This window comes from uncultured Butyricimonas sp., assembly GCF_959596855.1.
GTDB lineage: Bacteria > Bacteroidota > Bacteroidia > Bacteroidales > Marinifilaceae > Butyricimonas > Butyricimonas muris.
Map to the genome: position 1 here is coordinate 115343 of NZ_CAUFYA010000005.1, position 44932 is coordinate 160274.

Annotated in this window: 35 protein-coding genes and 2 riboswitches (1 of these 37 only partly in view); of the genes, 13 read left to right on the forward strand and 22 right to left on the reverse strand. The window is 43.1% G+C overall.

Going from position 1 to position 44932, the window contains the following annotated elements:
- The 7 genes from Q5866_RS03875 to Q5866_RS03905 all read left to right on the forward strand — a co-directional run.
- A protein-coding gene (locus Q5866_RS03875; RefSeq protein ID WP_303178940.1) for a DUF5074 domain-containing protein crosses the window boundary here: on the forward strand, positions 1 to 900 show its 3' portion. Its footprint begins 426 nt before the window's first position; 900 of the gene's 1326 nt are visible here — the last part of the coding sequence; its start codon lies beyond the left edge, outside the window; its stop codon occupies positions 898 to 900.
- Between the two features lie 7 nt (positions 901 to 907).
- Positions 908 to 1927, forward strand: coding sequence for a PKD domain containing protein (locus Q5866_RS03880; RefSeq protein WP_303178942.1), 1020 nt, complete (start codon positions 908 to 910; stop codon positions 1925 to 1927).
- 184 nt (positions 1928 to 2111) lie between these two features.
- Positions 2112 to 2321: riboswitch (cobalamin riboswitch) on the forward strand.
- Positions 2322 to 2490: 169 nt separating this feature from the next.
- On the forward strand, positions 2491 to 3960 hold the full coding sequence (locus tag Q5866_RS03885) for a DUF5074 domain-containing protein (RefSeq protein ID WP_227215754.1): 1470 nt from the start codon (positions 2491 to 2493) through the stop codon (positions 3958 to 3960).
- Between the two features lie 21 nt (positions 3961 to 3981).
- Positions 3982 to 4737, forward strand: a complete 756-nt coding sequence (locus Q5866_RS03890) for a hypothetical protein (RefSeq protein WP_303178944.1) — start codon at positions 3982 to 3984, stop codon at positions 4735 to 4737.
- A 247-nt stretch (positions 4738 to 4984) separates the two neighbouring features.
- Positions 4985 to 5170: riboswitch (cobalamin riboswitch) on the forward strand.
- Between the two features lie 97 nt (positions 5171 to 5267).
- On the forward strand, positions 5268 to 7409 hold the full coding sequence (locus Q5866_RS03895) for a ribonucleoside triphosphate reductase (protein ID WP_303178946.1): 2142 nt from the start codon (positions 5268 to 5270) through the stop codon (positions 7407 to 7409).
- Positions 7400 to 8026 carry an anaerobic ribonucleoside-triphosphate reductase activating protein gene (locus Q5866_RS03900; RefSeq protein ID WP_227215757.1) on the forward strand — a complete coding sequence of 209 codons (627 nt, stop codon included), beginning with the start codon at positions 7400 to 7402 and terminating at the stop codon, positions 8024 to 8026. Before Q5866_RS03895 ends, Q5866_RS03900 begins: the two co-directional genes overlap by 10 nt.
- 45 nt (positions 8027 to 8071) lie before the next feature.
- On the forward strand, positions 8072 to 8869 hold the full coding sequence (locus tag Q5866_RS03905; protein WP_303178949.1) for an ABC transporter substrate-binding protein: 798 nt from the start codon (positions 8072 to 8074) through the stop codon (positions 8867 to 8869).
- Here the strand turns inward: Q5866_RS03905 and Q5866_RS03910 are convergent, their stop codons facing one another.
- The gene (locus Q5866_RS03910; RefSeq protein ID WP_303178951.1) at positions 8870 to 9538 is read right to left on the reverse strand and encodes a TrkA family potassium uptake protein; all 669 of its coding nucleotides are present in this window, start codon (positions 9536 to 9538) and stop codon (positions 8870 to 8872) included.
- Positions 9539 to 9708: 170 nt separating this feature from the next.
- A complete protein-coding gene (locus Q5866_RS03915; RefSeq protein ID WP_303178953.1) occupies positions 9709 to 11523 on the reverse strand; it encodes a TrkH family potassium uptake protein in 1815 nt (604 codons plus the stop codon).
- Positions 11524 to 11665: 142 nt separating this feature from the next.
- Between Q5866_RS03915 and Q5866_RS03920 the strand changes: the two genes are divergently transcribed.
- Together Q5866_RS03920 and Q5866_RS03925 are read left to right on the forward strand one after the other, a co-directional pair.
- Positions 11666 to 12682, forward strand: a complete 1017-nt coding sequence (locus Q5866_RS03920; protein WP_292267863.1) for an iron ABC transporter permease — start codon at positions 11666 to 11668, stop codon at positions 12680 to 12682.
- A 1-nt stretch (position 12683) separates the two neighbouring features.
- A complete protein-coding gene (locus Q5866_RS03925) occupies positions 12684 to 13490 on the forward strand; it encodes an ABC transporter ATP-binding protein (RefSeq protein ID WP_303178955.1) in 807 nt (268 codons plus the stop codon).
- Here Q5866_RS03925 and Q5866_RS03930 read toward each other — a convergent pair.
- A complete protein-coding gene (locus Q5866_RS03930; protein ID WP_227215763.1) occupies positions 13469 to 13837 on the reverse strand; it encodes a DMT family protein in 369 nt (122 codons plus the stop codon). The two genes, Q5866_RS03925 and Q5866_RS03930, sit on opposite strands and share 22 nt — an antisense overlap.
- A 109-nt stretch (positions 13838 to 13946) precedes the next feature.
- On the opposite strand from Q5866_RS03930, the gene Q5866_RS03935 reads away from it, so the two are divergent.
- Both Q5866_RS03935 and Q5866_RS03940 read left to right on the forward strand, forming a co-directional pair.
- Complete coding sequence (locus tag Q5866_RS03935; RefSeq protein ID WP_099290996.1) at positions 13947 to 14783, forward strand: AAA family ATPase; 837 nt, start codon at positions 13947 to 13949, stop codon at positions 14781 to 14783.
- A 96-nt stretch (positions 14784 to 14879) separates the two neighbouring features.
- On the forward strand, positions 14880 to 15830 hold the full coding sequence (locus tag Q5866_RS03940; RefSeq protein ID WP_303178958.1) for a DUF4435 domain-containing protein: 951 nt from the start codon (positions 14880 to 14882) through the stop codon (positions 15828 to 15830).
- A 9-nt stretch (positions 15831 to 15839) separates the two neighbouring features.
- On the opposite strand, the gene Q5866_RS03945 is transcribed toward Q5866_RS03940, so the two are convergent.
- Positions 15840 to 16976 carry a carboxypeptidase-like regulatory domain-containing protein gene (locus Q5866_RS03945; RefSeq protein WP_303178960.1) on the reverse strand — a complete coding sequence of 379 codons (1137 nt, stop codon included), beginning with the start codon at positions 16974 to 16976 and terminating at the stop codon, positions 15840 to 15842.
- Complete coding sequence (locus tag Q5866_RS03950) at positions 16963 to 17541, reverse strand: RNA polymerase sigma factor (protein WP_303178997.1); 579 nt, start codon at positions 17539 to 17541, stop codon at positions 16963 to 16965. Before Q5866_RS03950 ends, Q5866_RS03945 begins: the two co-directional genes overlap by 14 nt.
- A 115-nt stretch (positions 17542 to 17656) precedes the next feature.
- On the opposite strand from Q5866_RS03950, the gene Q5866_RS03955 reads away from it, so the two are divergent.
- Positions 17657 to 19504, forward strand: a complete 1848-nt coding sequence (locus Q5866_RS03955; protein WP_303178962.1) for a von Willebrand factor type A domain-containing protein — start codon at positions 17657 to 17659, stop codon at positions 19502 to 19504.
- A gap of 132 nt (positions 19505 to 19636) precedes the next feature.
- Here Q5866_RS03955 and Q5866_RS03960 read toward each other — a convergent pair whose 3' ends face one another.
- From Q5866_RS03960 to Q5866_RS04000, 9 genes are all read right to left on the reverse strand, one after another.
- A complete protein-coding gene (locus Q5866_RS03960) occupies positions 19637 to 20326 on the reverse strand; it encodes a DUF4163 domain-containing protein (protein ID WP_303178964.1) in 690 nt (229 codons plus the stop codon).
- Positions 20327 to 20395: 69 nt separating this feature from the next.
- Positions 20396 to 21685 carry a thioredoxin family protein gene (locus Q5866_RS03965; RefSeq protein ID WP_303178966.1) on the reverse strand — a complete coding sequence of 430 codons (1290 nt, stop codon included), beginning with the start codon at positions 21683 to 21685 and terminating at the stop codon, positions 20396 to 20398.
- A 61-nt stretch (positions 21686 to 21746) separates the two neighbouring features.
- Entirely contained in the window at positions 21747 to 22172 is a 426-nt protein-coding gene (locus Q5866_RS03970; RefSeq protein WP_303178968.1) for a hypothetical protein, read from the reverse strand.
- Positions 22173 to 22181: 9 nt separating this feature from the next.
- Positions 22182 to 22799: a fasciclin domain-containing protein gene (locus Q5866_RS03975; RefSeq protein ID WP_303178970.1), complete on the reverse strand. Its 618-nt coding sequence runs from the start codon at positions 22797 to 22799 to the stop codon at positions 22182 to 22184.
- Positions 22800 to 22811: 12 nt separating this feature from the next.
- Complete coding sequence (locus Q5866_RS03980) at positions 22812 to 24353, reverse strand: RagB/SusD family nutrient uptake outer membrane protein (protein WP_303178972.1); 1542 nt, start codon at positions 24351 to 24353, stop codon at positions 22812 to 22814.
- A 2-nt stretch (positions 24354 to 24355) separates the two neighbouring features.
- Positions 24356 to 27889, reverse strand: coding sequence for a TonB-dependent receptor (locus Q5866_RS03985; RefSeq protein ID WP_303178974.1), 3534 nt, complete (start codon positions 27887 to 27889; stop codon positions 24356 to 24358).
- Positions 27890 to 27992: 103 nt separating this feature from the next.
- A complete protein-coding gene (locus Q5866_RS03990; RefSeq protein ID WP_303178976.1) occupies positions 27993 to 29156 on the reverse strand; it encodes a FecR family protein in 1164 nt (387 codons plus the stop codon).
- Positions 29157 to 29251: 95 nt separating this feature from the next.
- A complete protein-coding gene (locus tag Q5866_RS03995) occupies positions 29252 to 29815 on the reverse strand; it encodes an RNA polymerase sigma factor (RefSeq protein WP_303178978.1) in 564 nt (187 codons plus the stop codon).
- Positions 29816 to 29896: 81 nt separating this feature from the next.
- Positions 29897 to 30577: a DUF4163 domain-containing protein gene (locus Q5866_RS04000; RefSeq protein WP_303178980.1), complete on the reverse strand. Its 681-nt coding sequence runs from the start codon at positions 30575 to 30577 to the stop codon at positions 29897 to 29899.
- Positions 30578 to 30795: 218 nt separating this feature from the next.
- Between Q5866_RS04000 and Q5866_RS04005 the strand changes: the two genes are divergently transcribed.
- Positions 30796 to 31824, forward strand: coding sequence for a YhcG family protein (locus tag Q5866_RS04005; RefSeq protein WP_099291008.1), 1029 nt, complete (start codon positions 30796 to 30798; stop codon positions 31822 to 31824).
- Positions 31825 to 31924: 100 nt separating this feature from the next.
- Here Q5866_RS04005 and Q5866_RS04010 read toward each other — a convergent pair whose 3' ends face one another.
- From Q5866_RS04010 to Q5866_RS04045, 8 genes are all read right to left on the reverse strand, one after another.
- Positions 31925 to 34729, reverse strand: coding sequence for a pitrilysin family protein (locus tag Q5866_RS04010; protein WP_303178982.1), 2805 nt, complete (start codon positions 34727 to 34729; stop codon positions 31925 to 31927).
- Between the two features lie 8 nt (positions 34730 to 34737).
- On the reverse strand, positions 34738 to 36045 hold the full coding sequence (locus Q5866_RS04015) for a thioredoxin domain-containing protein (RefSeq protein ID WP_303178984.1): 1308 nt from the start codon (positions 36043 to 36045) through the stop codon (positions 34738 to 34740).
- Positions 36046 to 36047: 2 nt separating this feature from the next.
- On the reverse strand, positions 36048 to 36488 hold the full coding sequence (locus Q5866_RS04020) for a hypothetical protein (protein ID WP_303178986.1): 441 nt from the start codon (positions 36486 to 36488) through the stop codon (positions 36048 to 36050).
- 19 nt (positions 36489 to 36507) lie between these two features.
- The gene (locus Q5866_RS04025) at positions 36508 to 37161 is read right to left on the reverse strand and encodes a fasciclin domain-containing protein (RefSeq protein WP_303178987.1); all 654 of its coding nucleotides are present in this window, start codon (positions 37159 to 37161) and stop codon (positions 36508 to 36510) included.
- 15 nt (positions 37162 to 37176) lie between these two features.
- Positions 37177 to 38793, reverse strand: coding sequence for a RagB/SusD family nutrient uptake outer membrane protein (locus tag Q5866_RS04030; RefSeq protein ID WP_303178989.1), 1617 nt, complete (start codon positions 38791 to 38793; stop codon positions 37177 to 37179).
- Between the two features lie 2 nt (positions 38794 to 38795).
- Positions 38796 to 42308, reverse strand: coding sequence for a SusC/RagA family TonB-linked outer membrane protein (locus tag Q5866_RS04035; RefSeq protein ID WP_303178990.1), 3513 nt, complete (start codon positions 42306 to 42308; stop codon positions 38796 to 38798).
- 101 nt (positions 42309 to 42409) lie between these two features.
- Positions 42410 to 43567 (reverse strand): FecR family protein, encoded by a 1158-nt coding sequence (locus Q5866_RS04040; protein ID WP_292267801.1) that lies wholly within the window; start codon positions 43565 to 43567, stop codon positions 42410 to 42412.
- A 448-nt stretch (positions 43568 to 44015) separates the two neighbouring features.
- Positions 44016 to 44932: PDDEXK nuclease domain-containing protein (locus Q5866_RS04045; RefSeq protein WP_303178993.1), on the reverse strand; the 917-nt coding region annotated here is incomplete at its 5' end.

Here is a 44932-nt window from a genome sequence, read left to right on the forward strand (position 1 = left end):
GCATACACGGATGAAAACGGGACAAAATTGGGAAGCGTAAATCAAGATATATTTATCAAGAACCACAAAATGTATATCGTTTCACAAAATGGAGGCGGTGATGGATTCCTTGTAATCGCAAACGCGGAAACCTTGAAAAAAATAAAAGGTTTTCAAACAGAATTAAACGGGAAGGTTAACTGGCCTACCCACGTGGCTGTATTAGGAGATGATGATATTTATTTGCGCGACAATAACGGAGTAAAAAGATTTCAACCGTCAACCGGAACCGTAACCCTTATTGAAGGAACAAGCGGAGCACGGAAAAACACAATGGCTGTTGCTGACGGTAAGGTTTTCGCTTCGGTGAAAAACACGGTTGTAGTGATTGAAGCCGGTAAAGACATAATCAGCAGCACGATCAATTTCGACGGGGAAGTTTCCGGGGTAATCAAAGCTTCCGACGGCAACTTGTGGGTATCCGACAGATCAGGTAAAATCACGAAGGTGGACGCGAAAACTTATCAAAAAATAGGCATGAATGATATTCCAACAGAAGTTGCTAGTGTTTGGAATACCACGTACGCCGCAGCACCCGGAATTACAGCTAAAGGCGACACGTTATATATAAGCGGGTTAACTTCCAAAATATATCGTCATATTTTCAGCACGAAAGAAACGAAATTAATGGTGGATGCCAAAACGATGGTCGACAACGTCGGTATCGTCTACAACACGTGCGCTGTTCACCCGCTTACCGGAGAAGTTTATCTAAATTCCATAAAAGGATACGGACAAAACTACAAAATTAATAACATCAGTGTATTCAACTTTAGCGGGGATGAACCAGAATTAAGTGCAAATTACGAAAATTACACGGCATTCCCTGCCGGCACGTTCTTCACTTATAATTTTGAATAAACCGACCATGAAAAAGAATTTACTCTATATATTAGCTATTCTGGTTATCACGGGAATGTGGAGTTCCTGTAGCGATAATGATGGCGGAGAAGATGAACCGGAGATGCCTCTTACCGCACCGGAGGTGTCTGTACAGAACTTGAGCTTGAAAAATGCTATTCTTCCCTCAAAAACGGTAAGATTAAGAGCGAATATCATCAACACCACACGTGCTGACCTGCAATGGTTCGTGGATGGGAAGGCAACATCAACAGACACGATATACGAATTCTCGTCCGCCACAGAGGGAGAGTATAAAATCAAGGTGACGGCATCCAACATCTTGGGCGAGGCATCGGACAGCACGTATATCACGGTACAGGACGGTTTCAAAATCTCGGACGTCACGAACTGGACGGGTGAAGGCGATTGCCGTTCGGTGCTGGCGATACAATGGGTAAAACCGGAGGTGGAGGATTTATTGCACCCGGCAGACGAGGATGTCTTTTTCCGGGCGTGGGGATACAAGTGGAATAAACCGCAAAAAGGGAAGATATCCCCCACGGGATTTGACATGATTAAAGCCATTGCCAAGAGTGATCCCCGCTTGTTCGTCATCGTTTCGAGCGATGCCCTCGGGGCTACTATCAAGGGATTCGGTTATGACGGCAACGGTGACGGGAAAATCTCGATTGAAAGCGATGATTTCGTGCACAACGAAAGAGAATACAAGGGAATTTCCTTGACAGAGGCGGATTTCACGGATGGCATATACGTGCAAGAACAAGAGGATAACATTGATGACGTCAGGGTTACCAGCGAGGGCGACTGGTGGATGGGCGGCTGGTACGTGGCTTATGCATCCTACTGGTTGGGATACGGGGAAGCCGTACTGGAAGCGGAAGAGTACGAGTATTCCAATTTCTACGCCAGTAACCGGGAACTGGAAGACGAGTGCTGGGATGCATGGACATTCTCCCCGATTAATAATGCGGAACAAAATATCCTACCCATACCCCGCTTGTTGAAAGCAGCAGGCATCAAATAGCAATAGCATATTCCAAAATACTTAACTAAAAAATAATTTTATACTTGAGCTCCCGGATGATCCGGGAGCTTTTTTACTTCCACATCATCAATACATTTTAAGAATAGACTAAAAGGAGTGCGATTTGAATATAAAATAAAAAAAAAATACTTGATTATTTAACATCATTCCTCTATCTTCGCGAAGAATAATGGAAGTGAGTGGTGTCTCGATTCGCGAATCGCGTTTCGGGATGAAAAGGGAATCAGGTGCAAATCCTGAACAGAATCCCCTGCTGTAAGTTTCACTATACTTCCCGGGCATACTTTATCCACTGTCCCCGACACGAGGGACGGGAAGGAAGCCCCGGAGAAGGAAACGAGTCAGAAGACCTGCCACAAGCTAATATGTTTCATGTTCAATGGGAAAGGAGAACATAAACGCCAGTACCGTTTACAAGTCGATATTTGACGCCATCTTTTTCCTACAAACAGAAATGTTTGTATCCACGTGGGATACATGGGTATGAATTAATTATTGCGTTTTTTAATATATAAAATTAATTCAAAAAAAAAAAAACAGTTATGAAGAAGTTGTATTTCTTTTTTATCGTGTGGGGATTGATGATCTCGTTGTTTAGCGCGTGTAGTGATGATGATGACTACATCCCAACCTTGCCCATCGTGGGTTTCGCGCAAGGGAATTATTCCATGGAGTTGACGGATTCCATCGTGTTCAGGGCGGAAGTTACCAATGCTTTGGAAAACACGTTTAGTTGGGCGCTGGACAACGATGAGGTTTCGACAGGTGACACATACGTGTTCAAAGCAGAAAACAGCGGCACCTACCAACTAGCCCTGACCGCAAAAAATTCAGACGGCACGACGACCAAAACCGCAACGATTACCGTGAATCCCGGTAAGTATAAAAACGGGACTTTTATACTGAATGAAGGGTTAGTTACGACTCACGGCTCGTTGATTTACATCAGCCCGGAAGGAGATATTACCCCTAATGTATATTACAAGGTGAACGGCGAGTATTTAGGAGATGTGTGCCAAGACCTATATATCAAAAACAACAAAATGTATATCGTATCCCAAAATGGAGGAAACGGGGGTGGTTTTCTAACCATTTGCAATGCTGAAACATTAAAAAAAGAACGTTCTTTTCATGATCCTTTTATCTTAGGAATAGACACGAGTTATTATGAAGACGAGGGAAAGATGGTGCAAGTAATCGATACCACTTTCTCGTATTGGCCAACACACATTGCCGTATTAGGAGATGACGATATCTATATACGTGATAATAGGAACGGCATCTTCCTAATGCACCCGTCAACAGTGGCAAATGATCACAGAGCGACTCTAATCAAAGGCACCCAAGGCGCCCGGAAAAATACCATGGCTGTGGCAGAAGGAAAATTATTTGCCTCACGAAGAAACACGGTCATAGTTATCGAACGAGGCAAAAACGAGGTTGCACATACAATTGCATTCGGGAAGAAACAGATTTCCGGGCTAATCAAAGCCACAGACGGAAACCTTTGGGCCTCGGATGAAGGCGGTATTATCTATAAAATCGACCCGAAATCATATGAAATATTAGCACAAAATCAATTGGAAGGTGAAGCAGCCTCACTTTTGCGTATCAGAGCATCGCAACCTGCCGCACCGAACATCACTGCCAAGGGAGATACGATATATATCAGCAACACGACCACAACAATTTATCGTCACATTTTCAGTACAAATGAAACAAAATACATGATTGATGCCAAAAATTGGATTCCCGCTTCTTCTGATTTCTGGGAAGGGAACTACGCGAGTAAGCCATTGGTATATAATACTTGTGCTGTTCATCCTATCACGGGAGAGGTCTTTTTAAACACGGTAAAAGGAATTGGCTCACAACGCCACACGAACCATATCACGATTTTTGATTTCAGCCGCATTAATCCCGAGAGCGAAAATTATGCCAGAATAAGTCGTGATTACGCAAATTACACGGATTATCCTGCTAATGTATTCTTTACCTATAACTTCAAGTAAATCATTAAAACAATCACAACAATGAGAAATTTATTATCAAAATCTTTCATAGCCTTATTATTTATCGGCTTTTTAGCTTCTTGTAACGAGGATACATCCATCTTAGCGGAAATGGAAGATTTAAAAACAAACACAACGCCTTTAGTTGTAAATGAAAATCTTCAATCCGTCAATTCTATTAATGATATCCAAAACTGGACAGGAACGGGAAATAACCGTTCCGCACTTACGATCCAATGGGTAACAGCCTCAGATATTGAGAATCCCACTGATGATGAAATTCATTTCTTGGCATGGGGATACCGTTGGACTTCCGGTGCAACGGGAATAGATATGGTTAAAGCTATCGCAAAAAAAGATACTCGCTTATACGTTATTCTCGGAAATAATTTCGGGGGAGTCACAATCAAGGGATTCGGGTATGACGGAAATAATGATGGAAAAATTAAAATCAGTAATTCTTCTCTCACTTTAACAGAAAAGGACTTCGTGAACGGCATCTATCAAGAAAAGAATGGGGATAATTTAGACGGTATGAAAACCTCTTCTCCCGAAGACCTCTGGATGGGCGGCTGGTACGAAGCCTACGCAAGCTATTGGTTAGGCTGGACTGACGCAACAACAGTACCGGATGGATTTGATTATTCACAATATCTAGTTGATCAACGTTCATTAGCAAATAATTCTTGGGATGCTTGGACGTTCTCCACGATTAATTCGGCAGAATACAATGTTGATCCCAGACCGGAATTATTGAAAGCCGCACCCAATAATTAAGAAAAACAATAGCAGGATAATACACTTATAAAAAAGACCGAAAAGTAAAATTTTCGGTCTTTTTTTTACACAAATCAATTCAAACCTAAAGAAAAAAAACTACATCAAGCAATCAAGTTCCATATTTTTGAACCCACAATTTTCAAAAATAAAACACATTATACTTATTATAAACACAATAGGAAATATCAATCCCAATAAAATTATTTTATTTGAAAACCACTATTGAAATACAATTATTTTATCATACATTTGCCATGCATTCGGTTCACTCCGGTGACGAACAGGGAAGCAGGTGAAAATCCCGCACTATACCCGTAGCTGTAAGCTCTATTCAACGCTTGAATCAATGATCCACTGTCACGCTGTCGACGGGAAGGAGATTCAAAAGCGAGAGTAAGTCAGAAGACCTGCCGATTGCAAATAAATTGGAGCTTTCGGGTGAAAAGCGAAAAAGACAATTCTCTGCCATACACGATCTTTTCTCGTGTTTTCCCCGAAGTATTTTTTTAATTATTAAAATTTTAATCATGGAAACATCAACCACGTTCTCAAGAATCGTGAAACGCAACGGGGAAATTTGCGATTTCAAACCGGAAAAGATTGAACAAGCTATTTTTAAGGCAACGAGAGCCATCGGACAGCCCGATCGTAAAACGGCACGTGCCCTGTGTGACAAAGTCGTGCAAATTCTTGCCGCAAGCACACCGGAAAAGGAACTCCCGCACGTGGAACAGGTACAGGACACCGTGGAGCTGGTGCTGTTCCAGCACGGCGACCTGCAACTGATGAAAACGTACTTGCTTTACCGCAAGCAACACGAGCAAATCCGAAACTCGAAGACCTTACTGACAAATATAGAAGTAATGGATAATTACCTGTCATTGAGCGACTGGAGGGTAAAAGAAAGTGCTAATTCCTCATACTCGCTGCAAGGATTGAATCAGCATATATCCACACAAATCACCTCCAATTACTGGCTAAGCCAACTCTACCCGGAACGGGTATCGGAAGCGCACAAAAGCGGGGCGTTGCATATCCACGACTTGGGATTCCTAAGCGTCTATTGCGTGGGATGGGACTTGAAGGATTTACTTACCGTCGGATTCCGGGGAGTGGAGGGGAAAGCGCAAAGCAGCCCGGCAAAGCACCTTCGCACGGCTCTCGGACAAATCGTGAATTTCTTCTATACCATGCAAGGCGAGGCCGCAGGGGCTCAGGCTTTTTCCAACTTTGACACGTTCCTCGCCCCCTACATACGCTTTGACAAGTTGAACTACAAGCAGGTGAAACAATGTTTGCAGGAATTCCTGTTCAACTTGAACGTACCCACCCGTGTAGGATTCCAGACACCGTTTACCAATATCACGATGGATCTCGTCGTACCCGATTTCTTGAAAAACGAACATATCGTGCACGGGGGTGAAATCAAAGAAGAGGTGTACGGGGATTTCCAAGCCGAAATGACGATGCTTAACAAAGCGTTCGCCGAAGTGATGAGCGAAGGGGATGCTTCCGGCAGCCTGTTCTCGTTCCCCATCCCGACGTACAATATTACCCCGGACTTTGACTGGAATAACCCGGAGTACGAGGGCATCTGGGAAATGACAGCAAAATACGGTATTCCTTATTTCTCCAATTTCGTGAATTCGGACATGAAGCCGGATGACGTGCGCAGTATGTGTTGTCGCCTTCGTCTGGATAAACGGGAACTCATGAAACGGGGCGGCGGTTTGTTTGCCGCAAATCCGTTGACCGGGTCGGTGGGAGTCGTCACAATCAACCTGCCCCGCTTGGGATATGAAGCCGCATCGGAAGAGAATTTCTTCCAACGCCTGCAACACTTGATGGAAATCAGCAAGGAAAGTCTGGAAATCAAGCGCAAAATTATTGAACGCTACACGGAAAAAGGGCTGTATCCTTATTCCAAATATTACCTGCGTTACGTGAAAGAGCGTTACGGGTGTTTCTGGAAAAACCATTTCTCGACGATCGGTATCAACGGCATGAACGAGTGTTGCATGAACTTCCTCGGGGTTCCTATTTCACACCCGGACGGGATGGAATTCGCGCAAAAAGTGATGCACTTTATGCGGGATATACTGGCACAATTCCAAGATGAAACCGGTAATATCTATAACCTTGAAGCCACTCCGGCGGAAAGTACCTCTTACCGATTCGCTTTGCTCGACACGGCCGAATATCCCGATATTATCGTTGCCAACCAAGAACAATTCAAACAGGGTGCCGATCCTTATTACACGAACTCCACGCATCTGCCCGTGAACTTCACGGACGACCTGTACGAGGCACTCGACCAACAGGACAAATTACAAACGCTGTACACGGGTGGAACTGTTTTCCACGTGTTTACCGGAGAACACCGCACGTCCGCACAAGCGGCTAAAAACATGATTCGTAAGGTAACGGCAAATTTCCGCCTGCCTTATATCACGCTCTCGCCCTCGTTCAGCATATGCCCCTCGCACGGGTACATCGCGGGAGAACATTTCAAATGTCCGCGTTGCGGGGCTTCCTCGGAAGTGTACAGCCGGATAGTAGGGTACATGCGTCCCGTGAGCCAATGGAACAACGGGAAACGAGCCGAGTTCGACGACCGGAAACTGTTTGACAAGAGCGTCCGGGAAAAAGAAAGCGTACTATGCGAATAGGAGGATTTGTCAAACAAAGCCTAATCGACTGGGAAGGCAAAGTATCCGCGGTGATATTCACGAAAGGTTGCAATTTTCGCTGCGGTTACTGCCACAATCCATCTCTTGTACTGCCGGAATTACTCCGGCAGACACAAGACTTAAAGGAAGAGGAGATATTCGGTTTTCTCGATAAACGATTAGGGTGGCTTGATGGGGTGGTGATATCCGGGGGTGAACCGACATTGCACGAAGACCTGCTCCCGTTTATCCAAAAAATAAAAGCTCTCGGGTTACCCGTGAAACTCGACACGAACGGGTCGAATCCGGAGATTTTACAACAACTGATTGCAGGACGATGGATAGATGCCGTGGCAATGGATATCAAATCCTCCCTCTCGCTCCCCTGCTACCGAAAGGTAAATTACACGATGACAGCCTCGTTGCTGGAAAAGATACAAGAGTCCATCCGGATTATCAAAACCTCCGGACTGGAATACCAGTTCCGGACGACGGTTATCCCGCAAGTGCAAAGCCCCGAGGACATCCAAAACTTACAGGAAAAATTCTCAGGTACACACTATGTCATGCAGGAGTTCCGGGACGGGGATATTCTGGATAAATATATACACGAATAAACGAAATAATATTACTTTTACACACCCATTTTATATATCAAGATTATGCAGAAGTTCATTTTATTATCCATATTATTTATCACGGCAATCACCGGATACTCACAAAAACGTATCGTATCGCTTGCCGCCTCCATCACGCAAAACCTGTATTTACTCGGTGCAAATGAAAGCATCGTGGGCTGCACCCGTTTTTGCATCACGGAACCGGCAGATTCTATTCCCGTAGTGGCTGACGCAGTGAACGTGAACATGGAGAAAATCGTGGCTCTCCGTCCCGATATCGTTCTCACCGGAGGACTTACTCCGCCTAAAGTTCTGGAAGGACTCGAACGCATGGGTATAAAGACGCTACGACTGGAACAACCCAAAAACTTCGAGGAGATTTGCGAGCAATTCATTATTCTGGGAGAATTATCAAATAAAAAGACAAAAGCGGAAAGCACCGTGCAGGAGTGCAAAACACGATTGGAAGAAGCCAAGAAAAACATTCCTTACGACAGACATCCCAAGGTATTCATGGAGATCGGATGCGACCCGTTGTATACCGCCCTGCCCGGATCGTTCATGCACGACTATATCCAACAAACCGGTGGGATAAATATCGCCAAAGACCTCGACAATGCCATGATATCCAAAGAATTTGTTCTTCTCCAAAACCCGGATATCATTTTCATCGTCGGCATGGGCATCGTGGGCGAAAACGAGATTTCCAAATGGAAAGAGATCAATAGCCTCAATGCCGTGAAAAATGACAAGCTATTCCCGCTTGACGACTACATTTGCAGCCCCACGCCCATCACTTTCGTGGAGACGGTAGAAGAGTTGATCAAACTACTGTATTGATCAGGCAATTTGTATCCCGAGTTTACGGAAATTCTTCGGCTGACCGAAAAGCACGAACACGTCTTTTGTCGTGAACACAAGGTCGGCAGGAGGATTGTCCATGACCAGCGTTTTACCGGCCTTAGCATCGTAACGCTTTAACGCTACCAGCTTTAACCCGAACTCTTCCTCGAAATTGGCATCCTCTAACTTTCGTCCCACGAAAGTGGAATGTACTTCCCACTCGATAATTAAATGGTCGTCGTCCAACACATAAGAATCAATTGTCGTCCCCAACTCCACTTTCGTGGCAAAGAAATCGGCATATTCCCACTCGGGGTTTACGATTTCCGTGATTCCCATAGACGTTAAAATCACCTTGTGCACGGGAGAGATGGAACGGGCTACGATACGCTTCACCCCAAACTGCTTCAACAGCGCTATCACGAATAACGAGGTTCCAAAATCCTTACCGAATACCACGAACACTACATCCACGTCCAGCAACGGCAAGGTCTGCAACGCTTGGGCATTCTTCACGTCCAACGCTACCGTGTTCGTGATCGATTCCTTGTACAAATTGATCTTACTAATATCCGAATCGACGCCCAATACTTCATTCCCCCGCTTTGTCAACCGCTGTGACAGAGCAAGCCCGAAATTTCCCAGTCCAAATACAATACACTTCATAATAATTGAAAATTGAGAATTGAAAATTGAAAATAAAAAACATATTTTCCATTTCCGAGATTCAATTCGTTATTATATATCATTACCTTTTCCATTTATATTATCTGTCCAAATTATTATTCACGTCCTACTCTAATCATTTTCAATTTTCAACTTTCAATTTTCAATTATTAAAGTATTACCGTGTCGTCCGGATAAGTGTACAGTTTCACTTCCTGCCTGCGGATAAAGCAAGTCAGAAGGGTGAGCAAACCGACACGACCGACGAACATCGTGAGGCTGACGATCAGTTTGCCCGCAACACTCAGATGCGGAGTCAGATCCATGGTCAATCCTACCGTACCCAAGGCGGAAACGATCTCGAACACGGCTTGAGTTATCGTGGCTGTCGGTTCCAAGATGATAATAGCGAATGTACCCAGAATAATCCAAAGGACGGAAAGCACGATCACGGAATGTGCCCGATTCACGTTCTCCCGGGTCAGTTGACGATGCGCTACCACTACCCGATCGTTTCCCGTGAGATTCGCCCAAATATTCTTCAACGCGATCACGAATGTAGTTACTTTTATACCACCGCCCGTGGACATAGGAGCCGCACCAATCCACATCAACACGATAGTCAGAAAGATTGTCGTCGGGTGCAAAATGGATATATTCACGTTATTGAAACCCGCCGTACGGGGCGTCACCGCTCCCATGAACGAGGTCGCGAATTTACCCGTCAGAGACATTCCCTCCAAGGCATTGTGATTCTCGAATATCCAGAACAATCCCGTTCCCACGACCAGCAACACCAAGGTTGTCGGCAACACAATACGGGTTGTCGTACTCACGATACGGGGTTCATGAACCACCTTGTAATTCAGTCCCAACATACATTTTATCTGATTCCGGATTCCATAGTGCAGAAGACGCCCGTAATTAAACAAAATCGGGAACCCGATACCCCCGAAGATAATCAGAAACGCCAGAATAATCTGCAACCCGTACAGGTGGCGAATCAAGGGATCGTAGAGATTTCCCGGTAAAGTGGAGAACCCCGCATTACAGAAGGCAGAGATCCCATGGAACAGGGAAAAAAAGATTTTATTCCCGACTCCCGCAACATCCTGTATCTGCAAATATACCAGATAGACACCTATTCCTTCTATAATAAACGTTGTCAAAACAATGTACACGACAGTCCTGAATATATCGCTTAGGGAAGCCTCGTTCAGCAAGTTCTTCATCATCAATTGATCGTGAAAAGAGGTCCCGCTCAAAAACGACATGGCGAAAAAACTCGTGAAGGTCATTACCCCTATACCACCGACTTGAATCAGAAACAACAAAACGACCTGCCCCATTAACGTGAACGTTCCCCCGGTATCGACCACCGTCAATCCCGTCACGCACACGGCACTCGTCGAAGTGAAAAGCGCATCCGTGAAACTTATTCCCCCGTAGGTTGCGTTAGGCAACCTCAACAATACCGCTCCCAGCAATATAATAAACAGGAAACTCCCGGCAAAAAGAACTTCCGGCTTCATCCGGCTTCGTATCACGACAAATATCTGTTTAGAGAGCTGAATAATACTGAGCAGCAATACCACCCCGTAAGTCAATACACGCTCTATCTTGAATAACACGGGGCGTTCCGTTTCAAACCCCGGTGTATCGAAATGTTTGGATAACAAGGTTAAAGCGAACAAGAAGAACAGCACCAGCACTTCTACCCAAAAACCTTTTTCCGCTCGTAACAGTCTAAAATTAAACACGAACCGCAACAATCCAAGAGCCAGAAAAAGACGCATGATTTCCCGAAACACGTAATATATTTCGTGGGAATAAGTATCGGGCATCCTGAAACCGAACCGATAAATGACTAAAATAACAGCCAGAAATGAAGCAAGGAATAACAATACATTGCTTACCAGTTCCACCATTTTCTTGACAGACTTGTATATTTTCCTCGCTCTATATTGAAACTCCACTGAAAGCATAACATCTTTTTTTAGTTTTTAACGACAGCCCCCTGCACGAGGTTACAAAAAACGCAAAAAACTCATTTGCATGAAGAACAATATCTTTCAAGTTTAACCAATATTTCGCATCTTTGCACTGAAAATCACTATTGAATTTCCCATGCAAGGAAAATATTATAAATGGATTCTATTTCTGGCTTTTTTACTGCTTCTCCTCGCGGGAAGTATTGTGGCAGGACTTTGCTTCGGGGAGATTCGTTTTTCCATTCAAGATATATTTCAACTCTGGAACGGGGACCCGGAGGATGTTCGCCTGAACATCCTGCGTCAATTAAGAGTTCCCCGCATCATTCTCGGATTTATCGTCGGCGGTGCTTTAAGCCTGTCCGGAGTCATCCTGCAAGGAATCTTCCGCAACCCGCTCGTTGAGCCTTATACCTTGGGGATATCGGGGGGTGCATCGGTGGGAGTCACGGCTGCCATCGTCCTGTCACTACATACCCTGCACGGGAGTTTTATGCTTCCCCTCGCCGGGTTTGCCGGGGCTCTTGTCACGGTCATTCTGGTTTACACGCTCGGAGTCCGACGAGGTAATGTCCGCGTACACAGCCTCCTGCTGACAGGGGTGATGATTAGTTTTATCTCTTCCTCGCTCATGTTGCTGATCATGTCCGTCACCAAAAGCGAGAACTTGCACGGCATCGTGTTCTGGATCATGGGTTCTCTGAATGAAACCGACCCGACACTTATCGCGCTGATTTCCGTGACCAGTCTCGTCGTGCTATGCCTTGCTTTTCTATACACCCCGGCGTTGAACGCCATGCGTTTGGGTTCGGAAAGAGCCATACAATTAGGTATTAATGCCAACCGGGCTATCAAGGTTCTTTTTTTGCTCAGTTCCCTGCTTACCGGAATATGTGTTTCTATTGTCGGGGTTATCGGGTTCGTGGGATTAATTATCCCTCAACTCATGCGTTTTATCATCGGTTCCGATTTTCGGATTTTGCTCCCGAGTTCTTTTATCGGGGGAGGTATCTTCTTGATTTTATCCGACATTTTCGCCCGAACGATTATTTCGCCCAACGAATTACCGATTGGGGTAATCACCGGAATTATCGGGGGTATCATTTTCATTCTCGTGATGAGTAACACCAAAACGGAAAAAACGATAGACTGATATGGACAACGCGATAGAAATAGAAAATCTTCAATGTGGCTACAACCATAAATTCACGATACGGGATATCTCGTTCAACGTGGAACGGGATAAATTGACTTCCATTATCGGTCCCAACGGGGCGGGCAAAACAACTTTATTCCGAGCCATCACCGGCATGCTACCCGTGCAACAAGGCTCTATCCGGATAAACGGCACGGACGCATTCCGCATGACGCATAAAGCAAGGGCAAAACAACTTGCCATTGTCAACCAGACCGTGGAAGCGGATTTTATCTCTATCGAGGACTACGTTCTCATGGGACGCCTCCCCTACCACGCCCCGCTACAACTTTTCGAGAGCAAGGAGGACTACGCCATTGCCGAAAAAAATATGCGATTAACAGGTATATGGGAAAAACGTGCAAAACTCATGAACCAACTTAGCGGTGGCGAACAACAACTGGCAGCCATTGCCCGGGCTCTCACCCAACAAACGGAGATTCTCCTACTTGACGAACCCACTTCCCATCTGGACATATCCCACCAAATGCGAATACTGAATCTCGTGCAACGCTTGAACCGGGAACAAAACCTTACCGTGTTGCTTATCATTCACGACCTGAACCTCGCCAGCGAATTCAGCGACCGACTGATTATGCTCAAAGAAGGAAGTATTCACTCGAGCGGCACCCCGGAAGAAGTATTGACTTACGACAATATCGAAAGCGTCTACGACACTCTGGTTATTACTCAAAGTAATCCTCTTTCGGGTAAACCCTGCGTGTTCCCCGTGTCGGATAAACATCACTTCATAAATACAAAATAAACAGCAAGTACAAGACAGACGCAAGCCGCCAGATGATTCCATTGGAACGTCACCCCCTTGAAGAAGACCATGGAAAAAATAATAAAGATGGTCAAAGTGATCACTTCTTGAACGACCTTCAACTGCATTAACGAGAAAGGTCCCCCGTTCCCGATGAATCCCAGACGATTGGCCGGTACCTGCGCACAATATTCGAAAAGAGCAATACACCATGAAAAGAGGATAACACCGAAAAGCGGCCAGTTATCTATCCACTTCATTTCCTGCAACTTCAAGTGTCCATACCAAGCAAATGTCATAAAAATGTTTGAGACAATCAATAATAATATCGCGTAAAGTCCTTGCATAGTATCAAATATTAATCCATGAAATGATCTCTTAAATCGACGCGAAAGTATAAAATTTATTATCTTTGTTGATAACGATTGGGACAAACTTTTATCAAGTACCAGAATCATGAAAGCAAATAAAATTCAAAAAATAGAGATCCGCAATATATGGGGAAAATATAATTTCCGGTGGGAAAACTTGAATCCGGACGTGAATATACTCACGGGTATCAACGGTAGCGGTAAGACCACGTTTTTTAATATTATCGACGCCTTGCTATCTGCCGATGTCAAACGGTTGAAATTGTACAATATCGAGGCGGAAATCATGATCGACGGTAACGAGATCAATTTCCGAAAAGATAGTTCCGTGTCTTCCATAAGACAAAAACTAGCCGGGGTAAATTATTTGAAAATAAGTACATTCGATGTGCCTATCCGCGATAGACGAAAAATGGGTAAGGAAGACAGTCCCCTGTTGAGCGAGTTAAAAGAGATCGTGTACAGCGTGGGAGAGAACAACAACTCTTTTTCCGATTATCGTCTTCGTGCCACGAACTTTCCCGAGCAGGCAGAGAAAATCAACCGCCGGATTCGCGATTTCTATGACACGGTGAATCATCTGTTTGCCGGTACCGGAAAAACGATAGAAATTGACCCGATGACTAACCAGCTTGTTTTCCGTGACGGCAACGAGCTTATTCACCTGTACAAACTCTCCTCGGGAGAGAAGCAATTGTTAATCATCCTGCTCCGGGTTTTTCTCATGGACGGACAACCTTATATCCTTTTGATGGACGAGCCGGAAATTTCATTGCACATCGAGTGGCAATACCGTCTTTTTGAAGAGATTCAAAAACTAAACCCGCATTGCCAGATCATCACGTCCACGCACTCCCCGAGTCTTTTCGGCGACGGTTGGGGTGACAAACTCGTGTTTATCGAAGACTTATTAATTCAGTGACTATGACTAATTTTAGATTTATGATTTCAGATTTTAGATTGAACCTGCCTATCAATCGTAATTCATAAATCGTAAATTAATTAATTTTCAATTGTTATGTTTCGCCCTCCTATATCAAAAGAAAAATATTACTACCACGCTGCCAAACGCTTTATGATGGACGCACAGTTGTTACGGTGTCGTGCCGCCATACACGTGGAAGACAAGGATGATATTGTATTCTGGAGTACCATTTTCAAACATTTTCGTCCTAATGACCGGTTTCACTTTATCGCCGGCTCCCGGAACGAAAAAGGACACGAAACCAAAGGCGTGACACAATGTTTGAAATACATCAAATACTTGAATCCTAAATTCTTTATCTGCATTGACAGTGACTATCGTTATTTATTGCAGGAACGGAATATAGATATCAACCATTACATTTTTCAAACCTACACTTATTCTTTCGAGAATCATCACTGTTACGAAGAGGGACTAAATGACTTATGCCGCCGGATCACCACGTTGCCCAATCATCTTTTTGATTTCAGGCAATTCTTGAAACAATACTCGAATATCGTGTACAAACTATTCCTTTGGCATCTTTATTTCCTTGTTGCCGATCCAAAACGCTTCTCGATAGCGGAATTCAACGAACTGGCATCATTCGAGTGGCAACGCCGTCCCGACATCCGACAGAACGGACGCAAAGAGTTGAATATCCTAAAAAACAAGATCGATCGCAAACTGGCACAATTACGTAGAGCCTATCCTAAAGCAGACCTTTCTATTCTGGAAGATAAATATAAAGAAATAGGATTGACGCCCGATACGACCTATCTTTTTATCCGGGGGCATAACGTGTACGATATGGTCTATATGCTCAACCGGGAAGTGTGCAAAAAAGTTTTACGACAAGCGAAAGACGCCTCCGCAGGAACACATCCGCGAGTTAATTTATTCGGTTACCGGAATAGTATTGATGATCAACTGAAGAAAAATATCCAGTTCGGGGCTTATCCCGCTATCTTGAAAATAGAGGAAGATATTCACACGCTGTTCTGACATCGGATTTTATTTCCAAGGTTTTTCTGTTGCAAGGATAGCCGTATGCTTCGCTCCGTCTTTCCCAATCGTGAAGCGAACCGAAACATATATTCTCTTACCGGAAAGCGAGGATTCCCATTTCGGACTTTCCGCCAACAAGCGAATCAATTCTTTATTACTTTCTTTGGAGAAACCGTCTTTAATACGGATACGGCTAGGAACTTTCTTTTTATTCAGTTCAAAAGAAACCAGAATAATACCTTCATTTCCATTTTTCACGTCTTTTTCCGGGTATTTCAGAGCATCCGCCATGTAACGATTAAAACGTACAATATCATCCGCGGAAACTATCGTATCCTTTTTTAATTCATTCCCACCGACAGTCGCGACAGCTCCCACCATACTTGTTTTCTTTACCGTATTATAACCTGTAACGACGACCTCATCCAATTTCTGCTGGTCTACTTCCATCTTCACTTGTATCTGTGTCCCGGCTTTTACAACAACGCCTTGCATTTTCATCCCGATAAAATTAAAAGTCAAATGCGTTTTCCCCTCCGGAAGTTCCAACCGGAAAGTTCCTTGTTCATCAGTCACTGTCCCGACACTTGTTCCGGAAACAAGAATCGTTACACCCGGTAATATCTCTCCTTTTTCATCAGTCACGATACCCTCCACCGTATTCATCGATACCCCACGTTCTTTTTTCATCACCTCCATCGCAACTTCCGCTTGTTCCGGTTGTACCTTCCGCAACATGCTCACGTGAGCCGAATCCTCTACACCATGACTACTATCCGCGGAAAAAACCTTAATAGCCTCACGCCTCATTTCTTGCGGGGCAACCATAGCCATTTCCTTTTCCAGAACTTTCGATGTATCTTCCCTTTCGACAAGCCACAAAGTACCACACATCGCCAAAACCAAAAACGAGGCAGCAATATACAACCAGCTCCGGCTTTTCTTCTTACTCCCCCGGACACGCTCCTCCAAATGACGCTCCAAACGAATCAGACCATCAATCGGGTCCCCCGGAGTCGAGGTCAGTCCTTCCAATGCCTCGTATAGAAACGGATCAGACAAAGCTTCCCGCTCCAGCCGATTGGCGGACTCCCCTTTCCGGTTGCCCCGCAGGTAATCTTTTATGTCATCATTCCGTTTCATACGATGTTATTCCTTTATGTTCCAAACACAATTTCAAATTTCGTTTCCCGTTCTGGATAAAACTTTTTACATTTTTCAAGGAAAACCCTGTTCGCTCTTCCACTTCCTTGTAAGAAAGCTCCTGCAGGAAGAAATAATTCACGCTAATACGCTGCTTCTCGGGGAGAGCCTCGATACAATCCTGCAACGCTTTTTCCCGTTCTTCATTCTCTCCTGCTATTGTAAGATGAAAATCATCGCAAAATTCCATAAAAGAATCGTCTAAAGAAACCGATAAATTTCTTGTCCGCTTCCGAAGTTCCATCAGACAATAGTTTCGTACGCAGGTATAAAGCCATGGCTTGAATGTTTTGATATTGCTCCCTTTTACTTTCACTATCAATTCCTCGAACAACTGCATAACGGCATCCTGTGCATCTTCCGGTCGTTTTAAATATTTCAATGCCACACCATACACAAGCGGCATATATCTTTTGTAGACCTCTACCAGATACACCAACTCTCCTTTTGCACAATACTTCCGCAAAAGTTCCTCATCCGTTCTATGTTCCTGAACCTGATTCACATCCAAGTATTGATTTTTACAAATATACGAATTTATAAAATTTCTTTCTCAAATTTATGGAATTTCTTCTGCCAAATCATCTTCTTGAAAAAATGACTCTAATATTATATCGCTTATGAGAACTTACCATTTATTCCAAAAGCTCACATTTATAGTGAGTTTGCTAGTTAGCTTGAGCCTATTGACTTCTGCCCAAAAATCTTTGGTCACGGGAAAAGTAATTACAGCCAAAGATGGTCAACCGCTTCCCGGTGTCACCATCATTATTAAAAACACTTCTATCGGGACGGTATCTGATGTATCCGGAGAATTTTCTATTCAAGCGCAAATTGGGGATACTCTTGTTTTCTCGTTTATCGGACTTCAAACCCGCCTAGTAAAAGTGGAAAAGACAAAATTACTCGTGAAATTACATGGAGATCAAAATCAACTGGAAGAAGTTGTCGTAAGCGGGTATCACACGGTCAAGAAAGAGGCCTTTGTCGGGAGTTGCGTTACAGTCAAGGGTAACAGCTTACAACGACGAGCAGATTATTACTCTAACACGGAAGAATACAATAGTTTTTCACAAAATCAATTCCGTAAAGCACTGGATGCCCCGCTTTCCACGTTCTCCATTGACGTGGATGTGGCTTCCTACTCGAACATGCGGCGTTTTATCAACAACGGGCAAATACCTCCCGCTGATGCCATTCGCACGGAAGAATTGCTGAATTACTTCACGTATGATTATCCCGCTCCCCGGGGTAATGATCCGGTGAGCATCACGACAGAAGTATCCGCAGCCCCGTGGAATCCGCAACATCGCTTGGTACACATCGGAATCAAGGCAAAAGAAATTGCCATGGAAAATCTACCCGCCTCCAACCTCGTGTTCCTGATTGATGTTTCCGGTTCCATGAGCGACCAAAATAAATTACCTTTGTTGAAGTCGTCGTTAAAAATGCTCGTGCAAAAACTTCGCTCGCAAGATCGGGTAGCCATCGTAACCTATGCAAACCACACGAAAGAGTTGCTACCTTCCACGTCTTGTGTAGATAAACAAAAGATCATATCCGTTATCGAAAGTCTGTATGCCAGCGGCGGAACTGCCGGAGGCGACGGGATACAAAAAGCTTACCGGGTTGCCGAAGCCAGCTTTATCAAGAACGGGAACAATCGGATTATTCTTGCCACGGACGGCGATTTCAACATCGGATTATCCTCTCCCCAAGAACTGGAGAAACTGATCGAAACCAAACGTTCTTCGGGTATCTACCTTACCGTATTAGGATTCGGCATGGGTAATTACAAGGACAACCGGGTACAAACGCTAGCTGAAAAAGGAAACGGCAATCACGCGTACATAGACAACCTGACTGAAGCAAAAAAAGTTCTGGTGAGTGAGTTCGGGGGAACATTATTCACCGTTGCCAAAGACGTGAAAATCCAAGTCGAATTCAATCCCGCGAAAGTACAGGCATACCGTTTAATCGGGTACGAAAGTCGTTTATTGGAAGACAAGGACTTTAACGACGACACGAAGGATGCCGGAGAAATGGGAGCCGGGCATAGCGTGACCGCCTTGTATGAAATTATCCCTGTCGGAGTCAAGAGTAATTTGTTGGGAGATGTCGATCCGTTGAAATACCAGAAAACCGAAAAGAAAGAGAAAAAATCACTGACGGACAGCCCGGAGTTACTGACTCTGAAACTCCGGTACAAACAACCGGATTCAGACAAAAGTTCTAAAATGGAAGTTGCCGTCATTGATAAAAATACTTCATTGAATAACGTTTCCGAGAACTTCCGATTCTCGGCAGCCGTGGCAGGCTTCGGAATGCTATTGCAAGACTCCAAGTATAAAAATGATTTGACTTACGATGACGTCATCCATCTTGCCCGTGAAGCCACCCAATACGACCCGGAAGGCTACCGGAAAGAATTTATCCGTCTGGTCGAAAGTGCTGCCTTACTGAAGTAGTAAGGTGCACATCTATTTCATAAACTCGTACGCGGGAAGCATAACAATCTTACAGCCATCCTGCTCAAAATTAAAAAAGGTCTATAAATCCGAACGGATTTTGTAGACCTTTCAACTACTAAAAACGAGTGATTATTTTATCAAAATATCCCCTTTCAAAGCTGCCCGAGGAACAACAACTTCAGCAGAACCACAAGCATAAGCCCCGAGTACGTATTGTCCGTACAAAAAATAAACTGACGTTGCATTAAAATTGATTGCCCCCGCCAAGTCTAATGTAGGTTCCATCGTAAAACAACCGTCCGGATTCTTAAAATTAGCCTTCAACAGCGTGTTTATCTGTGCGGCATTAGCATAATTCAAGATTTCCTTGTTCGTTAGGAACTTTTGATTTTTCACGTCATAATTGAATGAATGATACGTCGTCATTCCATGCGCTCCTCCCGTGAAGGAATAAACTCTTAAACGTACGCTGATAAATTGGTCGGTAGCCATAAACACGCTATCGTCAACTATCAACTCGTACTTCCAGTTCGGACGTTCATCCGGTTTGTCCGCGAATGTTTGGAATAATTCCGTGGCATCCGCCCGCAAGCTATCTTTCAAGTCATTTACTAACTTTTCGATCTTGCCGTTCAAAACCATGCAACTCTTGTTGATTGTCTCGTCCGCGGCAGAGAAGACCGAACGGTCGATCCGGATGTCACAATCTTCCGAACTTACTTCCGAGTGCTCCTGTTTCACGTTCAGATTCTGAACTTTAGGCTGGCATCCCACGAACACGAGAGCCAATCCGATTGCCATAATTAGTGTACTTTTCATAGTGCATTTTGTTTTTTGTGTGTATCACAAAAGTATGAATTTAAACGTGTGGTTATTCACACCTCACAATTATTTTTTTAACAAATCCAGTTCTGCCAATTTCTGTTTAATCTTCATCTGTATCATCGCTTTTGTCATCTCTTGGGTAATCTGCATCGATTCCATAAAAGCCTGATTATAACACTTTTTCGATTCCTCGTATTCCTTCAGCACTTTATTCGTATCTCCTAACATCGCCAAGAAATTAATCTTATCCAATAACGACACGTCCGTGTATTGCAACGCCTTGATCGTCCATTCTTTGGTTTTCAAAATAACATCTTCAGGCACTTTTCCTCCCGTGGCAATATATACTTTTTGTGCTGCCATACCATAATCCGTCGCCCGAGCCTCATCTCCCAATTCTTTTAAATAAGCATCCATCGATTTCACGTACGCTTCGCCGTCCTTTTTATAAAATATCTGGTACTCGGCATCATACAGATAAGTAAACCGTTGGCGGGCAGACATCGTTTTTTGAGGCACCACGCTATAAGTCAATTTCATATCCCCGTCAATACGTTCCAGATATTTTTTATACTCTTCTTTCCCGGCACGTGCCAGATTCTCTATCATTTTATTATTATACTCCATCACGTAATAAGCGGGTCCTTCACCCAACACCAGATACGCTTCCATATTTTTATTCATAAACTCCATCAGTTTATCCCCCGGCTTATCCGCTTGATGGAAAGTATTAATAATCCGATAGTCCTCTGCGTTGATTAGTTCCGGTCCCATCTTCAAATCGATATACTCTTTGAAGAGTTTCTCGATTCGGGCGATCCATTTGGCACGCTCCATATCTTCCAACGTACCCACGTAAGCCGGAGCCCCCGCCAACACCTGCTGCATCAACTGCAAATCATTTTTTGAAGATTTAAGTTTCGCGTAAGTCTCCTCGAAACTCATCTCGTCCCCAGTGGCGACCTTTGCCAATTTCAGAAAAGCATCCCCTGCCAATGCCCCCACGGACTGAGATAAAAGTTTTCCTTCAGCGCTAAAAAAAGCCAATGTCGGCAAAGACTTTACCTTATATTGTTTGACGACAGGTCTGTTTGCAGGAGCCTCGGTATCTATCTGAACAGAAATAAATCGCTCGTTAAAATACTCCCCCACGGCGGGCAAAGTAAACACATCTTTGGCCATACTTTTACAAGGTCCGCACCAGTCCGCGTAGAAATCCACAAAAAGCATTTTTCCCTCTTGTTTCGCTTTTTCCAAGGCAGCATTAAAATCCCCCTCGAAAAAAACGATGCCTTGTCCGAATACCCGGACTCCCCCGAGCAATACCAATAATATAACTAAAATCGTTTTCATTTCTTTTCTGTTTAGGAGTAAACCCGGCACATCCTTGCCGGGTTTTACCCGAATAAATAATCTATTTTACAATAAACGTATATACATCCGGCAATGCAGATGAATAACCGTCATTCGAAACCCTCAACGTAACCACATAGCGTCCCGCGGGGAGTTTCGTGTACAAAGGTAATTCCATCACACCCCCTCCGCGAACAATGATTTCCTGTTTAAATAATTCAGCATCTCCCCCGTCCGAAGCCTTCACGCTCACGAACTCGTACTGCAAAGGAGCCGTTCCCAACACTCCTTGAATTTTCGGCGTCACCCAAGGAGCCTCGTTAGCAATTCTAACAGCATCTTCTACCGGGTCTAACGTTTTTTTCACTTCCAATTCATTCGGCAAATAACCGGCATTATCCGCCTTCAAATACCCGATTTTCATATCCTGGCATCCCCAACAGGTCATGACCAGTACAAGAAATAAATATACTTGTTTCATCATCATATTCTGTTTTTATAATTGTCCCAAGGTGTAAGAGTAATCCAAAGAATGAACGAACCCGTTATCCGTTTCGATATCGGTTGAAGCCACATCAATCATAGCTCTCGAATCGAAAGAAATTATTTTCAAGTAGACGGGGCCCACGTCCGGGATATCATGATAAGTATCCCGAAACGAATATATCCAGAACTTCGTTCCAAAAGCATTCGTGAACACTTCGCCACCCTCGCCTTGTGTCTGCCCGAGAATCTGTTCTCCCCGGGGAATATCATCCCGCTTGTGAACACCCGCGACCACGTGTTTCAACAGCATATCCCGACATACTTCTACCGGAATATCTTGAATGGCGTCATATCCCTGTTCTATCATCCAACGAAGGATAGATAAATTCGTCGGTCCGAAAAAAGTCATTTTCTCGTACCCCGCCTGTTTCCCCTGAAACAAATCCCGCAACCCGGCACGTTCCACTAAAAGCAGAGTACTATCCCAATCGTAAGAACTGGAATGTAAATAATCGTACATCGTCCCGTCGAAACAACCGTTTGCCAATCCCGTGTCAATGTAATTGTATTTTGTTTCACAAGAAAAAAGCGAAAACAAAATCAAAAGCAATCCTATATTTTTCATCATCTTCATTTTTATTTACTCGAATTTTGACCAATAAATATTCTGGCGTATCAAATCATTATAGGTAAACGCATCACCGCCTATCGGCAGGAACAAAGCCCCATCCTTCACATCCTGCTGGGTCAACGTCTTGTAATTGCCTTCCATACACGCGTGAACATACTCCAAACCATTCCGCATAATATCGAAATAACGGTGTCCCTCAAGCAACAATTCCCGCTCCCGCTCCTTGAAGATAGCCAACCGGATATCATTCTCACCCGGGCGGGGATAAAGAGTCGCATGGGCTCGCCTGCGAATAGTATTCAAATCATCTATAGCCAGATCATCATCCAGTTTAGCGTAACATTCGGCTCTCAACAAATAAATATCCGCCAGACGCCAGTAACAATAATTCGCATCAATATATGCCAATTGAGGAGTCGGACTCCACGACACATCTTGATAAACGGCATCCCTCCATTTGTAGATGTAAGCGAATCCTTGGTTTACCTTATACATCGTGTCATGTGACATAGAATCCAATTTATAAAAATACTCATCCCGGCGGTCATCCGTCTCTTCATAAAGATTTTTCACTGTTTCAGCTTTGATAGCAAAAGTCTTCGTCACCACGGAAGCAGGAGTTTCCGTTCCCTTCACCGGCCAAGTAATATATTGGCGTCCGGGGAAATAAGCCATCGGATAATCCTGAAAACGATCCAACTCGAACTCCAGAATATTTTCTTGGCTGGCTCCCATCCCTTTCATCGCTTTCGTGCATACCTCACCAATCGTACGCTCCAACTCGTAGTAACCCGCTTTCTTATCTATCAAAAGCGAACACCATTCAACAGCCTTTCCGTAACAATCTTTCGCATCTCCGTCCAACCCGTGCATCTCAATCATACTTCCTTTCCACGCGTACAAATGCGCCAACAACGCCGCACAACTTCCTTTGCACCCGTATTGTTTCGACACCCACGTATTTGCTCCCAAAAGAGGCATATCCTCGTATTTCGGCAATAGTTTGTATCCTTCCGAAGCATTCTTTATCGCCTCATCCAACACGTCCGACATCGAACTCTTGTTATACACTTCCATACTCGTGCTATTCTTCGTGATTACGGCCTCTCCCCACTTTCTGGCAAGATCGAAATAAACAAAACCTTTCACGAAATATGCTTGCCCGGCATAAAAGTCCAGTTTATCTTTTGAAACCCCTTCAGCCCGATGCAAATTATCCAATATCACGTTCGCCACGTAAATTAAATCATAATGATTTGCCCAATTATTATAACTGGAATAAGGACTTACTAATGATGTCTGATTCAACATCCGATGATCTTGATAAGTTGAACTACCTACCAGATCAGCTATAAATCCGCGAAGAGGCATTATTTCATTCTCGAATGCTTTATAACGGGAAAAAGCTTGTAGTTGAAACACTATCGCGTTAAAATCTTCCTCTGTCTTAAAGAAGTTCGTGAACGTGATGGCATTCTCCGGCTCCACGTCCAGCACGTTATCACACCCCCACAACAAGGGGAAAAGCAGTATATATATAATTTTCCTCATGGCTAAAATTTTACAGTTAATCCTAATGTCAATTTCCGGGCTAACGGGTAATACATGAAGTTATCGTACCCGGTATAGGGGTCTACGACTTCCGGGTCCACGCCGGAATAATTTGTCAACAGGAATAAATTCTCTGCCGTGAAAAACAAACGGCAACCGTCAATATTAATTTTCCGCATCCACTCTTTCGGGAAATTATACCCCAACGTCAATTGTTTCAACCGCAAATAATTCACCCGTTCTATGTTGGAAGAAACGGCTCCGTCAAATTGTCCCGTGTAACCGCGGCTACTGGAAGTTATGATCGGATAATCAGCCTTATCTCCCGGTTTCTCCCAAAATGTCGTATTTGCATAATCCACAAAAACCGTACTCGGTCTAAAATCGTACTGCAAAGAAGTAATTTTGTACAAATTAATAATCTTTCTCCCTAACGTGTACGTGAACAAAACATTCAAATCAAAACCTTTCCACATGATCTCGTTAGCCCATCCCCCGTAAGCTTGCGGTAGAGTAGATCCAGCATAATACCTATCGTCGCCATTAATGACTCCATCTTGATTCATATCTTGTATCATTCTGGTTCCCGCGGCATACGGGTAACTTTTGTTCATTGAATACAACAGATTTTTGTTCCCTTGTTGGTCATAATAAGCCGGAATATCTTTTTCTGACTCAATCATACCCAAATCTTTATAAAGATAAAGCCCGTAAATAGGTCGCCCGAGTACCAACTGTCCGGTTCCGTTCACCATATCCATATCCGTGTACGACTTCTCGAAACGATTCCAGTTTCTTGAAATATTAAACTTTCCACGCCATTTAACCTCCGTGTCACGCAGAATATCATAGTTCAACTCCATCTCGATTCCCTCGTTAGAAATCTCCATCGCATTCTGCCATGCCGTTTTATGAAAATAATAATTCCCCGGCAAAGAAACGTTGAACAACAATGATTTGGAATACTTGTAATAATAATCCAATTTGAATTTCAAACGATAATCAAAAAGATCTACATCCAAACCTATATCGTATTGATCCGATTCCTCCCAAGTCAGATTAGTATTAATAATTTGAGAGGGCAATACCCCGGAATTTCCCAAGAAGTGATTCGCAAACTCAAGCGTCCCATGTGCCAAATAAGCATCCCTGAACTGTTGTCCTGAAGTACCCCAAGATGCACGAATCTTCGCGTAACTCAACCACCATTTTTTGAAAAACGGTTCTTCCGAAAATGCCCAACCAACGGCAACCGACGGGAAAGTAGCCCAACGCACGTTTTCGCCGAACACGGACGAACCGTCCCTCCTTAGCGTGTACTCGAACAGATATTTCTTTTTATAATTATAAGCCAAACGCCCGAAATAACTCAGCATGATTTTTTCTTCAAAATTAGACCGGTATGCCTGCAAGGCTTGGATACTCCCGTATTTTTCGTAAGTCGTCGGGAATCCGTCTAAAACATAGTGAATCTTATCACTCGGGGAACCTTTACCCGAAGCACTAAACTGGTCTTTTGCCTCTCTCAAATAAGACAATCCCAAAAGGATCTCCATATTATGATTATTTCGAATCGTCTTATTATAAACAAGCAAATTCTCGTTAGAAAACATCGTTCCGCTACTGATACTTCCCGTTGACACACTTAATTTATCTGTCGGATCCAAATAACTGGGTGTAAAAGAATTTCGTTTCCCCTCGGAGAAGTCCATCGCCAAACTGGAAGACAATTTTAGCCCTTTAATAAACTCATACGCCACAGCCAGACTTGCCCGAATCCGGTAAGTGATGTTTTTCTCGGACGACTCGTTTATCTGTTTCAACGTTTCCTTTTCAATATCCCCGGAACCCGGCAAAATAGAAAGATTCGATTTCGGGTCAACAGTCAACCGTTCGTACTTACTCGCGCTCGAGAAAGAAGTATTCGCCGCCCCCCGGCTCCGATCCGTATAAGCAAGATACAAACGTGCATCCACATTCAAGTTTGTACGAGGAACGACATTAATATTCGTCAAAATATTAGCCCTTTTAAACTCGCTCCCCAGCATAATCCCTCTCTCGTTATACCAGCCTGCCCCGATCATGTATTTTATCGTTTCCGTCCCACCGGAAGCCTGAAGATTCGCGTTCAAAATCTTCCCCGCATCGAAACAATATTTCCACCAATTCGTCGAATTATTATAAAAAGGATTCAAACTGTCCTGCAAAGGTCTTACCATATCCTTCTGCGCATCATTTAAAACATATCCGTTATTCCAAAAGAAATCATATGCGCCATTCTGGTGATATGCCTCCCGGTAAGATTCCGGCATTTTATAAATACCTGTCTGCCAACTCCCGTAAGCCGCACGTACACTTCTAAACTTATAGATATTAGCCATACGCTCCAAGTGTCCCCCCGTCTGCACCGGGGTTTCGGGCAAAATGGAATAGGAGTATGACACGTTAGCCGAGAATTTTCCTCGTCCCGTTTTTCCCTGCTTCGTGGTGATTAGGATTACGCCGTTACTTGCCCTTGATCCGTACAATGCGGCAGAAGCGGCATCTTTTAAGACTTCAACGGACTCAATTGTCGAGGGATCTATCTCCGCCAAGGTGTTCGTCCCCGTCACGGGAGAAGTAAAAGAATGTACGGGTACACCGTCAATGACGTACAAAGGAGTCCCGTCCGTCTGGGATTCTGATAACAACGAATTGTAGCCCCGGATATTGATACGGGTACCGCCACCACCGGGAGAACCGGAAATATTAGTCACCTCGACTCCCGCCATATGCCCCTGCAACAAATTTTCCAGACTCGCGGAAGGCACCTCTTCCAAATCTTTCGCTTTCACGGAAGACACCGCACCGATCAACTCTCTCTTTTTCCGCTCTCCATAAGCCACCACGGTTACCTCGTCCAAACCGGAAACTTCGTCCTCCAACACCACGTTCACGGTCGTTTGCCCCTTCAACTCCACCTCTTTCGTCTTCATACCCACGAACGAGAACAACAATCTATCCACCGAACCGGGAACTTCAAATTTATAAGTTCCATTTACATCGGTCACCACCCCAATCGTCGTCCCCTTCACGTAAACAGAAACCCCGGGCAGCACCTCATTCCTCTTGTCTTTCACGACTCCGGTAATCACTTTTTTCTTCTCGTCCAAGGCTGCTTTCTTCTCTGCTTCCGCCTTTTTCTTGATCACGACCACGTTCTTCTCCAATGAATAAGTGTAATCGGTTCTCCTTAAACAGACATTCATCACGCTATCAATCAACACGTCTTTGACGTCAATCGTGATTTTCCCGATTTTATTCACCGCATCCATGCTGTACACGAACGTCATCTTGCTCTGTTTCTCCACGGCAAAAATGATGTCCAACATCGAAGCATTCTCCCTTTTCAAAGTCAATCTCTCCGTCTGGGCAAAGGCGTTACCAAGCATCCCGCCGCCCAAAACAAACGCCAAACAGAGGCAGACTTTCATACAAATTGTATTTATTCTCCTTTTTTTATCGTGCAGGAGCCACGTCCAAAGATTTTTTTTCATAACTTTGAAGAATTAAATTGATTTTGAATTTAACCAAATGGGTGGCAGGAAATAATCACCACAAAATTTCCGCTACCCGTTTTTATTTATATTCAGCTTAACATTAAGTTCCACTCATCACGGTCAACGTCTTTCCCTTCATCGTGAATCTCACTTCCCCGGTCAATTCCAATATATCCAAAAGTGTATCCACATGCTCGTATTTTTCCAATTTAAAACCGAACCGTTTATCTGCCATCTCCGGGTTCTGGTAAAAAATCTCGAAATCATACCAACGTGCCATCTCCTGCAAGATATCATCCAACCGCTCCTCGTCAAACACGAACACCCGTTCTTTACGCAAACGATAACTCTCCCCGTTTATTTTCCGGTAAGAAAAATCTCCCGTGTTCTTGTGAAAGACGGCTTGCATATTCGGACGCAACACGTTATCCTTCACGCTTACCACCCCCTCTACCAACGAGGTTTCCACAACCTCCATATTATTATAGGCTTTCACGTTAAAACTTGTTCCCAGTACCTTCACGTCAAGCGACTTCGTTTTCACGTAGAAAGGATGAACGGGATCATGATGTACCTCGAAATAAGCCTCTCCCGACAAATACACTTCCCGTTTATTTCCTTTAAAACGGGTCGGGAAACGAATTTCAGATTCGGCAAACATCCAGACATTCGTACCGTCGGCAAGCTTCAGATTATATTCTCCTCCCCGGGGTACCACGACCTTGTGATATTCCACCTTCGCATCCATAACGGAATCCAGACCGGAATAATCCAATCCCTGCCCTTCGGCCAGCGTGACACCAAAATCATTCAATTCTTTCGTCACGTTTTTTACTGTATCCAAAGCTATACATTTTCCCCCGGGTAGTTCCAACATCGTTTTGTTGGATTCAAAATAAGCATCCACGATATATTGAGGACGATCCTCCTGTTTGCTTTTATTCACCAGAAGAATCGAGGCGGCAACAGCAAGAGGCAAGGCAAAAACAGCCGCCCACCAGAACATCCGGTACATCATCCCCGAAGACTTCTTGCCTGTAACTTTCCGAATCCTTTCCCAACTCTTATCCGCGCTAAACGATGCGTACATCTCTTTTTTGGCGGCAATAGATCGTTCGTCCTGAACCCGAGCCAGAAGTTGCTCTCCCTCGGGATGAGCATGTAGTCGTTTTTTCAACTCGACCTCCTCCTCCGGTGAAAGTTTTCCCTTCAGGTATTTCGTGATTTGTTCTGCTAATTCTATCGATTCCTTATATTTTTCCATAAATGTTTTCCTGACTATTCATATATAATATGCAGAAACACGATTTAGGGGTGATCGGGAATGCGTTTTTTTTTGAATTTATTTCAAAAATCTCTCTACAAGTTCATAAGAATAAGAAAAAACACGAACAAATTCTTCAACTCCTCCCGCAAAAAAGCATAGGCTTTTCTTTTCTGGGTCTTGATTGTATTCACGGATATATGCATCTTCTCGGCAATCTCCTCCTGCGAACAACCATTCATACTCATTACCACGATTCGTCGTCTTTCGGGAGGTAATTTATCAATCGCGCGAATAATTTCCCGGTGTACTTCTTCCTCGATAATAGCATTTAATACACTATCCGAATCGTCTTCTATAGCCGGATTTACATCTTCACATTCCCGGTGTTGCCGCAAATAATACAAGGCATTGTTACGAAGTGCCTTGAATAAATAAGCCTTAAAATAAACCATATCCGTGTAGATACCGCGCTTTTCCCAAATATGAATAAAAGTATCCTGCACCACATCTTCCACCGCTTCATGCTCTTGAATATACCGTTTCACGAAAGCACACGACGGACTAAAAAAGTTGTTTGACAACTTTTTAAAAGCTCTCTCGTCACCGTGGTTAAACTGATACAATAACATCTGGCACACCGTATAATTCGAGTGCAAGTTATGACTTTTTTCAAAAATATCAACACAAAAAAGGCGACCCTTTCGGATCGCCCTTATCTTCCCTACAAATCTCCACTACTATTTTAACAATAAATCACCCTTCAAAATCATGCGGGGAACGGATACCTGAGCCGCTCCACAATAATGAGCACCTAATACCAAAGGCTCATAGGTAAAACAAATATCATTCGTTGAAAAATTTACGGTCGTCACGTTTGACAATGTCGGTACATCCGTGAAACAATTGTCCGGGTTCTTGAAATTCGTCTTGATCTGTTTGTCAATCTCGGCACTCTTGTTGTAATTCAATATATCTTCCGGTTCAAGGAATTTCCCTTGTTTCATACTGTAATTAAAAGCATAATACTCCGTCAACCCGTTCGCACCTCCCGTCAACGTGTACACAACCAAACGCAAGCTGATATAACGGTCGTCTGCCATAAAAACACTATCCTGAATATCCAGCGTAAACGGTATCATGGGATTGATCTTCATCTCCTGTGCTTCTTGCAGGTATTCTTTCATTTGTTCTTTCAAATCATTTTGCAGACTGTCAATCAATTTCGTCACTCGCTCATTCACCTCCTTGCATCCTTTCTCCAAAGCCGCATTCTGAGCCGAAAATACCGGACGATTCACGGATACATCCCATTCATTGTTCGTGTAAGACAACATATTCTCCTCTATATTAATCGTCGGTTTCTGACACCCGACAAAAAACAAAGCCAACAACGCTGCAATAAAAGTATAACTCCTCATAATATCTTCCTTTAATAACAATTTCCGTTGTATACGGAATGACTTAAACAAAAGTTTAGCTTCTTCTTAAAATAGCTATCTACATTTTTAATAATCAACTTTTTACTCCAGCAAAAAACTCTATCAATATCCACTTTTGTAACAATATCAAATATATTCCTTTGTATTATCCAAATATTCTTTTTAATTTTGATAACAAGAACAGATACTGATTCAAAATGAACAAGATATCAAATATAAATAATCAAAAGACAATTGAATCATCATACAACTCAATTCGTAAAAGTATTGTAATAGCTTACAATAAAGTTTATACTGCAGTTAATATCGCTATGGTCGGGGCATATTGGGAAATTGGGGAACAAATATACAAAGCGTGTGGAAATAACGATCGGGCCGAGTATGGTGCAAAATTTCTTGATTTTGTTTCTAAACATTTGACAGATGAATTTGGGAAAGGATTTACTGTTCGCAACCTACGCAATATGCGACAATTTTATCTGACATTTCCAATTCGGCAGACACTGTCTTCCGAATTGAGTTGGTCGCATTATTGTCTGTTGATGAATGTCGAAAACGAATCCGCACGTAACTATTATGCAAAAGAATGTGCAAAAGCACATTGGAGCGTGCGTCAATTAAAGCGACAGATAACAACTTTCTATTATGAACGAATATTAGCAAGTCAAAATAAACAAATAGTTTCAGCAGAAATTGAAAAATCAGAACCCAAAACCGAGTATCCAACAATTATTAAAGATCCATACGTCCTAGAATTTCTCAATCTCGAGGCAAATCCACATTTCTATGAAAAAGACCTAGAACAAGCTATTATCAATCATCTTCAGAAATTTTTGTTAGAAATGGGACGAGGGTTTTCTTTCGTTTCTCGACAACAGAAAATCACCTTTGATGGACGTCACTTTTTTATTGACCTTGTTTTTTATAATTATATTCTCAAATGCTTTGTACTTATAGACTTAAAACTAGGAGATCTCACACATCAAGACTTAGGGCAAATGCAAATGTATGTCAATTATTACACCCGTGAACTAATGAACGAAGGAGATAATCCGCCCATCGGCATAGTTTTATGTGCAGATAAAAGCGAATCTATTGTACATTATACTCTACCGGAAGACAATATGCAAATCTTTGCATCAAAATACAAATTATACTTACCAACTGAAGAAGAACTTAAACGGGAAATCAACCTGGAAGGCTTTGAGAAACAAGACAAAGTCTAAAATTGATTTGAAAATCACAAAATCCAGAAATCGCTAAATCAAAAATTAAAGGGCTGCCCATACAGACAGCCCCTTCCACACACACTTGTTTTGATCCTCACTATTCCCAATCCGATAACGGATTCTCTTTCTCCGATTTTATTACCCAGTCCCGCAATTTCACGTGTTTCAAAAACTTCTGAGCCACACGTTGAATATCTTTCACGGTAATACTATCCAAGGCTTTGTCAAAAGCACTGTGATCCGTGATATCTTTTCCGTATTCCGCATAACTATTTAACACATTCATCCAGAAATCGATACCGAGATTCTCGTTTGCCTGCTCGTTACTTCGTTTTATTACCGTAACGACAGGAGCCAATTCACTCTCCTTGAAAAGTTCTTTGGTACTCTTCTCCAATTCCCGGTAGATAATCTCTTTCATCCTTTCCACCTTATCGCTCTCCGTCTCGAAACCGATCATCAGGGTTGCTTTCCTATCCGGAAAGTCCCGGTAGCCGGCATCCGCATTCACACCATAACTCGCGCTCTCCTGCTCCCGCACGATAGAGAAGTAACGAGCCCGCAACATCTGTCCCCAGATATTAAAAGCTATCTGCTCTTTCAGCGAGAACTTGCCATCATTCTCCAGCACGATATTCACCATCCCCTTGTCCCCCGGCATCACCACTTTAAATTCACGTGCAATAGTATCGGTATCCACGCTATAATCACGGATAATATACTCCTCTTTCTTTCCCCCGCGAGAAGGCAAAGCACCGATATATCCACACGCCAAACGTGCAGCCTCGTCCCGATCGATATCCCCCACGATACAAAAAGTAAACTCCCCGGCATTCGAGAAACGTTCACGATACAAGGATTCCAACCGATTGAAATTCATCATGTCGAAATACGCCACTCCATAATCCTTATTCCGTTCGTCTTCTCTCACGGTCAACATCCGGATAGTATCCTGCACGAGATTCTGCGGTGTCTTCCGCTGGTTCTCGTACGCGTAGCGGGAACGCTCTACATATTTGTCAAATTGTGTCCTATCGAAACGGGGTTGCTGGAACAACAAGTAATACAACTGGAACAAAAGTTCGGCATTTTCCGCTTTCGTGCTTCCCCCGAAGCCTTCCGTGTAATCACTGATCATCATATTCAAACGGATCTGCTTGCCTTGGGTCAATTCTTTCAACGTCTTCAGGTCATACTTGTACAGCCCCGACTTCAAAGTCAATGCCTGCATTGCCGCTAATGTTGGTAAATCCTCTGTTGCCACAACCGAACGACCACCATGACTGCTACACGCCAGCGAGAAGAACCCGTGTCCCTCCTCCACGTGCTTGTAATACACCTTGGCGCCATTAGACAAAGTCCACTCTTCCGCCTTGAAACGATCCAGCTTTTTCACTTTCCTAATCGCTCCGGCTTGAAGTTGTAGGTCAAACGGTTCCGGTGTCTTGTGTTCTTCGACCTCCGGCTCTATATCTTTTTCCGCCACCTTAGCCATGATATTCTGAATATCATCTTTAATCAGGTATTTATAATCCCTGTCATTCCCGGACACCACGATAATCTGATTGCTATCGTTCGCCCACGAATGAATCCAGTCACTCATATCCTCCGCGGTGATTTCCAGCAAAGCCTCTTTCAACAAGCCCAACTCCTCCGGTTGTTCGTGAAAAGGCATTCCCGCCAAAAAATGATTCTGGAACACGGAAACGTAATACGGGTTACTCTCCTTCTCTACCTCACTTTCCATTTTCATCAACTCTTGGAAAAGAGCCTCTTGCACTCTTTCGACCTCTTTGTCGGTAAAACCGTAACGACGAATCTCTTCCCACGCTGTCCACACCTGCTCGAAAGCCTCCGCATCCTGATTTTTATACGGAATCACGTCTAAAGAGAACCCGTTATAATTACGCACGAAACTCTCGAATGTACCGGAAGCACTCAAAAACTTCTCCTTGTTCGCGTTCACGATACGGGACAGACGTTGTCCCATCAAAGCGTTAAAAATCCGTGCCTTAAAAGAATACGCCTTGCGTCCGACCTCATCCAATCCCTCCTGCCGATGTGCCCGTTGGTGGAAAGAAATCATCTTCGAGGGATTCTCCGCATCGAGAATCAACATATAATCCATATCCGCCCGGTCAGGGATCTCCACTTCGTACCGCTCCAACGGGTTCTCTCTCGCGGGAATCTGCCCGAACAGATTCTTTACCCGCTTCTCGAACTCCACCTCGTCAATATCCCCCACCACGATCACGCACTGCAAATCCGGTCTGTACCATTTGCGGTAAAACTCCCGTAATACATCCGAGGGGAACGATTGTAACAAATCAACTGTCCCTATCACGTTCCGTTTCGCATATTTCGTGTGATTATACACCACCGGAGCCGATCCTTCCTGCAAGCGCCGTCCCACATTATAATGGCTTCGCCATTCCTCGATAATCACTCCCCGCTCCTCGTCAATATCTTTATCTTTCAACAATATCTCGCTACACCAGTCTTTCACGATAAACATACACGTGTCCACCAATCCGCCTTCTGCCACAGGCACATCCTCGATATTATACACGGTCTGGTTTATCCCCGTCTTCGCGTTAAACGTGAAAATACCTCTCCCCCTTAAATAAGGCATCACCCCTCCCGGGAAATGCGTGGTACCATTAAACGCCATATGCTCCAAGAAATGCGCCAACCCGTTCTCGCGATCCTCTTCCAGTATCGCCCCCACGTTCTGCAACAAGTAAAAGCTCACCCTTCCCGGCTCCGCCTTGGAATGCTTCACGTAATACGTCAGACCGTTATCCAATTTCCCGTGACGCAATCCTTCCATGTCTTCCTGCGCGGACAAAGGAGTCCCGACCGTGAAAAGAAACACGGCAATCGTTACTAATAATCCCCTCATACTTTATATTATTTCGCTAACTCCAAAGCTTGCAATTTTCGTTTCATAATCATTTGCAACTGGGCTGAACGCATCTTGTTTTCAATTTGCAAAGCCTCCATGTATCCTTGATTATAAGCTTCTTTAGCTTTGTCAAATTGTTTCAACGCTTTGTAAGTATCCCCCAACATGGCTACAAAATTGATCCTGTCAATGATACCCGTCCCTTCGTATTGCATCGCCTTCACCAGCCAATCTTTTACTTGCTCCAGCTGCTCGTTATTCAACTTGCCCTTACTCATGACATACATATTCTGGGCAATCTCTCCGTAATCATTCGCTCCGACCTTATCCCCCAATGCCGCAAGATACTTGTTCATCAACTGAACGTAAGACTCCGCGTCTTTCTTATAAGACATCAGATACATCCCGTCATAATAATACTTGAATTTCTCGTAAGGCGTCAACGTTCCCGTGGGCATAATAGCGTAAGCCGGTTCCAGATCGCCATTGATTCTTTCCAGATATTTTTTGTATTCATCCTTACCCGCTCTTGCCAACTGTTCGATAACAGCGTTATTATACTCTACCATCAAGATACCCGGGGCTTCTCCCAATTTGTTCATGTACGTTTCCAGGTTCTTGGCTATAAATTCCATCACGGCGTCATCCTTTTCTTTCTTCTTGCCCTGACTATAATTCTGAACGATCTGGAAATCCGCCTTATTGATAAAGTCCGGTACTAACTTCGCTTTTACATACTCGTCATACAATTTATTAATACGCACGATCCACTTCTGCGCTTCAATCCCTTGCAAACCACCCACGTAATCCGGGGCTTGTTTCAATACCATTTGCATATCCGTCAAATCCTTTTTCGACTTGGCACGGTCATACAATTTCACGAAACTCAATTGTTCGCCACAGGCAACCTTCGCCGCACCCAAGAAATCATCTTTTTCCCGAGCCCCGGCCAGACGGGACGCCACGCTTGCATCCGTTTTAAAGAAAACCAACGTCGGCAAAACCGTCACGTTAAACTTTTCCGCAGTCTCCTTTTGCCATCCGGCAGTCTCCACGTTAATCTGCATACACACGAACTTCTCGTTCATGTACTTCCCCACTTCCTCGTCCGTAAATACCTTCTCTGCCATCTGCTTGCACGGACCGCACCAAGTCGCGTAGAAATCCACGAAAACCAACTTGCTCTCGCTTTTCGCTTTCGCTAACGCCTCCTCAAAAGTTCCCTCGAAGAACTTGATTTCTTGGCTGTAGCTTGATACGCTCCACCCCATGAACAGGGTGAAGCATATCATTATGAAATATTTCTTTGTCATTCTCATTCAATTATAAATGTAAATACATCCTGTAAAATCGCGGAATAACCGTCATTACTAACCCTTAATGTCACCAAATAACGTCCTTTGGGAGCTGCTGGTTTCAAAGGTAGCTGCATCTGTCCACATCCTCGTACGACAATCTCTTTTGCGAACAAATCCGCATTTCCTCCCTCTAAAGCCTTCACACTAACAAACTCATATTGCAGTGACTCTGTTCCCAAAAGTCCGCTAATGATATTAGTCACCCACGGAGCATTATTATCGATCCGGATTTGGTCATTCTTTTTAGGATTTTCCTCCGCAGTAACTAACTTTGACGGAATAACTATAGTATCCGGATAATATTCAGCATTTTCAACATTCAAATAACCAATTTTGACATCATGACAAGACATTAATGCCAACATTGATATAAATAAAAATATAGTAACCTGTTTCATATCTTGATCAAATTAATAATTAAAGCTGCCCCCATGTAAACCCGTAAGCTAAAGAATGAACTATCCCGTTTGTCGGTTCTATATCCGTCGAGGCAACATCTATACTCGTGCTCATAATAGCTCCACCCTTTATGTACAACACGATTGGACCAGCATCCGGGGTTTGTTCGTAAGGTTCTTGGAAAGAAAATACCCGAAACATAGTTCCGTTAGCAGAAGTAAAGATAATTCCAGACTCGCTATCGCCACTCGTACCCATCGGAATATCTTCTACTTCATATTTCCCTTTCACGATATGGCTTAATATCAATTTACGACAATATTCCTCTCCTTCTCCCTCTACAAACTCTTTCACGCTATGATATTTATACACTTTAGTCTTATAGTCCGCACTCCATGAATATTTTTCATATATTTTCCTACGAATGGAATGATTGGTCGGACCGAAAAAAGTAATTTCCTTATAATCCGCTTTCTCTCCCGTGAAATACTCTTTTAAACCGGTATATTCGATAAACAGCAAAAGAGAATCCCAGTTGTAAGAATCTGAATGAAAATACTCGTACATATTCCCATGATATTTTTTCCGAGCCAAACCTGTATCTATTTGGTTATATTTTGTACAACCAACAAACAGTGATAATAACAATCCTAATAATATTATTTGTTTCATATCTCTTTTCCTATTTTAGTTTATATATTGCGCCCAATACACATTCTGTCTCAACAAAGCATTCATCTTAAATGCACTATCATGAATCGGGTAAAAAATACCCCCATTCTTCACGTCAGATAGCGTCATGGTTCTGAATGTCCCGGGCAAATAAGTATTGATATACTCCATCCCGTTCCGTATAATATCGTAGAAACGATGTCCTTCCATCAACAACTCGCGTTCTCTTTCATGGAAAATAGCATATTTCAAACCCTTTTCATCTCCACCGCTATTGGGATAGGATTTCACGTTATTAAAACTCCTAATCTCATTCAAATCTGCTTCCGCCAAACCATTTTCACCAACTTTAACATAACATTCCGCCCTCAACAAATAAATCTCGGATAAACGCCAATAGGCATAATTGGACTTTATCGCCGTCAAATCCAATTTGTTCGGATTATAGGCATTTGCCCGATATACACCCTCACGCCATTTAAAAGGATAAGCATAACCGCCCGTTATTTTTTCAATTTTCTCTCTATTACTCTGCACCGTACTATCCCTTTTGTGTTCATCCTCAATCCCGATATACCTAAGCGTATCGCAGCTATAGTAAAGATAGTCTTTAAAATTAGCATACGGACGCAAATCTAACGTATCATACAACTCTTTGATCATCGTGTAAGAAATCTTAACTTCCTTATTTTTTTGATCGCTCTCGGATACTTGTTTGTCTAATGGATAGCCAATATATCTTTGACCGAACAAATAAGTCGAGAAAATCATATCTTTCTGCGTATTCAACGTGTATTCGAATATCGCTTCCGGATTATTAACTTCATTATTAGAAAAAAGCTGGCACAATTTTTCAGGATCACGCACGAGACTATAATTTCCCACCTCTCCTTTTATCAAATAGTTCGCATATTCAATTGATTTGTTATAACACTCTTTGGCATTCCCTTCAAGTTCCAGCAAGTCTATCATACTGCCTTTCCATGCATAAACATGAGCCAGCAAGGCACAAGCCGTTCCTTTACTTCCAAATTGTTTTGAATTAATCAACGCTCCGTTTCTATCCACGATAGCATCCTGCACGGGAAGTATATCAAAAGCTCTTTTCGCGTTGGTAATCACGGTATCCAAAACTTCCAATATCGGTTTTTTCCCGTAAACTTCCGACGAAGAACTATTCCTCGTTATCGGAACTTCACCCCATTCGCGACTCAAATAAAAATAAGCTAACGCCTTTGCAAAATAAGCTTGTGCCCGATAAAATTCCAATCTTTCCGGGGTAACATTTCCTTCCGCATTATACATATTATCCAACAGCACATTTGCCATATACACGATCCAATAAGTTTCTTTCCAATCGGCAACCCCTGTTCCAGCACTTCCGACCACTGTTATCGGATCCCAAACCTTCTCAAGGGTCGTTGTCGTTTCCATGATATCACCGATAGCAGCTTGTCTTCCCGCTCCCCCGACACGCTGCACGAAACTTTGCATCTGATACATCGTAACCTCCAGATCTTGTTCAGTCTTGTAATAATTATCAAAACTAACCAAAGTCTCCGGCTCTACATCCAACAGGCTATTGCAAGAAACAAATAGACTGACACACAAAATATAGAGTATTTTTTTCATAATTAAAATTTAAGCGTTAAACCTATCGTGATCTTTCTTGCGCTCGGATAATTTTCCATTTTATCCAACCCTTCCAGCACGTCTACATTCTCCGGATCAAGCCCGGAATAATTGGTCAACATGAACAAGTTTTCTCCCGTGAAGAATACGCGTAACCCTTGTAAATAAATTTTCTTTGCCCATTGCGTGGGAAGATTATATCCCAAGGTCAACTGCTTCAAGCGGATAAAATTCACTGTTTCAATATTTGAATCAATCAGACCATCAAACTGCCCGTAATGATAACTATTAATGGCAGAAATAACCGGATAATCAGAATTATCCCCGGGTTGCTCCCAAAAAGAGACATTTCTGTAATCTTCAAAAAGGGCTCCCATGTTACCACTCATATTAAAATTTAACGATCCTTTTCGGAAAAGATTAATCATTTTCCGACCTAAAGAATAATTGAACAAAAAATTCAGATCAAATCCCTTCCATTTAATTTCGCTCGCTATACCTCCATGAGCAACGGGTAACGTCGAACCGGCAAAATATCTATCGTCATCTGTAATTCGACCGTCACCATTCAAATCCGCAATCACGTTCATTCCCAGACGAGTAGGCTGAGCCAATCCTCCACTACCCAATGGTTTCCGATTTCCATTTTGATCCCAATAATACGGGATATCGCTATCACTTTGCGCGTATCCCAAATTCTTGAAGACACGCAATTGGTTTATGGAACGCCCGATCACGTATTTTTCGCTCACGTCCATTCCCGTGTTTGTCTTCTCCAGACGATTCCAGTTTCTGGATATATTAAAACGCATCCGCCAGGACACGGCTGACTCCCTCAAGATATCCAATTGAGCTTCTAGTTCAAGCCCCTCGTTAGATAACTCTAAAGCATTATCCCACAATCTATCATGGAAATAAACCGTACCCGGAAGATCCACTTGCCACAACAAAGACTTCGTGTACTTGTAGTAATAATCCAATTTCAACTTCAATCGGTAATCAAATAAATCAAGATCCAAACCGATATCGTATTGATCTGACTTTTCCCATGTCAAACTTCTATTTTCCATCTGGGAAGGAACCAACCCTGAGACACCTAGGAAACTATCCCCCTCGCCAAGAGTTCCCTGAGCTAAATAATAATCAGAAAATGTTTGTCCCGAAGTTCCCCACGACCCGCGAATTTTACCATGACTCAACCACCAGAAATTTTTCATAAACGACTCGTCAGAAAAATTCCATCCCAAAGCGATTGAAGGAAATGTCGCCCAACGCACATCTTTACCGAAAACAGAGGAACCGTCTCGGCGTAAAGTGAACTCCATCAGATATTTTTGATCGAAATTATAAGCTAAACGACCGAAGTAACTCACCATTATTTTCTCTTTATAATCAGAAAGGAAAGACTGCATGGCGGTTGTAACTCCATTTAGATCCTTCAACGAGGGCATCACCTCTATCACGTAATGAATATAATTACTCGGGGAGCCTTTACCAGAGCCCTTTAATCCGTTAGAAGACTCACGTGTATAGGAAAATCCCAACAACCAAGCAAAGTTATGACGTTCCTTCAAGCTAAAATTATAATTCAACAATTCTTCTGTTTGAAATAACATACTACCGGACATCTGACCATATGACACGCTCAATCCATTTCGAACATCCATTTGACTCGGTTCAAAGCGATTTGCTTGCGCTTGCGTGTAGTCGGCCCCGACAGTCGCGGAAACATCCAATCCTTCCAGAATTTTATAAGCTAAACGAATATTCGACCTGATATTAAAATCGTATTTCTTCTCCGAAACATCATTAATATTCTGAAATATCTTATCATACGCGCTTCCGGAATTACCTAATAACGTAGAAGTACTCGTCGGATTCACCGTCATGTAAGATATATTACGACTTCCTAATCCACCGCCAGCCATACTCATATCCGAATACGAGAGGGCGAGACGAGCATCCAATGAAAGATTCCTGCGCGGCGTTAAATTTATATTCGAGATCAGATTTGCCCGAGAGAAATCCGACCCCACGTTAATTCCTTTCTCGTTATACCAACCCAAGCCAACCATATATTTCACTCGTTCCGTCCCTCCGGAAGCTTGGACATTAGCATTTAATGTCTTCCCTGTACGAAAAACATACTTCCACCAATTGGTCGAATTATTATAAAACGGATTCAAACTATCTTGTAATCGTCGAACCAACGGAACCGGATTTACAATATTAGAAATACCATTTCCCCAAAAAAAGTCATATTTTCCCGTCGTTCCGATAACTTCTTCCGGGGAAGTCGGCCAATGCACGTTATTGTTGGAATCGAAATACCCGACAGCCATATTTTTAGCAGCATACAGCCACCATTGGCGTTCCTCGTTTCCTTGAATCTGTACCGGGGTCTCCGGCAACCAGTTCCAGGAATAAGAAGCGTTAGCCTGAAAAGTAGCCTGCCCGACCTTACCATGTTTCGTGGTAATCAATATCACTCCGTTACTTGCACGAGAACCATAAATAGCAGCAGAAGCAGCATCTTTCAAAACTTCAACAGATTCGATTGTTAACGGATCGATCTCCGCCAATGTATTCGTTCCTGTTAATGGAGAAGTAAATGAATTAATAGGAACCCCGTCCACCACGTATAACGGTGTATTATTACTTTTTCCATTAACCATTAACGAATTATAACCCCGAATAGCAACGCGTGAGCCACCACCACCGGGAGCACCCGAAACATTATTTATTTCGACTCCCGCCATATGTCCTTGCAACAAATTTTCCAAACTGGCAGAAGGAACTTCTTCCAAATCCTTAGCTTTTATTGAAGACACGGAACTGATTAATTCCTTTTTGTTACGTTCACCGTAAGCGATCACAGTCACCTCATCCAAATCCGAGGCTTCTTCTTTCATCGTGACGATGATTTCATCCCCCGCCTTGAATTTCCGTTTTTCTTGTTTGAAACCGACAAAAGTAAAAATCAATTGACCGGTCTCCACCGGCAAAGACAACATAAACTGCCCCATTGCATCCGTGGCACATCCCACGGTAGTGCTATCCAAACGTATAGTAACTCCCGGTAACGGCTGTTTCTTCTCGTCCAACACTTTTCCTTTCACGATGAATTTCTTCACGTCTTTCTTTTCATCATCCTTAGCGACAGCCGGCTTCACGATGATAACGTTCCCCTCGTACAAGAAGTTCAACCCGGCAAATACCCGTTTCAATAAAACATCCAACTCCTCGTCTTTTGCCGAAACGGTAATGTTACTAAAAGAAATCAGATCAGCATCATTATACACGAAATACAAATTCGTTTTCTTCTGAATCTCTTTAAAGAGTTCCATCGCACCGACATTCTTCATTTCCAGCGTCACCCTCTGTTGTTGCGAGAACGTGTTAGCGGAAATTGTCATGCAGGTCATTGTCAATAAAATAACTAATAATTTCATGATTCGTAATAGACCATTTTTCTTTTTACCATAGAAATAGTAAAAACTTTGTTTTTTTTTCATACATTTGATTTTGAAATTAAAAACTACTCGGGCAATCATTGTCGCATTTGCTTGCCCACATTTATTTCACTCCGGATAAGTGGCGCTTGTCCGGATTTTTCTTATTTACGCACTATTATCACTTTGCCTTTAATTTCGAAATGAACATGAGAGGTTTTCTCGATTAACCCCAACAACTTCTCGATCTCCCCGTAGCGGGGCAAATAACCGCTAAACCGCTCGTTGCGCACTTCGTCATTCATAAAAAATACATTTATATCATACCACAAGGCAAGCTCATCCAAGATTTCGCTTATACTCTTGTTTTCGAAAAAATAGTTCCCAAGATGCCACGCCACGTAAGGCATAACATCCACCTCCTGAACGGCAACCCGCCCGGACAGCTTGTTAAACACCGCCTGCTGGTTCGGATCAAGCATCACCTCCGGCTTTCCTTTCGGTTTCACGGACACGGAACCCTCGACCAATGTCGTCTGCATCCTATCCATCCTTCGGGTATTGATATTAAACTTCGTGCCGTACACTTTCACCTCCATACCATCAATCTCCACGATAAAAGGTTTTGCCACATCCTTTGCCACCTCAAAATAAGCCTCACCCTCCAAACGTACCCGACGCTCCCCCTTGATAAATTTCACGGGATAGCGAATCTCGGTGGCTGCATTCACCCACACTTTTGTTCCGTCCGACAACATCAAAGTGTACTCGCCCCCCTTCGGTGTAATCAACCGATTCTGAACTTCCACTTCCCGGTCTTTTTGCAAGGAATCCACGTACACCAAAGCCAGATCGCTCGTACGTATACTCATTCCGTCCTCTTGTCCCAACAACACACGAGAAGTATCCAGCGCCACAACCTTCCCGTCATTCAACACCAACGTCGCCTTTCTCGTCCCATGCACGATCTGTCCGATCCCGTAATCCTCCGCATCAACAGCGGGCTTTTGCTCCAAAAAGAAGAACAAAACTATCGTCAAAGGTAACACCAACATTGCCGCGTATCCCGCAACCTTTATCCACATCCGGCGCACCCGTTTACGATAAGCAGTATTCAGTCTGGCTTCAAAATCCTTTTTAAAACCCCGTCTAACTTCCTCTTCCAAACGGTATCCCTCGCGAATGGCAACGAAACGCTTCATGTCCTCGTACACGGCACGATGCTTTTCTGACTCGTCCAACCACACCCGCAAAGCCTTCTCCTCCTCTACATTCAATGAAGAAGTCAAACTCCGCTTTATCAATAACCAATCTATTTTCATCTTAATCTCACTCAAATTCACACCTAAAACACGAAATACCCGAAAATGTTTACACGAAAAATGATTTTTTTTACTCCTTAGGCAAAATAAAATGACACATCAGAATAATAAGCTAAAAATCAATTTACTACAAATACCAAAATCATCATAAACCATTCCACACCGATTATCTGGCGCAAAGGTACCTGTAGATTCAATTGACAAAACCCTCGACAGTATTAAATAAGATACTTTTCTGTTAAAACGTGGGCGAACTGTGGGCGAACATCAGGCGATGAGTAGGCGAACCCGCCCAAAAGTCACTCAAAAGGCTATCTACCGCCACTCAATGGTAGAAAAGTTGCCTAGTAAGCAATCCTTACCCGAGAGTTTCCCGGGGCAAATTATGAACCGGATACCTTTAATTCTATTTTTCCCCTTCCTTGTCCTATCTTTATTCTTATTATGCTTACAACAACTTCTTCAATTCATCCATATCCGGCAAAGCTTTTCTTAATTCATCCGGCATATCATTAGCAGTCTTGTAGGTTGCAACTCCCAATGGTTTGTTAAAATCACGAACAGCATACTCGACAAAATTACGTTCAACACCCTTACAAAGAATTATGCCAATAGACGGATTCTCATGAGGTTTTCGCACATAGTCATCTAAAGCCTGCAAATATAAATGCAATTGTCCTAAATGTATGGGCCGAAATTCCGAGTACTTTAACTCCACCGCAACAAGTGAATTGAGCTCTCTATTAAAAAATAACAAATCAATAAATACATCATGACCACAAACTTCTATGTGATATTGATTTCCAATAAAACTAAAGTCTTGTCCAAAGGTCATTATAAATTTTTTTATATTCTGCACGATAGCATTTTCAACTATTCTTTCATCAATATCTTCTTTATCCCTTTCATCCAAATTTTCCACGTTGATAAAGTCGAGTAAATATTCATCTTTAAACATACTGATCGCTTTCACAGATTGTTGAACATCGGGTATCGTGTTTACAAAATTGTTTGGCATCGCCCCTTGATGCCGATAATCATTCGCTTCGAGATGAACACGTAATGTATATTTATTCCAACAGTTAACCACTGTTTGATGAATATAAAAAGCACGTTCCTCTATAGTACTCGTTTTATGAATAATCTCCATGTGGTGCGTGAAACTGATACTAAAGAATTCCTCCATGTTTAGATTGCTCGCCAGTGGCGAGCAATCTATCATCAGTAGAGTATTACTATCTATTTCAATGGGATTTAATATTTTATCTTCAAGATTTGTAAATTTACTCGCCAGTGGCGAGCATTTTAAGACAGAACTCCATTCCTCATAAAATTGCCTCATTTTCCGTATATGTTGGGCAGAAA

Coding starts and splice junctions, on each gene's coding strand:
- Q5866_RS03885 (WP_227215754.1), top strand. CDS start 2,491: ATGAAGAAGTTGTATTTCTTTTTTATCGTGTGGGGATTGATGATCTCG.
- Q5866_RS04030 (WP_303178989.1), bottom strand. CDS start 38,793: ATGAAAAAAATACTCTATATTTTGTGTGTCAGTCTATTTGTTTCTTGC.
- Q5866_RS03960 (WP_303178964.1), bottom strand. CDS start 20,326: ATGAAAAGTACACTAATTATGGCAATCGGATTGGCTCTCGTGTTCGTG.
- Q5866_RS04005 (WP_099291008.1), top strand. CDS start 30,796: ATGAACAAGATATCAAATATAAATAATCAAAAGACAATTGAATCATCA.
- Q5866_RS03890 (WP_303178944.1), top strand. CDS start 3,982: ATGAGAAATTTATTATCAAAATCTTTCATAGCCTTATTATTTATCGGC.
- Q5866_RS03935 (WP_099290996.1), top strand. CDS start 13,947: ATGAAAGCAAATAAAATTCAAAAAATAGAGATCCGCAATATATGGGGA.
- Q5866_RS03970 (WP_303178968.1), bottom strand. CDS start 22,172: ATGATGATGAAACAAGTATATTTATTTCTTGTACTGGTCATGACCTGT.
- Q5866_RS03895 (WP_303178946.1), top strand. CDS start 5,268: ATGGAAACATCAACCACGTTCTCAAGAATCGTGAAACGCAACGGGGAA.
- Q5866_RS03900 (WP_227215757.1), top strand. CDS start 7,400: ATGCGAATAGGAGGATTTGTCAAACAAAGCCTAATCGACTGGGAAGGC.
- Q5866_RS03905 (WP_303178949.1), top strand. CDS start 8,072: ATGCAGAAGTTCATTTTATTATCCATATTATTTATCACGGCAATCACC.
- Q5866_RS04000 (WP_303178980.1), bottom strand. CDS start 30,577: ATGAGGAGTTATACTTTTATTGCAGCGTTGTTGGCTTTGTTTTTTGTC.
- Q5866_RS03990 (WP_303178976.1), bottom strand. CDS start 29,156: ATGGAAAAATATAAGGAATCGATAGAATTAGCAGAACAAATCACGAAA.
- Q5866_RS03940 (WP_303178958.1), top strand. CDS start 14,880: ATGTTTCGCCCTCCTATATCAAAAGAAAAATATTACTACCACGCTGCC.
- Q5866_RS03880 (WP_303178942.1), top strand. CDS start 908: ATGAAAAAGAATTTACTCTATATATTAGCTATTCTGGTTATCACGGGA.
- Q5866_RS03965 (WP_303178966.1), bottom strand. CDS start 21,685: ATGAAAACGATTTTAGTTATATTATTGGTATTGCTCGGGGGAGTCCGG.
- Q5866_RS04025 (WP_303178987.1), bottom strand. CDS start 37,161: ATGAAACAAATAATATTATTAGGATTGTTATTATCACTGTTTGTTGGT.
- Q5866_RS03980 (WP_303178972.1), bottom strand. CDS start 24,353: ATGAGGAAAATTATATATATACTGCTTTTCCCCTTGTTGTGGGGGTGT.
- Q5866_RS04040 (WP_292267801.1), bottom strand. CDS start 43,567: ATGAAAATAGATTGGTTATTGATAAAGCGGAGTTTGACTTCTTCATTG.
- Q5866_RS03975 (WP_303178970.1), bottom strand. CDS start 22,799: ATGATGAAAAATATAGGATTGCTTTTGATTTTGTTTTCGCTTTTTTCT.
- Q5866_RS03920 (WP_292267863.1), top strand. CDS start 11,666: ATGCAAGGAAAATATTATAAATGGATTCTATTTCTGGCTTTTTTACTG.
- Q5866_RS03955 (WP_303178962.1), top strand. CDS start 17,657: ATGAGAACTTACCATTTATTCCAAAAGCTCACATTTATAGTGAGTTTG.
- Q5866_RS03930 (WP_227215763.1), bottom strand. CDS start 13,837: ATGCAAGGACTTTACGCGATATTATTATTGATTGTCTCAAACATTTTT.
- Q5866_RS03945 (WP_303178960.1), bottom strand. CDS start 16,976: ATGAAACGGAATGATGACATAAAAGATTACCTGCGGGGCAACCGGAAA.
- Q5866_RS04020 (WP_303178986.1), bottom strand. CDS start 36,488: ATGAAACAGGTTACTATATTTTTATTTATATCAATGTTGGCATTAATG.
- Q5866_RS03915 (WP_303178953.1), bottom strand. CDS start 11,523: ATGCTTTCAGTGGAGTTTCAATATAGAGCGAGGAAAATATACAAGTCT.
- Q5866_RS04015 (WP_303178984.1), bottom strand. CDS start 36,045: ATGACAAAGAAATATTTCATAATGATATGCTTCACCCTGTTCATGGGG.
- Q5866_RS03925 (WP_303178955.1), top strand. CDS start 12,684: ATGGACAACGCGATAGAAATAGAAAATCTTCAATGTGGCTACAACCAT.
- Q5866_RS03910 (WP_303178951.1), bottom strand. CDS start 9,538: ATGAAGTGTATTGTATTTGGACTGGGAAATTTCGGGCTTGCTCTGTCA.
- Q5866_RS04010 (WP_303178982.1), bottom strand. CDS start 34,729: ATGAGGGGATTATTAGTAACGATTGCCGTGTTTCTTTTCACGGTCGGG.
- Q5866_RS03985 (WP_303178974.1), bottom strand. CDS start 27,889: ATGAAAAAAAATCTTTGGACGTGGCTCCTGCACGATAAAAAAAGGAGA.
- Q5866_RS04035 (WP_303178990.1), bottom strand. CDS start 42,308: ATGAAAAAAAAACAAAGTTTTTACTATTTCTATGGTAAAAAGAAAAAT.